Origin of the sequence: Capnocytophaga sp. FDAARGOS_737 (assembly GCF_009730375.1) — a bacterium.
Classification (GTDB): Bacteria; Bacteroidota; Bacteroidia; order Flavobacteriales; family Flavobacteriaceae; genus Capnocytophaga; species Capnocytophaga leadbetteri.
Window position 1 is genome coordinate 1,845,491 of sequence record NZ_CP046316.1, and the last position, 57,671, is coordinate 1,903,161.

Genomic DNA, 57,671 nt, shown 5'->3' on the forward strand with positions numbered 1-57,671 from the left:
GCAAAGCCATCGGCAGTTGGCGATACAAAGTTAATATTGCTCCCTCCTTTATCGGCATAAAGGTCGCCATAGCGCAAGGCAGCTCCTTCAGTTTTAACATCTACTTTATCTACATCGGCTACCCATTGCACGTGGTGGGGCGAACCGGTATCTAAAAACACATAATCAGGGTGTACATCTATGGTCTGTACATCTTTCATCTGCAAATGTACCTTATTTTGCGCATCAATAGTAGCGTGATGTTCTCCATCTATCGCTATAAAGCGAGTACTATTACCTGTCATCACTCCTATTTCGCGAGCAAAAGCTACTACACAGCGCCCCCCATTGCCGCACATCGTACTCTCGCGCCCATCAGCATTGTAGTACACCATACGGAAGTCGTAGGCAGGGTCGTTTTCTAATAAAATAAGTCCGTCAGCTCCTATGCCAAACCTGCGATGACACAAATGAGCTATCAGCTCTGTATCGCCTTTTGGGAAGGTACCTTCTCTATTATCTACCATTACAAAGTCATTCCCCGTACCCTGATATTTATAAAAGTTCATTGTTATTATTGTGTTTTAAAATAGCTTTTAAAAGCATTGCATTCTTGCGAACGCTTTCGCGTGTAATTCCTTTTTCAGAGAAGCTTTGTTTAAAGTTTTCCATCTTCTTCCAAAATGCTACCGCTTCTTCTCCTACCAAAGTAGGTGTTGGTTTTATTTCTCGTGCCATATCATTTTATTAATTAAAAAGTTCAAATATCACTAAAGTAAGATAGGCAAAGGGCGAGGCAAACAACAGACTATCGAGCCTATCTAACAAACCTCCGTGCCCTGGCAGGATAGTACCACTATCCTTCACTTTTGCTGCTCGCTTAAAACTTGACTCTACTAAATCGCCAATAGTACCTGTAACTACTAATACTACTGCCAATATAATCCATTGCCACATTGGGCGTACGCTGTAAATATCAATAAGTATTGAGATTATCACCGCCCCTACTAAGCCTCCTAAAAAACCCTCTATAGTCTTTTTGGGCGAGATACGCTCAAAGAGTTTGTGCTTACCAAAAGCTTTACCCGTCAAATAAGCAAAAGTATCGCTTGCCCAGATGATACACAGTAACCCTATCATCGTTATCTGCGATTCGTTATTAAAAAAGTTCTGAAAGAAATAGTTCGGATTAGGGTTGTCTTCGTGTCTGTAGATAAGAGGTACAAATATACAGCCACCGCCTATATATAGCAAGCTAATCAGTAGTTTGGTATTGTTATGTTGCTTCCTTAGTGGCGTTTTCTCATTAAAAAGTGAGAGTATAAGCGATATATTGGTGAGCAATGTAGCTAACAGCAACATATAGATAGAGAAATCAGAGAGTTTTAGATGTATAAAAAGCCACCAAGCAAACAAAAACAATAAAAATATATGCAATTCCTTTAGCCATATCAGTCTTTTGAACTCAAATAGACAGATAATTCCAAAAGATAAGAATAAAAAATCGAATGCATCGGCATTGAGCATTATGGCCGATAGCAATAAAAATATGTAAATAAAACCTGTAATGGTTCGTTTAAAAAGCTCATTCATAATCATCTAATTTGTCAAATCTTCAAGCAAAATAAGATAGGTTTTCTTATTACTTGTGCCGTAAGTAGCTATTGAACTCTTTTCGGGGTCTTCAAAAAAACTTTGGAGGGTAATCAAGCCTGTGGGCTTTTGGTTAGCAGGGTAGCGCTTGTTTAGCCCTCGCATTCCTTCAGTTATATCTTTCACCATCTGGCTGGTCTTAGCAAAAACGATGAACGTATCGGGCAGCTCGCTCATCTTTCGGTGTTTCATCTGTAATGAGGTGAACATAATACCGCCTAATGAGGTAATAAGATACTCACAATCCGTTAGATATACATTAGAGTCGGTGGTAGGAAAAGAGAAAAAAGAAGTATGCTCTTCAAACATTGCCTCAATAGTAGGCGAGGCATTAGAACTCATTTTCACATAGAGTCCTAATTCTTTTAGTATAGACCTAAAAGCCTCTTGCACCTCAATTTCTGAAGTACAATAAATAAATTTACCACCTTTTTCTGTAAATCTTTGTGCAAACAGCTCATCTGCAGGAAGCTGCTCTTCGCGCTTGCGTCTTAGTTTTTCAGCGTGAGTCTCTCTTTTAAATATTTTCCTAAATAAATTCATTCGTAATGATAGAGGTTAAAAGCTAAGCAAGTTGCGTCATTCATAATTGATTTGGCAAAATTACATAAAATAAATGAATAATACATCTATTTATAGAAAAACTTTTTGAAAACTCTTATATTTTGCTATCTTTGCCCCTGAAACTGTTAAATCACTATAAAATGGCTTTAACTATTAATATTATTGGCGCAGGCAATCTGGGTTACCACTTGACTAAAGCCCTCTATACCACCCCCAGCGTGCATCTGCAACAACTGTATAACCGAAGTGGTTTTACCGCTGAATTTGAGGTTTTTAAAACTGAAAAAACTACTAATCTTTCTTCTCTTCGCCCTGCCAACCTCACCATCTTAGCTGTTAAAGACGAAGCAATAGCCCCCCTTTCGGCTGCCCTACCCTATCAAGGACAATTAGTGGTGCATACTTCAGGTAATACTCCTATGGGGGTTATTGCTCCTACCCATAGAGCTGGCGTTTTCTATCCACTGCAGTCTTTTTCTAAAACTGCCAAAGTGCATTTCAGCAGTGTGCCTATCTGTATAGAAGCACAAGACCCTGCTGATATAGACAATCTATTGCTCCCCTTGGCCAAACGCCTCAGCACTAAAGTATATATACTCAATAGCGAGCAGCGCAGTTCGCTACACGTGGCTGCTGTGTTCCTCAATAATTTTACCAATCATCTCATCGGCATCAGTCAGCAGATTTGCGAACAACACCAAGTGCCTTTTGACATATTGCAACCGCTTCTCTCTGAAACTTTTGCTAAACTACAAAAGATGCCTGCCCTCGAGGCGCAAACAGGCCCTGCAAGGCGCAATGATACCCAAACTATTGAAAATCACCTTGCCATACTGCCTGAACACTACCAACATATTTACAAAGTAATCACAGAATCTATTATACATACTTATTATGGAAAATAAAAATTATAAAGAAAGATTAAAAGACATCACTACTTTTATCTTTGATGTTGATGGGGTTTTTACTAACACCCAAGTATTCGTAAACAACGATGGTGACCTACTGCGAAGTATGAATATGAAAGATGGTTATGCCGTAAAAACAGCTGTAGCCCAAGGTTATACTATCTGTATCCTGACAGGGGGAGGCAATGTAGGTGTACAAAAACGCTTTGAAAATCTGGGGGTTACCGATATTTTTATGCTTCGCCACCAAAAGCTCAGCACTTTTTTAGAGTACCAAAAAGCTAAGGGACTAAAAACAGAACAAATACTCTATATGGGTGATGACCTGCCAGATATTTCGCCTATGCGACACGCTGGTTTAGCTACCTGCCCTCAGGATGCCGTGCCTGAAGTGAAAGCTGTAGCCCACTATATCTCTCACCGCGAGGGAGGACAAGGGGCTGTACGCGATGTTATTGAGCAAGTACTAAAAGTGCGTGGAGACTGGGAGGTGCCTAATATGTAATTTTGAATTATAAATTATGAAATAAGGCTGCTCAAAATAATTGAGCAGCCTTATTTGTTTATTAATTTTAATGTAAGTTTAATATAAGCTATTATGATGAAACATCCCCCTCCCCCCTTCAAAGGGGGAATAGGTAGTTACAGTTTTTAATACTTAGTTATAAATTCTAAGGAATAACTAACATTACATCAAACTAGCATTAATTGTTAAAATGCTTTTATGCGGTACATCATACCTACACTTACGCGATTAGTATCTACTTTTACACTATTTGTATCTCTACTTCTACCGATATAGGCTAAGAAAAATCGCAAGTCTTGTCCTTTGAAGGGCAAGTATTCTACCCCTGCAAAATAGCCTATGCCTTTAAACTCGTTATTAGCTAAGCTACTATTAGCCGTTTCATAAAGACCTTGCGCAAAGATATTCCACTCTGGTGCGGGTTGGTACTCCGCTTTTAACACAAACGAGTTGTATTTAGCATCTTTTACTGGTGTAGCCGAACCATTATTACTTAATGGGGTATAGTTAAGCCTATCTAATTGGTCATTTGCCATCATATAGTCTAAAAATACCTGAAACTTAGGTAAGTTTAGTTTAGTACCAAGCATCACCAAGGTATTTGTATAGCCATCGGCTTCACTTTGCAATCCTACTCCCCAACGAGTCTGGATAACGCTATCAAAAAGATTACCATTCCAATTGAAGATATAAGCTAAAGGCGTATTGCTTGCCTTTATACCTATAGGACTACCATAGATACTTTTAAAATTATCATTGCGAACATCGGTAATTTGTAGGTTGAACTCGTGGTTAGGGTTAGGTGCATACGTAATCATTGCCCCGAGCATAAAGTTATCCATATTTTCGAGAAAATCTGAATATTCATAGATGTTCATCGGATTGAGGTCGAACTCATAACCACCCCACGCTTGGCACATCTTACCCACGGTAGCCGTCCATTTTTCATTAAGGCGAAAACCAGCGTACATCATATCAGTAGCGGTAGCTAGATTGTCTAATGAAACAGCTGCATTCGATTTGTTCAGACGGTGACGGAAGCGGTAAAATATACGTTCAGTAAGGTCGCCGCGCACTTCTAAACGCAACTGGCGCGCTTTAAACTTCGTAGTTAAATCAGCTTCTCCTATTCTTTCAGCATCTAAGCTAGTTTGAAAGTTGAAATACATATTAAATTTCTTACGCAAAGGATTTTCCATCTCTTCAGGAGGAACAGGCATATCTATAGAAGGTGGCGGTGGCGCCATACGCAGCTGGTCTATCTCCATACGCAGTTGGTTGATTTGTTCCTGCAAATCTTGTTGAGCAAAGGCAACACCTCCTACCAGAAGGCTCATTGCCAACAATATCTTTTTCATAATACAATTAGGGTTTAGTATTCATCAAAATATTTTTGTATCTGTTTCCAGTCTTTGGTTTTTGTAAGTGCTAACATCAGTAGCACACGAGCCTTTTGTGGATTTAGCGTTTGTGAAGCTACAAATTGATATTTAGCATCATCTACTTCAGCATCGAGAGTAGTAGCCCCTGTAGGCACACGAGAAGAACGCACAAACAAGATACCTTGCTCTCTGGCTTTTACTGCCAAATCAAAAATAGTGTGGTAAAGGTTACCATTACCTACGCCTGCGTGTACAATACCATCAAACTTAGCGTCCATAAAAGCCTTCATTGGCAATTCAGAAACGTTAGAATAGCTGTACACAATACCCACTTTTGGCAATTCTTTTAAGTTATCTACATTAAACACTGATTGGTAAGTGTGTTTGTTTTCAGGCATACGGTTGAAGAAAACTTTACCGTTATGGATATAAGCCAATTTGCCATAATTAGCTCCTTGGAAAGTTTCTACAGCGGTGGTATTAGTCTTGATCACATCTTTAGCATCGAGTACGATGTCGTTCATACACACCATTACCCCACGTGCCATAGCATTTTTGTCGGCAGCTACCGCTACAGCATTGTATAGGTTTAGCGGCCCATCGGCACTCATACCTGTAGCTGGACGCATAGCTCCTACCATTACCACAGGCTTTTTGCTGCGCACGGTTAGGTTTAAGAAGTAAGCGGTTTCTTCCATAGTATCGGTTCCGTGAGTAATCACTACTCCGTCGTAGCCTTCTTTGTTGAGCAACTGGTTGATGCGTTTGGCAAGCGTAAGCCATACCTCATCATTCATATCTTGCGAGCCTATCTTCACTATTTGCTCGCCACTTATATCTGCTAAGTTTTTCACTTCGGGTACGGCTTCTAATAGTTGATAAATACCGAGCTCTCCGGCCTTGTAGTTCGTCTCAGTATTTGATTTGCTCACACCAGCGATAGTACCACCAGTAGCTAAAATACGAATCTTTGGTTTTTGACCAAAGACTGCCACAGACATCATCACCAATAATGTAAGGGCAATTCTTTTCATTAATTTCATTTATAATCAGTTTTATGAGTTAAACTATATTTTTCTTAATTACATCAGCATAATTATCAGATAGCCTACCGCTATAGCCACTATAGTTGCTACAAAACCAGGCAACTGAAACGAGTGGTTCAGCACATACTTACCGATGCGAGTGGTACCGGTACGGTCGAAGTTGATAGCTGCTACCACTGTAGGATAATTAGGAATAAAGAAGTAACCATTCACCGCTGGGAACATTGCTACCATTGCCATTGGGTGAATACCTAAGGCAATACCTAAAGGGTAAAGGGTGCGCACGGTAGCCGCCTGACTAAACAAGAGTACAGACATTACAAAGAGAGCTACTGAGAAGAGGAATGGATACTGGGTGACGATTTGCTCGATATGTGTCTTAAAAAATTCGATATTACCAGCAAAGAAAGTATCGCCCATCCACGCAATACCAAAAATGGCTATTACAGCCTGCATACCAGCGATGAATACTGAACCTTTTACTGCCTTATTAATATCGGTCTTAGCAAAAATGAGCATCAAGCCTGCTGTAGACATCATCACTATTTCTATCACTTGCGTCATTCCGAGTTTTACCTGCTCGCCATTTATAGTAAAAGTAGGGCGCAAACTATCTATTGAACCAAACAACACTATTGACAGCACCCCTATAAGGAATATAATTACAGATGTTTTTGCACGTTTAGCTGCTTGAGGAGAAAGAGCCTCTTCTGACTTACCTTCCGCGTCTAACACCCCCTCGCGCAGACGGCGTAGGTACTCAGGGTCTTTCTCAAGAGGTACCCCCATAAAACTCACTGCTATAGCCCCTACAATCACTCCTACTAAAGTAGCAGGTATACACACCATTAGTATATTGCCTAAAGTTACGCCTTTATCGCCTAACAATTCAGCTGATAGGAGAGCGGCGGTAGCTGCCGAAATAGGACTGGCTGTGATTGCCTGTTGCGAGGCTATTACCGAGATAGAAAGCGGACGCTCAGGGCGTACTTTGCTATCAGTAGCTATTTCTGAAATAATAGGCAAAAGTGAATAGGCAATATGCCCTGTACCCGAAAACAAAGTGAAGAAGTAGCACACTACAGGCGCAAGAAAGGTAATCATAGCTGGGTTTTTGCGCAGTATTTTCTCTGCTACTTTCACCAGATAGTCTAACCCTCCGGCTGCCTGTAGGGTAGCTGCTGCTGTGATAACCGCTACTATGATAAGCATTACATCTATTGGCGGATTGCCTGGGGTAAGCCCAAAGCCAAACACCAAAACACCTAAGCCCATCATACCGAAGATACCAAGCCCGATACCTCCTACCCTCGCCCCTACAAATATAGCGAGGAGCACTATTAATAATTCAATATAAACCATACGTTTGTTGATTTGTCAATTTGTCGATTTGTCGATTTGCTAATTGGCACAAAGGTATAAATCTTTTTCGAAACAAAAAAGAAAAAAAGAATATTTTTTTAACAGATTTTGAGGTCTTTTTGACTTTTAGAACAAGCAATTGAGGTGTAAATTCGCTTTAGTTATCCTTCGCTTATTGTTCGCTCATCGTTCGTTTAAAAAAAAGTTTCGTTCGATGTTAGCTTTAGGATGCTCGTGTATGAACTCCCCCTTTGAAGAGGGCGGGAGAATGTTTATATATACATTTAACATCTTATGATAAAACATCCCCCCTGCCCCCCTTCAAAGGGGGAATGGGTAGTTATAACTTTTAATGCTTAGTTATAAATGCTAAGATATAACTATCAGAAAAACAAAAGCCAGCAGTTAACTGCTGGCTTTTGTCATTTGTTTAATTATATTACTATTATTATCAATTAATCAATTATTATCGATTATCGATACAAAGTGAAGTTGCCATAAAACTGGCGTTTGTCGTACAACTGATCATTGATTTCTATAATGTACCAATAATCTCCCGCTGGCATCGAACGTCCATCATACTCTCCGTTCCAGCCTTCTCCTGGTGCTAAGTTCGCTAAACGCCTACCATAGCGGTCAAATATGTAAATACGTGCATTCACATTATTGTCTAAGTACTTAGGCTTCCACACATCATTTTCACCATCGCCATTCGGAGTGAAGAAGTTCGGTACTTCTATATCGTGGTACGGTACCTCTAACGTAAGGGTTACCGTACAACCATTAGCGTCTTTTACCATTACCTCTACTATCTTAATACGTGTACCATCAGGTGCTATGCGTTCTGGATCGTTGTGGTTTATCTTATAAGTAGTGCTATCACCTCTATCTACACCATTGTAATAATAAGTATAGCCCTTCAGATTAGTAACCGTACCTCCTTTAGCCTCTACCTGTATCGTATTGATAGCTGTTGCTGAACTAGTGGTATCAGAAAGGGTGAGTGGCACATATAAATCAATGGTAAAGTTCTTACTTGCACTACAATGTCCACTAACAGGGCTCGTAGTATCGTAATGTACCTCAATAGTCTGACTCGCTATCGTTCTATCGAACTCATATATATAGCCCACATTACCCAATGTACGTACAAACGAGGTTCTTGTGGCTGTGCCGTTAAGACTATAGGTTATCTTGCTAAAATCAACCTCCGGACTGCGGAACTTAACCACCAAATAGTCTTTATAATCATTCGTATTAGCCTCGCAAGTGCCCTCTTTCTCTACGTAGTTCACATTGATATCTGGAAACTCTACCACTGTAAAGGTTAGCGTCTTAGTCATCACACAGCCGTTAGTATCTTTAACTACCAGTTGATAATAAGTATCCTTAGGACTTGGTGGCAAGTTATCAAAAATATCGGTAGTTCCCGTTACATCTCTATGTCCATTTATTTTCTGATTATTATCAGCTCTTACGATGTCGATAGTATAAGTACCTGTACCTCCTACAAGATTTTTAAGCTCTAACTTACCTCCATTCTGACCATTACAAGTGTAAAACTGTGAGTTGTCTTCGTCTATATCAACACTAACAGGTTGAGGATCTGTAAATGTAAAGGTACCTGGTAATGACACCATACAGTTCTTAGCATCATAGAAGTCTACTCTATAAGTACCTGGCTCAATACCCTCAAAAGTGTATTCTGAAGCATTCTTTTCAATGTTTTGTACTTCTACATTGGTAGCCACTGATATTAACTTATAGAAGTACGGACGAGTACCTCCTGCCAGATTGCTCATCTTCAGCTTACCATCTTTAGCTCCTACACAAGTGATAGGGGTCAGCTCAGTAGTTACACTTGCTATCTGTATGCTATCATAAGGATCAACAGTAACGGTACTTGAACCGGTAAACGAAGTACAACCTAATGCATCGGTTATTGTTATCTGATAAATACCTGGAACTCCTGGCCCTGCAGCATTAAGCCCCTCAAAATCTACTCCTGGTGTACCTGCTGGCACATCAGTTTTAGTAACTGCGGCTCCTGGTGTACCACTTATAGGGGTAAGCACTACCGTATAGGTTTGCTGTCCGCCACTAATAGCAAGTCGTACAATTGCATTTTCATTGCTACAGTCTACCGATACCATTTGTATCGCATGAATTACTTTTATCTCATCAGGATTTGATGGTATGATAAAGCGGTGTTTAGCTATCACACAACCTGTCGCATTCGAGGTAGCTTCTATATCATAAGTACCACCTTTTAGCAGACCGGTAACAGTCTTTGTATTGCCAGCCTCGCTACCTGAGATATTTGTAGGTGATGTTGAGCCCACTGAGGTTATCGTATAGGTAAAACCTGCCGATTGGTCGCCATCTGATAGGTCTCTATCGACTACCGATAGGGTTATTGCTCCATAGCCACTATGACAAATAGCCCTCACAGGATTGCTTGATACTATTGCAAAGGTATTAGGGTCTTTTACTGTATGTACCCCCATTATCTTACAGCCTGTTTGCTCGTTGAGTACCTCTATCGTATAGCCGCTGCCTCTTAGGTTCTTAGAGCCTGGCAAGGCTATGGTAAGACTCGGACTTGCCACTGTAGTAACCGTAGCAATACTATTGTCTGTACCTTGAATAGTGTAGCGCAACATTGTACCTGCTATATAGCCTGTAGTACCTACATCTATACGTATTTGTTCATCTACCGCACAAGTAGCCGTTACCGTAGTAGTAATACTTAGGGTAGTAAGCTCAAAGGCTGGGGCTACTGTTACACTTACCGTAACCGAACTACATCCAGCATTGTCTTTTACTAGTACATAGTAACTTCCTCCTGCTAAATCTGGCAAGCTATACTCTGTACCATTACCCAATAAAGTACTACTTGCCGTGCTATAGAACTCAGTAGTATACGGTGGTACGCCTCCTTTTATCTTCGTCACATCAAGTACTACCTTAGGAGTAGAAAGTCCTGTACCGTTTTCGCACTTATACTGTGTAGCGGTCAGTACTCCATCTTCAAAAGTGATAGGCTCTGGTGAGGTTACCACAGTATAAACCCCTGCTGTACAGCCATCTTGGTTTGTGATACGGATATCGTACTTCACACCTTGTGGAGTACCGTGCAAGCCTGTAAAGGTAGCCGAGTGTGTACCCGAGGTAGTAGGGGTTGTTGCCGTTACTGTTAGGGTATTACCCGTAGTAAGGTCGATAGCACTACTAATAGCAAAAGTATACGATTCAGTGGTTGAGCGTTTAGGCATGACTATATCTATACTACCTGTAGGAGTAGCTGTCAGTCCTAAATTACATTTTTCGTGATAAGGTTGTAATACTACGCCAGTCAAATCAATTGGGTCTGGGTCTTGTACTACAAACTCTTTCACTATAGGTCTACAATCTGCTGTCTCCGCATCGTAAATATACATACGGTAAGTAGCTGCTTGAGTAAAGGTTGCCGTACCAAGGGTTATCACCCCACCTGTTAATGCTGTATTTGTAGCAATAGTTGCCCCTGCTATAGCTCCGTTATCAAGACGCTCTAAGGTATAGCTGTACGTACCTGTACCCCCAGATACACTTACTGTTATCTGAGCGGTAGGTGTAGCACAACTCTTCAATTTAGTTACGGTAGCTGTAGCTGTAATAAGTGCCGTAGTACTAAAGGTAGTGCTGGTTGCACAACCATTTACATCAGTTACCGTAATTGTATGCGCTACTAACGGAGTTACTTCTACTTCAAATGATTGGTTAGCTACCGTCCAATTGATTGTTTCAGTCGCAGTTCCATCTAAGCGATAGAAATGAGCCCCTTGTCCTATCTGGCTTAAATCTACTCGTACAGGTATCTTTCCATTAGTATTATTATAAGCTTGACAAGCTAAGGTAGTAACAGTAGCTATACTTGGTATATCATAAGCAGTAACTGTAATGGTACTCATTTTCTGACAGTCAAAAGCATCTCGTACATACACATCCCACACGCCTGCTGGCATATCTACGTATTTAGATGCTATAGTAGTCTGAGTAAATACCGTAGGAACAGCACCACCTGCTGCTACATAATTATAAGTATAAGTAGCAGTACCTCCACTAATGCCTAACCATATCTGTCCGTCAGTTTTACAAGTAGCTTTCTTAGTAGCTACTGTAGTAATCTGCATCTCTATAGCCGAACGTTTGATTTCAAACTCAAATGAGTTTACACAACCACTTGGCGATTCTGTAAAGGTTATATAATACTTACCTGCTGGCAAGTGAGTGTTCACATTAGCTGGAGTGTTAAATGGTGATGTTACACTATTTGCTGCTACTGATTGATGGGTATCAGCTTTATAGATATTCCAACTCATAGCGGAGGTAGAACCATCGTATCCTCCCAACGTATAGGTTAATGTACCATCATTGCCTGCAGCACATTTAACATTCTGTACGGTTAAGGTAGCAGTTAAGCTTGATACACCTGGCACTGACGAAGCCGCTTGCTGTATAGTTCTACACTTAGTAGTCATATTATAAACTACAAAAGTATAGCGTACTCCTGGTGTTAGATTAGGAATAGTTACAGCTACTCCTGTACCCGATGCCGTAGCTAAGTACCAATTATCAGTATTTATACCATCAAGGTTATTAGTGGTTACCATATTAGCAGCCGAACTAGCTGGCGGATTTTGTATACCTGGGCGATATATCGCAAAGTACGCTTTAGTAGTCGAGCTAAAGGTACCCGAACTAGTAGCACTAATAATAGCATGGGTACGCGATACACAACCCGAAATAGTAGGGAAAGTGATGCTCATCACATTCGAGTTCGGATTTATCACTAAATTATGTACTTTGTTACAACCATTAGCATCAGTTATTGTTACCTGATAGTTACCATAGTCTAAACTACCAAAAGCTAATGATATATTATTCGAGGTCGCCGTTTGGGTAGCTTCTGCATTGGTACTCGTGTTAAGTACCTTCACTACATAAGGAGCCGTACCACCTGTAGTCAAACCAACGGTTATTTCTGCCAAATCAGCTGCCGTACAACCCATTTGTTTAGTAATAGTCGCTGTTGACACTAATGGGTCTATCTTATCGATAGTGAATGACTTAGTAGCCACACAACCACGAGCATCGGTTAGGTAAGCGGTATAATTACCCGCTGCCATAGCTGTTGTATTAGTTTGTACTACATTAGCCGCATTGCGTATTACTAGCGTATGCGAAGTAGTACCTACATAGTAATCGGCTGGGGTAATAAGTACCGAACCATTATCTTCACCACAAATAGCTTTTGTTGTGGTAAAGGTATCGCTCAAGAAACGTGGTGGGTCATAGCTAATACGCACCAAACGATCGCGTCTACACTCATTACCATCAGGACTGTAGGTTACCATAAACTGTATGGTGCTATCAGTAGCCACCGGTATAGGTATAGTAACTGAAGCATTAGTAGTATTAGTAGCGATATGAGTAAAAGTAACCCCACCATCTATACTATATTTAAAAGCTTTGTCCATAGTAGGTACACCACCTGTTACCGATAGGTCAAAGGTTTGGCTGCTACTATTACAGCTCGCATACAACTGAGTTGTAGGCGATACCTGCAAACTGAGTGGGGCATATATCTCTGCCGATACAGTAGTCTGACATCCATAACTATCTGTTATCGTAAAGGTATGGACACCTACTTCTAACGCATCAGGGTAAGTATATATCGTATTGTTAAATGTATAGGTATTACCACTACCCACACGCGTTACTTTATAGTTATTGCCATTACCATTAGTAACAGTTAGCACTACTTTCTTCTCAGCATTGCTACTATAACATAATGAGGTAGGAACTGCCGATACGGTAAGGGTGCGCAAACCATCTATTACAAAAGTAGTAGAGGTAGTACAGCCTTTGGCATCTTTTATCACTATAGTATAAGTGCCTGCTGGTATATCGCCTATCTCATAAGGGTTAGGGGTAGGTGTTGAAGGTACAAAAGTTCCATTTACTGTCAGCACTTGATACTGATAACCATCAGTATTACCACCTGTAGCCGATACTTTCACCTTAGCCTTTTCACCATTGAGGCAAGTTACTCGCTCCAATAATACTACTGAAGGCACTATAGGGGTAGGTTCTCCTATCTTGTATTCTACTGTACCGATACAGTTAGGCTGTAGAGCATCTTGTATCTGCACACTACCACTCTGGGTAGCTTCTAAGCCTGTGATAGTAAACACTCCTTGGGCATCAAGAGTAGTAGGTGTCCAAGTAACCATAGAGGTATTAAGAGCTGCTACCGCATATTTAATATTTACCGAAGGTGCATTAAGTACGCGTATACGCACCTGTCCATCAGCGGCTCCTATACAGCTAACATTCTTTTCTGCACCGTATTTCTCTACTCGCATCTGTTTGTTAGCCTCTATATTAATAAGTTTTGTAACTTTTAGTTCACAATAAGTAGTAGCTTGTGCTACTTTCAGATTATCAAGAGCAAAGTCACTACCTAAAGCACCATATGCGTGTGGTGCAGAACTAAGCACTCGTATTTGTATGTTGTTATTAGTAAATCCTGCTACTTCAGCTGCTGTAAAGGTAACACTTAAGTTCTTCCAGCTCGCTCCGTTAGTTACATCTCCTAATGGCTTAGTTCTAAGTGCTGTACCATCAGCTTTGCAAAGGGCAACTCTAAACTGAGCAGGTACTCCACCACTACTTAATAGGCTCACGGCATCTACACTCACCGTTAGAGGTATACCCAAGGCTACTCCCGTAAGAGTGCGCTTATACACTACCTCGTTATTACCATTACCTGCTACGGCTAAGTATCTACCACCTGTAGGGTCAGTAGGTACTGTCCAATTAGCTTTTGCTGGAGCTTGTTTAGTAATGAGTTGTTGTCCATCTTCTAGGGTTGTACTGCTTGTAGCACATACTAAATCAGTATTAGCACTTTCTACACAAGTATCTACATCGCCTGTTCCAAAATCCTCTGTAAAGAGTACATTAGGAGTAGTTGATGAATTCGCTGGGGTATAATACACCGTTAGTGAGTGTGCCCCTGGTGCTAAGGTACGGTGAATAGTATTCCCTACAAGCGTTTGTGTAGCACTACCATCTAATATATACTGGTAGGTTTGCGATACAGTAGACGATACCGTAATCGTTACCGCGCCATAACCATTATCACAACGATATGCTATAGGACTTAAGCTAATGGTCGGCATAGTTGTCAGCTCTACTGTTATCGGAATGCTCACTCGGCAATCTTTACTATCTTTTACATAAATAGTACTGCTACTGCCTATATAGCCTATATTATCAGGCACATAAGTAGCCTCTCCATCAAAACTATAGCGATATGGAGGGGTACCTCCTGATACATTATTTACTGCTACTTTGTATTGATTATTCGCCGTATCACAAGAGCGGTCAGCTACTACCCCCGCATAGGCTCTAAGCGGTGCTTGAGGTGCTTTTATCACTATCGGTTTCTTAGTATAGCGACAAGTAGAGCCTGCTACATTCGAAACCATTTCCACTTCATAAGTACCTGCTGGCAAACCTGTGAAAAGTCCACCGCCAGTAGTTTTAAACACTGGTAACACACGTGCCCCCGCGTTGTCTAACTTATATAAGTTGATAGTACGGTTTACATTCTGACTTCCTGGTGCGAAAATCATATTGATATACCCACTATTAGGGGTACTCTCACATTGTATCTCTTGTGTAGCCGATACAGTAAAGTTATGTGGTGATGGCGGACTTATCAGTACTTTGTTTGAGTATGCCTTCGCTCCATTGCGCTGGTCACCTACTATAAATTCGTATTCACCCACTTGGGTAATATTAGGCACTTCTATATCTACTCCTGTAGCCCCTTGACTGGCTAATTGTATACCAATAGGAGCAGAGCCCAAAGCTGCTGCCTCGTTAGCGTACTGTTTCTGACCGTCTATCTTCCATATATAGAAGCGGTAAGTTGGCTGTCCTGCTTCTGCTTTTAACTGCAACTTAGCCGTGTTGCAAGACCCTTCTTTAAAGCCTTTAAAGGTAGCCGTCATCTTCATATCGGTTTGCTTACCGATAGTCTCATTAGCCGTATACTCACAATTTGGTATCTGGGGTGAAGTAAACTTAAAGCGGTAAGTACCTTCTGTTAGATTTTCTATAATACCTATATTATCGGTCTTTATATCGGTACGCAAAAGAGTACCATTCCTATATATCTCTACCTTATATTGTACGCCACTGGCACTTAGTTGGTAGTCTACCGAACCTTGCTCAAATGGGGTTTCGTCTTTCTTATTAGACAGACTACCTAATAGCCCACTCGTAATCACCTGAAAATAGAACGCCTTATCACAACCTGAGTTTAAGAATTTCAAACGATATAAGCCTGCAGTTGTAAGCGTAAAGGTTTTACCTGAGCTTAATGTACTCCAGCAGTCGTCTGTCTCTATACGGCAGTTAGGTTGGGCTGCTGCCTGACTATTGCAGCTACCATTCCACGTTTGCCACTCATAAGGAGTATTGTTATAAGGTACCGATATAACTTTCGAGCCTCCTTGACAGAGGTAGAACTGACTCGTCCATCCACCAGTTCCTGCACAAGTAACCCCTATATTTTGGGCTTGCGCTTTAATAGGGTCTACCATATTTCCTATTGATTGATAATCAATAGTTTCAGTAACGGTAAGTAGTGTACCGTGACAAGAAATTGTTTTCTCTACCTTATATACTCCTGGGTTTATCGGGCTGTACGAAGGATTCGTCTCTCCTATAATAGGCCCATTGCTATCATACCACTGATAAGAGGTAAAACCTCCTATAGCATTAAAGGTCATCGCTCCTGTACCACACATTAGCTCTTGGCGGCCACAACCCGATACATTTACTGTCGTAGAGATAGCCCCTGTTTGGGTAAACTCAGCTGACTGACAGCCGTAAGGCCCTCCCTCATAGGTAATTGATAAGTTAGTAAGTACATAGCTTTCACAAGGTTTTAGCAGTACACTACAGTCATTGCTTACCTTCATCGGTATACGTATTACCCGTTCTGGGTCGCCCAATTTAAGAGTTGATTGGGTATAATTCTCCCCTATACCAAACTTATACGACTTATTAGAGGCAGTGTAAGCCGAAGTAGGCTGCGGGTTCTGCCAACTACCATCGCCTGCACCACTAAGGTCAGGTGCCCCATTAGGCTGTACTGAGGTATTGTCTGGCAACGTTACATTTATAGTGGCCTTATTAATATTTTCAGAACCTGTATTCTCATACCTTAGCTCGTAGTAAAACTGCTGGTTAGGCTGCAACTGGGTAAGGGTATTACCCCCAGCATCAGTATAACGTTGGGTAGTTTTAATCTGTAGCCCACGCGGCTTAACCGTTATAAGGAAAGAGCAAGAAGCCGTATTGCCTGAGCCGTCTGTAAAGGTATAAGTAACCGTATGTACACCTATATTGAAATAGCTATTAGGAGTGTGTGATTGCCAACGAGTAACTGCCCCTCTACACGTAGGGTAGGCTTCTGGCTCACGCCAACGTACCTGCTTACCGCATTGTCCTTGGTCTACTGTTACCTCTATATCATTAGGACAAGGCGTTCTAAAGTAAGGAGGCTCGTCTATAGGCGGTAGTACCACTGTAGCGGTTTTAGTGTAAACAGTGTTATTAGTACAACCTACATTTGGTTTTAGGGTGTATTCAGCCAAATAGGTAGTAGTGGTATAGATATTCTCCCAGAAGCTCGAACCTATTTTTATAGGGGCTGATGTAGTTTTATTGCCATCAGCATCAAGCTTAAACCACTTAATATCAAAAATATGCTCAGAAAGCCCTAACTTCACCCGCGCCTGATTGCCTGTACAGAAAGGTACAGGGCGGTCTATCACCAAGAACGGATTAAAGGCATTGCTTATATCTATATCTATATCCTTAGGCACTACTTGGCATCGGTGGTCTGTCTCTATACGATAGAAGCCCGTAGTAAGCCCTTCAAAAATATGGAAATACTTATTATCGCTTGCCTGATAGGTTTTAGAGTCTATCAGTGTAGAGGTAGTAGCTGTAGCTGTAGCCTTGCGGTACAAACGGTAAGTAATAGGGAAATACACCTCTTGCCCCGTTACGTCTACCGCTATCATACCCGTAGCGCTACCTTTATGACAAATAACAGGGTTAATTACCGGATTAAGCTTCACAAGCGGCGGAATAGTAATCTCTTTATAAAATTCATTGTTATACAAATACGGAGTAGTAGGGTCTGTAATACTATATCTATCGTATTTATTTGTACCCGTATTATGGAAAAGTCCGTGACTGAGATATACATTAGTAAAATACAACCTATACTTGCCCGGTAATAAGTTAGTAAAACTACCGGTTTGGGCATTGAAATAGTTGCCTCCTGTAGAAGCGTGATTATTCACATACGGCCAAGATTTATATCCCCATTGGTCTTCTATTTCCTGTTGCAAATATACTCTTTCATAATAATTATCATCTGCCACAGTGATATTTCTCCCTATGTTAAAATTTATCTTTCCTACCTCACAATCTTTTTCATAGTTCACTTTAGGGTTAAACGAAACGGCTCCTAACTGATACTCTCTAACGGTCGTAGCTCCACAAGCATCCGTTACAGTAAGGCGGTACCTACCGGCTGGCAAGTTTGTATAACCATAAGTACTCCAATATGTTCTTATTTCCAAGTTTAGTGGGAAAGAAATGGTACGAGTTTTAGTATCGCTAAAAGCAACAGAACCTTGATAGGTGACCGAAGCAACTCCATCAGCTCGCTCTACCTTTAGTTTAAGAGGATAAAAGAATTTATCAATATGATCAGGATATATCTTAAAAGCCCCCGTACCTGCATACATCCCTAAGCCGGTTTGTAGCTTATCCCATATTTTTATAACAGGACGTGCTTGAGGAGTAGGCATTGGCGGAATTGCCCCCATATTGTAATGAGGCACTACAAACTCATTCGAACAAGCTACAGGGCAGCCCCCCGGCTGATTCTTATATATATACCGATAAGTAGCCCCTGGTGTAGATGGATAAGAAGTATTACCTTCATCTACCCAATTCCCTCCTACTTTGCGTTGTAGATTAAAATTAGAATAACCGTTAAGCCAGCCGCCTACATAAGTAGGTCTTGCTTCTCCTGTATTTACATCAGGAAAAGAGGCATTCCTACCTGTATTGCTAGAGTAGCTAGAATGTACTGAGCCTTCATGTCTCGTTAGGGTATAAGTACCACAAGTTAACTCGGTCCAAGAAAAGGAACCATCATATTTATAGCCATAAGCATTATAGATAAGAGTGTTACACCCTCCTGTAGGCATATCTAACTGATGGTCAAACTTAAAGCGTTCTCTAATTGTATTTTTAGGACCCTTTATTACAATCTCTACATCATCACCTTTAGCAAAAGGATAGCCTGGTACTGTATAATAGGCATGATAATAATTAGGAGATCCTGCATAAAAAGAAGAAGAAAAATCAATAGCAGGTTTACTTGAGTTTTTAAAATATGCCACTGCAGTACCTGGTTTAGTAAACCAGTCTCTTAGCTCTGCATTATAATCAGTAAGATTACGCCATAGATAGTCGCCATCTTTCCTACTAATATAAATCTGCATATTGTAGTGGCTACAATTCTCACTACTCTTATACATATAACGGCTTTGGGTAGCTATTTCAATACAGTTTACCGTATATCTATGAACCACGGAAGGTATATAGAAAGACGGATAACGGCGGGTCTCCCCACATTGGTCGCTTACATTGGTCTTATCCTTTACCTGTACTATAATATAGGTATTAGGTTGCACCGCAGGGCTTTTTACCTCTATATAACCATTGTTAGCTGGACGCTGAAAGGTTTGAGTGGGCACTAATACCGTACCATCCATTTTCAGTAGTGTTACCTCAAATGGCCCTATCCCTCCATTGGGGATCTGAAACTTCACCCCTCCGTTTTGTACAGCTCCTCCGCAGTAGCTCACTGGTTGTATAGCGGTAAGGTTCTGTATATTCATAAGCTTATAGTTAGACTCAGCGTCTACCTCGCGCTCATCAAAAGCACCCGTATCCTCATCGCGTACAATCACTTTATACTTAATCTTCTCAACCTTAGTGCCGTTCCATTCTTCAGCCTTTAGGTTATAAAAAGTATATTCAAAAGGAGCTCCTGGCGAAGGCTGCGTCATTCTAAACATATCACCATCGTGCCCCCCCCCTTGTAGCTCTATAATAAACTTACCACTCGAGGGCAAACAAATAGAAGGAAACGGACTCATATCACGGGCTGTTACCTTTATTTGGTTATCAGTAAAACAGTTCCCTTTGATAAAAGTCACCTGTACGTTGATACACTGAGCATAGCCCACTGCACCCAACATCAAAAATAGAATTGCTGTAAGAAACTTTTTCATTGCGTATAAAATACTCATACAATTAATGCCACAAAAGTACTATTTTTTTTTATAACTACCAAGAAGCTCCCACTCACCTCTTAACACTTTTCCATAAAAAAAACCTATTTACTTTATTATCAACAAATTACATAATGTTAAACTATTGTTAATATTAATCACTAACATTTAGCCCTTAGCCTTATCACCTATTAAAACCAACACCTATACTAAAGATACACCTACACTATAGGAACACTATAGGAACACCGAAGGTTCCCCTTTGTCACGTCCCACCTGTCCCAACCCTCCCAATCCTCCCAGCCTTCTCAACCGAAATTAAAAAAAATTAACCATTAATAATTGATAATTAATAAATATTTTATATCTTTGCCACGACTTACACCAAACAACACATTTGCACCGTATTTTTTAACCTTATCATATTGAAAATTAACAGTATATGACAACATTAGTAATATTAGCGGCTGGTTTAGGCAGTCGCTTTGGCTCCGACAAACAGTTAGAAAACATCCATAATGGCAATGCTCTCTTCGATTATGCTATCTATGATGCCCTCGAAGCAGGTTTTGATAACATCGTGCTTATCATCCGTCGCGCAATAGACGACCTCGCACGCCAACACTTAGAAAACCGTTTTGCCGGAGTGCCTATTACTTACGTATATCAAGATGATTTCAACCCTAAAGGAATAGAGCGCAAAAAACCTTGGGGTACGGGGCACGCTATGCTATGTGTAAAAGACTTTGTAAAAGGGGCATTCCTTATCGTAAATGCTGATGACTACTACGGAAAAGAGGGGTACCGCCTAATGTATGAGGCTCTAAACTCAGAAAAAGAAAAGACTTTCTTCTCTGGTGGCTACCTGCTCAAAAATACGCTTAGCGAAAATGGTACCGTATCACGTGGTATCTGCCAAGTAGATGAAAACCACCACTTGCTGTCTATCAACGAGGCTACCAAGTTGCGCAAATTAGATGAGCACACCGCCATAGACGAGGAGACAAACACTCAATATCCGCTAAGCACTTACGTATCAATGAATTTCTGGGGCTTCACTCACGAGGTATTCGAGATAGCCGAACGCTATTTTGCTGATTTCGTAGAAAAGAATAAAGAAAACCCAAAAGCCGAGTTTTACATTCCAATGGTTGTACAACACGCTATCAAAGACTACGGTTACAAATTAGAGGTATTGCCTAACCACGACAGCTGGTTTGGTATGACGTACCACGAAGATTTAGCACTCGTACAAAACGAAATACAAAAGCTAGTAGATAAAGGCGCCTATCCAGACAGGTTTTAAATGCAACAACAGCAGAAAAACAAGAATTTAACAACTAATTATTTATAAGAATGAAAGAAATAGCCAATCAATTCATTTTAGAAGGAGACATCCTTTCTATTGAGCCTTATGGCAATGGGCATATCAATCGCACTTATTTGGTAAAAACTAGTGCTAACAACTATATCCTACAAGGCATTAACAGCAATGTATTCAAAACACCTCTTGCTATTATTGCCAATATCGAATTGCTGTGGGAAACACAGCCCAATAACCACATTATCCTGCCAATGATGCCTACCCAACAAGGGGGACACTCAGTAACTGCTGATGAGGTAGTATGGCGCATCTTCCCTTTTGCTGAAGGTTACACTTCATACGAATTCATAGAAGAACCTTGGCAAGCTGAAAAGGCTGCTAACGCCTATGCTACCTTTATGAAGACGTTTGCTAATATCGACACTTCGCGATTGCAAGCTACTATTCCTAATTTTCACAACGGGCATTTGCGTTTTCAACAGTTAGAAGACGCTCATAAGCAAGCCACTTCTGCTCGCAAAGAAAAAGCTAAACACCTCTACGAATTTGCCCAAGAACACAAAGTTATCTTCGATCTTATCCAAAAAGAAGTAGACGAAAAACGCATTCCGATACGCATCACTCACAACGATACTAAAATCAACAATGTACTTATCAATAAAGCGAATCCTGATGATTTCAGAGTTATCGACCTCGATACGGTAATGCAGGGTATCCTACTATACGATTTTGGCGATATGGTGCGTACCTCTGTCAGTCCAACTGAAGAAAACGAGGCTGATGACAGCAAAATAGTATTTAACACTGACTTCTTCGAGGCGCTCTGCAAAGGTTTTTCGGTAATGAACCCTGTTATGACAGAGGCTGAAAAAGCACATATAGTAGATGGTGCTAAGTATATGATTTTTATCATCGGTATCCGCTTCCTCGCTGATTATTTTAACAACGACATCTATTTCAAAACATCTTATCCTGAAGAAAACTACATCAGAGCACGCAATCAGTTTGTGTTGCTACAACGTTTAGAGGATAAAGAAGCTGAATTAAAAGCTATTGCAAGAAAATATTTTAAATAAACTTTTAGTTATTAGTCGCTTTCTAAGGACTAACGACTAATAACTAACGACTAAAAAAGAATAATATGAAACCACTAGAACAAAAGTTTAAAGAAGTATTCGGCAAAGATGCTGAACAACAATTTTTCGCCCCAGGACGGGTAAATCTTATCGGTGAACATACCGATTACAATGGCGGTAACGTGTTCCCTTGTGCTATCGACAGAGGTACTTACGGATTGGTAAGCAAACGCGCTGACCGTACTTTCCGTATGTATTCTGAAAACTTTGCCGACCTTGGTGTAATGGAATTTACCCTTGATGAATTGGTAAACGACAAAAAACACGATTGGGCTAACTATCCTAAAGGCGTGATTAAAATGTTTGTAGAAGAAGGCTTCAAAATAGACAGCGGCTTCGACTTCCTCGTATCAGGTAACATTCCTAACGGAGCGGGTCTCTCTTCTTCAGCTTCTATCGAGATGCTTACCGGCATTGTGCTTAAAGATTTATTCCACCTCTCTATCGACCCTATAGCTATGGCGCTTTTGGGCAAGAAGGTGGAAAACTTGTTTATTGGGGTAAACTCTGGTATTATGGACCAGTTTGCTATAGCTATGGGCAAAAAAGACCACGCTATACTACTCGATTGCAACACCCTAAAATACGACTACGTGCCTGTAGTGCTTAAAGATGAAGTAATCGTAATTGCTAATACCAACAAACGCCGTGGTTTAGCTGACTCTAAGTACAACGAACGTCGTGCCGAATGCGATGAAGCGTTAGCTGAACTACAAACTAAACTGCCTATCAAAGCATTGGGCGAACTTTCTATTGAAGAATTTGAAGCTAACAAAGACCTTATTAAGAGTCCTATCCGTCAGAAAAGAGCTAAACACGCCGTATACGAAAACCAACGCACGCTAAAAGCACAAAAAGAGCTTTCAGCAGGCAACTTGGCTGAGTTTGGTAAACTGATGAACCAATCGCATATTTCTTTGCGCGATGATTACGAAGTAACCGGTGTAGAACTCGACACTTTGGCGGCTCTTGCTTGGGAACAACCAGGAGTAGTAGGTTCGCGTATGACAGGTGCTGGCTTTGGCGGCTGTACCGTGAGCATCGTGAAGAAAGACAAAGTAGATGACTTTATCAAAAATGTAGGCGAGGCTTACAAAAACAAAATAGGATATGCTGCCGACTTCTACATCGCTGCTGTAAGTGAAGGCGCACGAAAACTTTAATACAAGACAAGAATGATAACCATCAACAAAAGCCTGTTCGGAACTCATAACGGACAGGCTGTCTATCAATATAGTTTACAGAACGCGAACGGTTTTCGCGTGTCTGTACTTAGCTTAGGCGGTACTATTACCGAAATTTGCGTAAAAGACAAACACGGCGTACTTAAAAACGTAGTGTTAGGCTATGCGCATTTAGAAGATTATATAGGCAATGGGGCTTACAATGGGGCTACCATAGGGCGCACTTCAGGCAGAATACACAAAGCTGCTTTCTCTATAGACGGCAAAACCTATCACCTCTACAAAAACAATGGCGAAAACTCATTGCACGGAGGTAAAGAAGGCTTCAGCAGTAAGATTTTCGAGGTAAAAGAGCTCGCTAACGGAATAGAAATGCACTATCTAAGTCCTGATGGCGAGGAGGGTTACCCTGCTACTGTAGATTTCAAAGTGCGCTATACCCTTACTGAAGACGATAGTCTGCACATCGCTTATGAGGCGGTAGCCGATGCTAAAACTTACTTAAACATCACCAACCATAGTTATTTCAACTTGGCAGGCGACTTAGAAGTAAACGGCGATGCTCAAAAGCTACAAATTGCGGCTGATAACATCTGCGAGCTGGCAGAAGGATTAATACCTACTGGCAAATACCTAGCTGTTGAAGGCACAACTTTCGACCTTCGCAAAGGGAAAGTCATCAAGGAAGGTATAGCCGAAGGACACCCTCAGTTCAATATCACTCGTGCGTACGACCACCCTTTTGTGCTCAACCACAGCGGACTGAATGCTGCCCCTCAGTTGGTATTGCATTCTCCTGAAAGTGGCATCACTATGGAAGCCTATACCACCCAACGGGTCGCAGTGATTTATACTGGCAACTTTTTAGACGAGGTACCCGTATTTGATAAGGTATGTACCCCTCAGGAAAAACCTGTTAAGAACCCTCGCTTTGCAGGAGTAGCTATCGAAATGCAGGATTTCCCCGATGGTATCAACCAACCTAATTTCGGAGTAAAACCCCTCGAAAAAGGAGAAGTTTATAAGCACGAAACTATTTATAGGTTTAGACGTTAATAAAAAATGGATATTTACATTGAAATAGAAACCCTTATTACCTATGCAGTGCTGCATAACTTGGTAAAAAAAGAGGATCGCATACTCGTTACCAATGCGGTATTAGAGAGCATTGGTTGTGATAGTTATCGCGAGTTTACCGCTGAAGAGCAGGCTCAAATAACAGCTGCCGCTCAAGCGATTACCTATCCTACAGAAGTACTCGACCGCATTGTAGAATGGGCAGCTACGCAAGGCAAACTTACTGCTGATACTATCACCTACCGCGACCTTCTAAACGCCAAGATTATGGGGCAAGTACTGCCGCGTACTTCGGTGATAGCTGCTTCTTTTTGGGAAACTTACCAAAAAGACAAAGTACAAGCTACAAATGACTTCTATGAGCTAAACAAACAGAGCAATTACATTCGTACCGATAGGATTGCTAAGAATATACTATGGGAACACCCCAGCAAATATGGTAATTTAGAGATTACTATCAACCTATCTAAACCTGAGAAAGACCCTCGCGATATTGCCGCTCAAAAAGATGTAGTAGCCACTAACTATCCCAAATGCTTGCTCTGCAAAGAGAATGAAGGCTATATGGGGCGGGTAAACCACGCTGGCAGACAAAACCTGCGTGCTATCCCTCTCAACTTGGCAGGCGAGGATTGGTATTTTCAGTATTCACCCTACATTTATTACAATGAGCACTGTATCGTCTTTTCGAGTGAGCACCGCCCTATGAAGATAGACCGCGCTTGCTTTGAGCACGTGTTGAGCTTCGTCGCACAATTTCCTCATTATTTCCTCAGTTCTAATGCCGATCTGCCTATAGTAGGAGGTTCGATACTCTCACACGACCACTTTCAAGGAGGTAAGCACGAGTTCCCGATGGAAAAAGCTACTGTAAAGGAAAAAGTGCAGTTTAAAGGGTTTGAAGATATAGAAGCAGGTGTCGTAAACTGGCCTATGAGCGTATTGCGATTGCGCGGCGACAAAGACCGCCTTATCGACTTAGCTGACCATATCTTGCAATCGTGGATAGGCTACAGCGATGAAAGCCTTGGTATTTACGCCTATACACAAGGAGTGCGCCATAATACCGTAAACCCTGTAGCTCGCTTCAAAAATGGTCAATACGAACTCGACCTTGCTTTGCGCAACAACCGCACTGATAGTGCTCACCCAATGGGGATATTCCACCCTTACGAACACCTACACAATATCAAAAAAGAGAATATTGGTATTATTGAGGTGATGGGGTTAGCTATCCTGCCAGGTAGACTCAAAACTGAAATGGCAAGTATTAAAAAGCTCCTTGCTGAAGCTATAGCTGCAGGCAAGCCGTTTGAGAACGTATATGCACAGATGAGCAACGACGAAGCCCTTCAAAAACACGCTAAGTGGATAGAGCAACACATAAGCAACTACCCTACTCCACTCACTTCTAATAGTTTAGACAGTTTTATTGATAAGGCTATCGGAGATACTTTCTGCGAAGTATTAGAAAACTGCGGTGTTTTCAAACACACTCCAGAAGGTGAAGAAGGATTTAGGAAGTTTATAAAAGCAGTAAACAATCTTTAAGAAGATAGGGAATTAGTAAATTTGCTAATTCCCTATCTTTTTACTACTTTTGCACTTTAATTTTTTCTTTATGATAAAAAAAATACCTTTTTTACTCCTTTTATTACTGCCCATAGTAGCAGTTTTTGGGCAGACACACGTGTCAGGAAAAGTTATTGACGAAAACGGTTTACCTATACCCTATGCCAATGTACTATTCCCAAAAACAACTATCGGCGGTTATACTGATGAGGAGGGGCGTTTCTCGCTATATTCAGAAAAAAAACAACGCGAATTAGAGGTTTCGCTCATAGGATATACTACTAAAAAAGTACATTTAGATAAAGATAATACCAAAGGACTAGTAATTGTATTACCCGAAGGGGTGCAGCTAAACGAAGTAACTATTATAGCAAAGCCTAAAAAAGCCCTACCCAAAAAAGAAAACCCTGCATACGCAGTGTTACAAGGCATCTGGAAAAACAAGAAAAAACGCGGACTGCAAAATGCTACGGCTTATCAGTACCGCAAACACAGCACTACCGAGTTGGGTGTGAACAACCTCGATACTATCTTCCTCCAAAAAGCCTTAGGCAAAGAATACGACACTATTAGACGTATACTTTCTGAGAAAAAATATAAAGAAACTTTCTCGCTGCCGATGTACCTCACCGAGAAAATAGAAAATGTATACGGCAATAATCAGCTGAACAAAAAACGGATAGATATAGAAGCAGAACGCTCGCAAGGTATTGTACAACAAGGATTTGGCTTAGAGCGTGTAAGCCAATCATTTGACGATTTCGACATTTACGACAATACTTATATGATACTCAACAAGCCTTTTGTTAGCCCATTGGCAGAGTTTGGTTATGGGGTGTATCTATACGTGCTAAGCGACACCATACAAGACGGCAACCGCTCGTTCTACCGCATCAACTTCTTCCCCCGAGATGACCAAGATTTAGCACTCGAAGGGAAGTTTGAAGTAGATACTAAAACCTATATAGTAAAATCAATACAAATGCGTACCACCCCTAAAACAAACATCAATTTGGTACGCGGTCTCTCTTTTGAGAAGTATTTTAGCATACAAAATGACAGTATCTACCTACCTGAACGCGAAATTCAGGAGGGCGATTTTACTCTTTTGACTAAAAAAGACGAAGAAAAAGGATTATATGTAAAAAACAACATATCTTTCTCGCATATTATCCTCAACCAGCCCAAACCTGCTACCTTTTACGACCAACAAGTAGTAAAAATATCAAAAAACCAGTTCAGAAAGGAAGATAGTTATTGGGACACCCATACTATCGGTGGAACTGACTTAACAAAAACGAAGCGACTTATAGCTGAAGTAGGCGATAATAAGCGCATCAAAATGATAGGTGACCTGACCGACATCGTAACCTCTGGCTACATCCCCATAGGTAAGTATATGCAGTTTGGGCGTTTCTGGCAAGCCTTCTCAAGCAACAACGTTGACGGACTGCGCTTGCGGGCTGGCTTCCGCTCGTTTATTTCTACTGACGACCGTTTTCGCACCTACGTATACGGAGCATACGGACTAAAAGATAAACTTTTTAAATACGGAGTTAGTGGCAAATACCTTATTTCTTACCGTCCGCGTATCGGCATCGGGGCTGCTTACCAAGATGATAACCTACAGTTAGGTAGCTTTGTGATGCACGATGACACCAATTTAGATTTCGAAAAGACCACTAATTTCATTATTGCAAGGGGTGAAAACTATTATCTGACACGCAATAAGAAGATACAAGGGGTTATCAACTACGATATAGCAGCTAATATACGGCTTTCGGTGTTTGGCACCTACCAAAGTTTATCTTCCGCTAGCGAAGAGAACTTTTTGATAGCTTATCGCAACCCCAAAACAGGCGATATACTGCGCGATTATGACAATTTTTACACCGGCACCGAACTGACTTTTACCCCTGGCAGAAAGGTATTCGGCTATGGAGTAGAACAACGCTACGGCAAAAAGTTGTTTTCTACCTATACTCTCAAATATACTAAAGGGGTAAGTGGTATAAGCCATAGTCAGTTTGACTACGACAAGGTACAAATATTAGCAAGTAAGCCTATACCTATGTTTGGCTACGGCATACTGCACGCTAACCTCGAAGCAGGAAAAGTATTGGGTACCGCCCCTCTTATTGCCCTTGCTCCTACCCCAGCTAACCAGTCGTATTCTACGGCTAAAAACACTTTTGCACTGCTTGACTACTACGATTTTATCACCGACACTTATATTAATGGATATTTCGAGCATCATTTTGATGGATTTTTGTTCAATAGGGTACCATTCCTACAGAAAACACGCTTTAAGAGTCTCCTTTTCGGTAGATTTGCTTACGGAACACTCTCAGAAAAGAATAAGACAGCTAATATGAGTAATATAGTGTTCAACTCTCCTGAAAAATTGTATTGGGAATACGGTTTTGGTATTGAAAATATCGGTTTAGGCAACTTCCGTTTTATACGTTTAGACTTTGTATGGCGCAGTGATTTCAACGATGTCAATGGGGTACGTAACCCTAAATTCGGCATACGCTTAGGTATAGAACCATCTTTTTAATGATTAATGATAAATGACAAATAGCGAATTAACAAAAAAACTGATATTATTAGGAGAGTTATTCAATGATGCCGAGCGATTCTCAGCTATATTCGCACAGGCTGAGCAGCAAAACAGTTGGTTTACACAACATAACTTAACTTTTGCTCGCAACACTTGGGCTACAACCCTATCAGAAGCTAATATAAAACGATGGTTATCGGCTTATAAGCTATCTGAACCACAAAATATAAAGAAAATATTGCTGATAATGGCAGGCAATATCCCCTTAGTAGGTTTTCACGACCTACTATGCGTATGGGTGTCAGGCCATAAAGCGGTAGTAAAACTTTCGTCAGAAGACAAACTACTACTCCCCTTTATAGTAGAACAACTAAGAGACCTCATACCTGAATGGGCAGAAGCCGTAACCTTTTCAGATGGGAAAGTAACTGACTTTGATGCAGTAATTGCTACCGGAAGCAATAATACAGCGCGCTATTTTGAATACTATTTTGGTAAAAAGCCTCATATCATCAGAAAAAATAGAAACTCTGTAGCTGTACTTACTGGCAAAGAAACCCAAGAAGAGCTCACTGCCTTAGGAAAGGATATCTTTCAGTACTACGGACTTGGCTGTAGAAGTGTTTCTAAACTATTCATACCCCAAAACTACTCTTTTGATGCTTTTTTTCAAGCTATTTACGCCTATCGGGATATTATCAACGAACAAAAATACGCCAATAACTATGATTATAACAAGGCTGTATACCTAATGAGTTTATATAAGCTACTCGAAAATGGTTTTCTAATATTAAAAGAAGACAAAAGTTATGCTTCACCCATAGCTACCTTGTTTTACGAGTATTATACCGATACAGAAGCTCTGAAAAAACAACTCATTACCGATACCGAGCAAATACAATGTATAGTAGCAAAAGGATTACTACCTGATGAAATAGCTTTCGGAAATACGCAAATCCCCCAGTTATGGGAGTATGCTGATAATGTAGATACACTAAAGTTTCTCTCAAATTTGGGATAAAAGAGCAAAATAACAGAAAAGAATCTTTAAGCAAAGAATATCACAAAACACTGAAAATCAGATTTATATAAAAAATAAGAAAAAAAATATTTAATTTTTTCACTAAAAATGTTGCAGGAATAAAAAAAAGTCGTACCTTTGCAACCGCATTGAGAGAAAATGCATTGCTAATAATAAGCAGATTGAAAAAATAAGGTCCGTTCGTCTAGGGGTTAGGACGCAAGGTTTTCATCCTTGTAACAGGGGTTCGATTCCCCTACGGACTACAAATAAAAAACATCTTTTATACAACTTTATTATTAGTTGAATAATTAAGGTTAAGGTCCGTTCGTCTAGGGGTTAGGACGCAAGGTTTTCATCCTTGTAACAGGGGTTCGATTCCCCTACGGACTACAAAATACAATATTTCGAAAAGTATCTGTAAAAAGATACAATGATAAAAATAAAATAGTAAGGAAAAATGGCAAACCATAAATCAGCGTTAAAAAGAATTAGAAGAAACGAAGCAGCTCGTTTACGCAATCGCTATCAACACAAAACAGCACGTAATGCTGTTAGAAAGCTACGCACTTTAGAAAACCAAGAAGAAGCTAAGGTTCTTTTCCCTAAAGTAGTTTCTATGATTGATAAACTTGCTAAGAGAAATATTATTCACGCTAATAAAGCAGCGAATTTAAAAAGCAGTTTAGCTAAGCACTTAAACAAATTAGCTAAGTAGTCATTTAGGTTTTAGATTTATCACTGATGCCAGATTTATGTAAGTAAGTCTGGCTTTAGTGTTTTAATAAAAATAGTAGAATATGAAAAACAAAGCTTTCAAAGTAGGTCTTCTACTTTTAGTAGCAGGCTTAATATCATGTGATGGAAGCCAGCAGACCTCTGACAACACTCCTACAGAACATAAAGTAAAATCAGTTGATTTTAAGGAGCTAAAACTAACAGAGCTTACACCAAAAGCTCAGGAAGATTTAAGGCAGTGGAAGAGCTTTCAGTCATTAATGCAGATCATCATATCGATGGCGCCTAACAAGATAAAAAACACTGATGCTTTAGTGCTTTCAAACCCCGATAGCCTACTCATTTACAGCCGTCTACACCCTATTAGTTCTAAAACAGAAAGTGTAAATACCTTGGTAGAACGCGACTGGCGTACTCCACCCAATAGTATAAAAGATACTGTTTTTAGAGTAGAAAAAATAAAAGAAGAAGGAAAGGCTTTTCTACAATGGAGGCGTTTTTTAGTAGCTAATATACCTTATACGTTTTCAGTAAGTTCTAAGAAAATAAACTACCCTCACCTCAATTTAGTATTTTCCGAAGAAGGAAAAGAAGAATTGAGTACCCAGTTAGCACTTGACACACTCTCTCCCCTACCTGCTAATGTAAAAAGAAGATCTTTAGTAGACGATTGGAAAGAATTTGAAGTAGCATTTTCCCCTAAGAAAAGTGGATATTACAATATTCAGCTATCATTAGATGAAGAAGCAAAAGCGAATGACAATGTGATTTTATATCGTCCAGTACTCGAATTAGCAGCTAAAAACTTCCAGAAAGTAAGTCAATATTCTGACAAAATAATAGGAGAAAACTCAAGGGTAGAAAGTTCTTATTACTCAGTATATTTTTGGCTTACACAGATGCAAGATACTTTACAAGAATTGCTGAGTGACACTTTCCCTGAAAAAATCGATATTCCTAGTATAAAAGCTCGTTTTAGGCTCTTTCAGACACAAATCAAATCATTAGCAGACAACGTTAAAAACAACCCTGATTTCAAAGAAGAGGCCATTAAAAACAACATTAATCTTTTAGAAGAGACTTTTAATAGTATCATCTCTCATATTAATAAGATTTACAACAATGATTTGGATGAACGTATGCGCTATATAGATACCAATAACGAATAATTGTCAGCATACTTTATAAAAAAGCAAGCACTATTTTCATAGTGCTTGCTTTTATTGTTATCTGTATAGGGTAAAGTGTCCCATATACTCTTGTTGGTCTTCATCTTCGTGTGTGCGCAGTATATACCAATAGTCTCCTGATGGCATCTCTTTGCCTTCATAACGACCATCCCATACCTGACCCGAACGAAGCGTCTTTATATAACGTCCATAACGATCGTAAATATCTACCGTTAAGTTAGGATAACTGCGGTATATATCAGGATCCCAACCGTCATTCTGTCCGTCACCATTAGGCGTAAAGAAATCAGGTGGTACTGACTTCATATACTCTTTCTCTATCGTAAGTGTAGAACTACAATTATTAGCATCTATAGCCTCCACTACTACTAACTTAAAGATACGTCCATTCACCACTCGACTCGTTGGGTCTGTTGGCTTAAGCATATATTCACTCTCTCCATTCTCATAACTGCCATTGAATGTTATAGAATAAGGTGTATCTCCCTCTCGTGGATTACCTCCTACTACTTTCACTCTAACCTTGTTGATTTCGCGTGGATCAGTCTTATCTAATATCTCCAAGCCTGGATAACGCGTTACACTTACCGTTCCTGCCAAGGTACTTGAACATAGAGAGGTCATTCCTAATGGTCGATAGTATAACGTTACCGTATATACCCCATCATTCTCTATCTTTTGGGTTCTCAACACTTGCATATTTCCATTTACATAGCCTACAAATGGTTTTTTCGTTACACCTCCATCTATTGAGTATGACAAGGTATTCGTAGCTAATAAACCATCGCTGTTATCTCTAGCAAGTGTTATCTGTATATATGGATTTGTACTTGTTGTAGATACTGTCGAACATTCAAAACCTACAGTAGCTGTTGCTTGCAGACTAGGTGCTGCTGCTATCGTTATCTCGTGGGTTTGCGAACAGTTGCCATCTCTAAATTCTAAGCTATAAGTTCCTGGTGCCATATTAGTACGCGATACCGTTGTGCCTGTAGCTATACCCGTTCTGGTGTCTATCACATTACCTTGTGAGTCTTTTAGCTCATAGCTATAAGGGGCGCGTCCTCCTTGTATCATAAACTCAAGTTGTCCATCTGATTGCTGATAGCAAGTTTCTGTCACTGTCTTCACTACACCTAATTTCAATACATCTGGCTCTTCTATAGTGATACGCTCACTAACTTCACAACCTATTACAGCATCTTTCACTTGGATAGTATACTGTCCTTTAGGCAAGTTTACAAACATATTAGTACCACTAAATGTACCTGCCTGTGGTGTAATACTATAAGTATAGCTACCCGTTCCTGCTATCACGTTTATCTGTATCTCACCATTAGTTAGTCCATAACAAGTAATATGGGTCACACTTACCGTCTTACTAAGTGGGGCATAGTTCTCTACATTTACAGTCAGTGTTTGTACACAGCCTCCTTGGTGTCTTACCGTAATAGTATGTACTCCCGCTGTTACTGAAGTAAAGTAATTGCTTGCTTGCGCTACCCCGTCTAAAGCAAAGGTAGTTTGCGCTGCTACATCTGTATTTACTCTCACTCTAATAGCATTATTCACACTATTCGATGGACAACTGTATTCTACTGTAGCTGTTGCTTGTAGGTCTACTCCACCTTTTATTGTTATCGGATCACTTTCAGTAGTACAACTCATAGCATCTTTTACTTTTATCGTATAAGTACCCGATGCTAAACCTGTATACAAGGTCTTACCTTGATACCAATTAGCTCCACCATCTATTGAAGTACTGTAGGATTGGGTACCACCAGTAATAGTTACTGATATAGTTCCGTCATTAGCACCATAGCAAACCTCATCAGTATGCTTATCTATTCGTACTCTGATCAAATCTGGCTCTGTAATTTTGAATATCTCATCTCTATGGCAGCCATTAGCATCTTGTATCCTCACTACATATTCTCCTGGTGCTAATTTCTCAAACACACCGCTCTCTACTACCCTATCAAAACGTGGGCTAATAGCATATACTATCGTACCGGTACCACCCTCAGCCGTTACAGTTATCTTACCGTCATTCTTGCCTTTGCAAGTAACGTTGCTCACCGTGCTGGTTACTGATATAGCGTCTGCTTCTCTTATATCTATCTGAGAGCTATTATCCTCGCAGTCTAAACCACTCTTCACTTTCACAAAGTAAGTACCTGTAGCCAAGCCGCTAAACGCCCAGTCAGTCGCATTGATTTGCGTAGCCGAGATAGTCATTGCTGTAGCTGTTAGACTGCCTTGGTGTAAGCTATATTGATAACCTCCTACACCGCCTGTAGCCGAGAAGGTTATACGTGCTGTAGCTTCTCCATTACATTTCACAAACGCATCAGCTGTATTTACCGTTAAGCTTACAGTTTGTACTGCTACTACCTCTACCTTATTAGATGCTGCTGATTTGCAATAATTAACATCTTGTACGTAGAACTCATAAGTACCTGGTGGCAATGTAAAGAGATTGCTAGTGGTATAGGTTGTTGTACCTCCTAATTGGTACTGATAACCTCCTGAACCACCCGTAGCCGTTACTTGTATAGTTGCCTGTGTTTGTAAGCAGGTAGTTGGACTTACTATCGAAGCCGTTACTTTTATTTCCTGTGGCTCGTCTATAGTTACCGGTATGGTCAAGTCGCAGTTCCAACCGTCCACTATCTTCACATTATACTCTCGTGCATCAAGCCCTGTAAAGGTCGTACTAGTTTGCGCTCCGTAAATTTGCGCTCCTCCTACTTCCCACAGTTCGTACGTGTAGTTACCACTACCGCCTGTAGTACCACTTACCGTAATGCTACCACCTCTTTCACTGAAGCACTTTACATCAGTCTTAGTTACCGTTGCTGCTATAGGAGCTGGCGGACTCATAACTTGAGTTACACTCATCTCACAGCCGTTTTGGTCTTTCACCCATACAGTATAGGTTTCTGATATCAAGCCTTCAAACACTGAAGTACTGCTATAATTACCATATACACTATGTGCTGCTGGCGTTGGCGTACCTACTGTTAAGCGATACTCATAATTGCCCCAGCCACCGGCGGCTGTTACCATAAAGCTACCTGTTTGTCCGCTACCACATTTTATCTGGTTCGTTATCGTTGTACTTGCCGTTAATGCTGATGATGGACCTGATAAAGTAGCTAAGGTAGCGGTTTTTGTACAATATGGGTACTGTGTTTCTGTTACCTCTACATAGTACTTACCTGCACTTAAACCTCCTATAGGTTGGGTTCTCGGGTCACTTGTATCATTTCTACCTGCTGTAGAACTTACTACCTCTACTCCGTATTCATTTACTACTCTAAAGGTGTAGTTGCCTGCATAGCCTCTCATCGATAATGTCAACTCTCCATCATTGCCCGCTGCACAAGTTACCGGTTTGGTTTGTGCCGCACTTATCGATATATTATCGTAATTAGCTATTCCGTAGTTTACACTACGATAACAACCCGTAGCACTGTCAGTTACGGTTACTTCATAATAACCTGGTACAGTAAAGGTTACTGATACAACACTTACCCCTGAGGTTACCGTATAGATACTTGGCGTAGTTGTACCTCCTGTCACTCTCACTATATAGCCCTGATTAGAACCTCCTTCTATAGTAAAGTCTACTGCTTCTGCCCCTTGACAGTCTATCGGACGGGTCTGCTGTGCTTTAATAGATGTTATACGTTTCAGCGGTGGTATTACCGTTGGACTGTTTACATTATTAGCGGTACAGCCATTGGCATCTGTTACATATACTACTACCGTTTGGGTATACGTACCATTACTAGTCACACTCACTACATTACTATTACCATTATTTATAGTAGTGGTGCTTTGTCCATCAAATATCGCAAACTTATATGTATAAGTACCTGTAACCCCACCATCTGCTATCGCTTGTACGATTGCCTGACGCGCCTGATTATTCGCATCACAGCTAAAGTGGGTCGTTACCGTTGTACTGCTCACTACCAACTGTGCAGGCTCTGTAATAGTTATCGTTTCTGACGATTGACAAGCTCTTGATGAATATACAGTTACTGTATATACCCCTGCTTTAAGCATTGGGAATCGTATCGTCTTTGGTGTTGTATTCACCGTTTCAGTTCTTGTTGCAAAGCCTCCTGCTCCCTCTATCTGTATCACATAGTCAGTTTGAGATTGCGTACCTGGTATGGTTACATCTATCCTACCATCATCATCTCCGTGACAGCTTACATTAGTTTGTGTATGAGTAAAGGCCACCGGTAGCGCTGGTGTTACTTCTATTGTAGTGGTTTTTGTAGCACAAGCTGTCTTGTTGTCTTTCACTCCTACTATATAGTTACCTGCTGGCACTCCTGTAAATACCGGTATACTGCTTGGCGTAGTAACACCTCCTCCCAATCGAGTAAGGGTATATGTTAGGCTATTAGTTCCTCCTTGGTGGGTAATACTCAAAGTCGCTCCCGTAGGAGTCGCACAAGTTACCTCTTTTAGTATCGCTACTTGTATCCCGCTAATAGGCTCATATAATGTTACTGCTGTAAGCGTTGCTGAGCAACCCCAGCTGTCGCTTACTACTACCTCGTAGCTTCCTGCTCCCAAACCAGTAAAGGTTCGCGTGCCTTGGGCTATACCTTCCTTCACTCCGTCTTTTATCAGTTGGTAAGTGTAATTCACGCCATCTCCTCCAGTTACTGACTGTACACTTATCTCTCCTGTACCCGCTACACAATTCTCTTGGGTAACTGTTAGTGTACCACTCATTGTCTCTGGTCCCGTTAGGGTTATCGTACCTACTGTTACCTGACAGCCCTTGCCGTGGTTATCTCTTACTGCTATATGATAAGTAGCCGATACTAAACCACTTCTTACGCTCGTACTTGTCCAAGCGCCACTGGTAGGTGTTGGTGCTACCGTATCTATATAGTACTGATAAGCTCCCCAGCCTCCGCTAACATTCTCTATGCGTATCTCTCCATCGTTGTTGGCACAAGTAATTGAACGTACACTCGTTGTAGCGGTAAGTGATACCGTAGGTTCTGCTATCGTAAATACCTGTGTTTGCTCGCATAAGGTATTCTGATTGGTTATCGTTACCGTATAAGTATTCTTAGCTAAGCCTGAGAAATTCACTACATTAGCCCCTCCTGTTAAGCTAGTAGGACTTATCGTTACTCCTGCCGATGGACTTATAGCTACATTATAGGTATGGGTACTTACCATTCCTGCTAAGGTAAGGGTTACCGTACCATCGCTATCGCCCTTACAACTTACATTCTTTATCGCTACTTTGGCTATACTAAAGGTATTCGGATTAGGCGAAGTATAATCGTAATCTATCATACAGCCCGTATCTTTATGCCCTATCCAGAATTTATGCGTTGCATTAGGGGTTACTGCAAAAGTACCTGTCGATTGCCAAGGAGCAGTACCTATCGCTGCCGTAGGAGCTGTAGCTCCCTGTGCGTAGTAAATAGTACCTGCTGTAAAGGCCGCTCCTCCTGTTTGGGTGATACTAAGGGTTACTGTATCTGTACCACAAGTAATCGTACTGCTTACCGTTATATTGGCAGCATCTAAGCCTTCGTAAGCGGTTATTGTTCTTACTGTGCTGGTAGCACAACCTGATGCATCAGTTATTGTAATAGTTACCACTCCTCCTGCTGGGTCTCCATAATTAAATACATTACCCGTACCGGTACTACCATTAGGTGCTACATAGGTAATAGTTACAGAACCTGTGCCACCACTAATCGCAGCCGATGGTACTCGTATCTCTGCCTGACGTGGCGTATTACCACTCGAACAAGTAAAGCCTTTCGTAGTGATTAACGTATGGCTAAAGGTCAAGCCCGTTGGCGAGTAGACCGTAGCCGTATACGTCTTATCGCAATGTGTAAGCGTATTGGTAACTGTAATAGTGTAGATACCCGCTACTAAATTATTTGCTGAACGACTTGCCATATCAAAGGTTACTGCCCCTCCTGGCCCTGTTACCGCATAACTGAAAGCTCCTCCATTAGGCGCGTTCTTCTCTACTACAAATAGCTGTCCATCAGCACTGCCCGCACAAGTTACCGAACGTGTACTCACCTCTATCTCTGGATAAGTAGCCGATGCCACTGTTAATACTACTATCGTAGGAGAACAACTTAACTGATTCGTATCTGTTACCGTTACCGTATAAATACCTGGCATATAGCCCAAAGGTATCTGGTGGGTTACCTTAGAGGCTGTACTACCTACTACCGCAGTGAATGGATTACCACTAAGGAGCGCTCCACTAGGTGGTGTTATATCATAAATATAGCTACCTGATCCTTTATCTACTGTAATAGTAATCTCTGCCTCTTGTCCTGCTCCACAACCCAGAGGCTTGCTCACCTGTGCACTCGCCTCTAATGGATTGTGTATCGTTACCGTATAAACGCCCTCACAGCCTGTCGCTCTCTCTTTCAGTACTATAGAATATACCCCTGCTGATAAACCTGTAAATACATTATTACGTTCTTGCCAATGTAAACCACCATCTATTGAGTAGTCATAGTCTGCTATATCTGTCGCTGGTGCCCATACAGTTCGCGCCGTTGGCGTTACCGTAATAGCAAAAGTACCATTGCTACAGCCTGTATATTTTGCTTCATATACTTTAGGCTTAGGGTGTACCCCTATATCATAATTGCCTAAAATCTTAGGAGGACAATATTGGTCTGATATATCTACTCTTACAGTTATTGTCTGTACTCCTGATGGATATTCTAAATTATTAGAGTTCAATACATTATCGCGCAATATCTCTATACGATTATTTGCCGTTGCTATCGGTGTTATAAAACTACCGCCCGATACCACTGAAAGCGTATAAGTATACTGACCGCCTCCACCTTGGGTGTTGAGCACTTCTATTACCCCTGCTGTATCGCACGTTACCTTTGAGTTTACAGTTACCGTAGCTGTAATAGGGGCTAATTGTTTTACCTCGGCATCTCTACTGCCCCACTTACAACTGCCTTCGGTTACCTCTACATAATAGGTCTTACCTGCTGGTACTGTAAAGGCTGATACCGTTTGCTCATAAACCCCTATTGCCATATTTACACTTCCCGTATAAACCGTTGGTGTTCCTGCCCTATTAGCTCCCGGAGGATTAGGTAATTCATACAATCGCCAAGTGCCTGTTAGTATATTACCTAAGTGATAGTTATTCTTACGCTTAATAGTAAATGATACTTCTCCGTTAGATATGCCAGCACAAGAAGGTCTTGCCGTTAACCCTACCTGCATCGCAGGCTCAGTAGTACCACTGTAAATATCTCCCTCTGCCTCAGCTATACAGCCTTGTGCATCGCGTACATAGAACTTATAGGTTCTTCCTGGGGTTAGGTTCTTCCACACATACGTTCTTGCTGTGGCTGGCGTTGGGGCCACCCAATGGTTATTATCTATTGAAAACTCTAAATTACCCGTACCTCCTGCTGATGCTGTTACCGTTGCCACCATTCCTTGTGTTAAACCTGTACAACCACTAGCAAAGGCATTCATATTTGTCTGTACCGTTATTACAACGTCTTTTAAACTATTTGGTACTATCTTATCTAATACTTCTGTAGTACAAATAGTTGTTGTACCTCCCTTAGTGGTAGTCTTATACGTAATACTAACAGTCTTACCTGGTAAGAAACTTGGGTGCGCACCCATATTGGTGGTACTTGAGGTTACTTTTGTCCATACTCCTGATCCTATTCTATACCATACATCTGAGTCCGTATTATAAGCGTTAAAGGTCGCCTGATCAAACTTCAATTTTAAAGTCGTAGGATTACCTACTCCTGGACAAGCTACACTCGTATCTACCTCTAAGGTTGCACTCGCTAAACTTGGTTTATCTACTATCGTAAGCGTACGAACACTACTACAGCCGTATACGTCTTTCACTGTTATCGTATATACACCTGCTATCGCATTAGTTACTGTATAAGTACCCGATACTCCTGTTTGGGTAACGGTACTACCGCCCGGACGCGTAACCCCTACACTAAAAGGTGTACCGCCTACAAAATCCTTAAGCACTATCTCGCCCGTACCTGTTCCTACACAGGTAGGTGTCTTCACCGATGCCGTGAAGTCTGCTGCCGCTACCCGTGCAAGGGTTACCGTCTGTGTCTTCACGCATCTACCTGCCCTCACATATACCTCCCATGTCTCGGTAGTAATACCTACCGATGGGGTTACATTATTCGTACCACTATACGAAAGCGGTGTTAGGGTACCTGCTTTCCTAAACGCGTATTCTATACCACTTCCGCTCGCTATCACTTCTATCTTAGCATTGCTACCACAAGCCGATTGCTGCGTAGTCTTTACTCTGAAGTTTAACGATGGGTATATAATGATATTTGATACCGCACTACAACCGTATTGGTCGGTTACCGTTACACTATAGCTACCCTGTGTCAAGCCTCTAAAACTATGTGTTACCGTTGTTGTACTAGGCGATACCGTAGCACCATTGTTTAGCCTTACACTATAACCTCCATTACCATCTGTTATCGTTACAGTTACTACCCCTTGACTATCGCCCGCATAGCAGTCCGTAGCCTGCAAGGTAAGGCTTACCGTACGCGGGGTAGCAATCACTGTGGTAATTGTCTCTACACAACCCTTGCTGTCTTTTACCTCGAAAGTCGCTGTGCCTGTAGCTACCGCTGCAAAAATATTGCTGCTTTGTGGACCTGCTTTTACCACTCCTCCTACTAAGTAGGTATAATTATAACCTCCATTACCTCCACCCGCAGTTAGTTTTACTCGCGCTTTAAAATTGTTTGAACACATCGCTACCTGCTCTACCGTAGAGGTAAGAGTTAATGCTGCTGGCTCCGTAATCGTTACAGGTACTTGTATCGCACAAGTCTTACCTCCTGAGCCCGATGGTCTATAGTTGAACGTAATGGTATGAGTCCCTGCCCTGAGATTATCTACCTCAAAGGTAGGCGATTGTACATAAGTAGTATAACCCGTACCTGTACGCGTTGTACTCTCTACAGATACCTGATAACTACCACCTCGTAAATTCTCCAGCTTAAAGGTAGCCTTGCCTCTTAATCCATTACAAGAAGCCTGTGTCTGACTCGCTACACTCGACTTAAACTCTTGTCCACTAGGTATCACTACCGTCTTAACTATTTCTTGTGGACATGATGCTGCTCCTTGTGTATACTTAATCGTCATTGTATAACTACCTGGGGCTAAACCTGTAATAGTAGCCGTTGTACCTGTAGCTGTCTTACCATCTATAATATAAGTATAATTATACGTATTAGGCAAACCACTAATGCGTATCGTTCCCTTGCCTTCACAATCATAAGTGGTAATCGTATAGCTTGTGCCTGTTGGTGGCGTTATACGTTCTGGCACTTCTACCGGTATATCTAACTGGCAGCCTCCTTTATCTTTTACTGTAACAGTATGCGTGCCTGCTGGCAACCAACCTTCTGAATTGGTAGTAAAATTGCCATCATATCTATAACTATAGTCTCCATAGCCCCCAGTTACATTCGTAAAACGTATTTGCGCTTTATTCTTAGTAGCTACATTACCATCTCCACAACCTATTAGTTGCGATACTACCGCAAATCCTTTTAGCGGTGCCGCAGGCGATGTTATGTTTATCGTTACTTGTGCTTTACACTCGCGCGCATCAGTCACATATACTACACGGCTACCTGAGGTTACTCCTACAAAACGATGTTGGTTGCCTGTTACATTTTGTACTGCTCCATTATCTAATTTCACTTTATAAGGTGCCGTACCTCCACTGATAGTTAATGAAATAGTACCATCATTAGCCCCATAGCACACTACTGCTGTAGCTGTATATGTAATCGTAGGGTTAGTTGCTGCTGTTAACGTAGCTGTACCACTTACTGTACAGCCTTTGCTATCTGTTACCTCTATCCTATATGCTCCTGCTATCTCAGTCTTGTAAGTCGCTATCCTATTGGTAGGTACGTTTTGCTGTGTTTGTACAGTTGCATTCGTTCCCGCATTCTTCACTATGTAAGTGTAAGGTGCATAACCATCTTTTATCTTCAAGGTTATCTCTCCTTTTGCCGCATTACCACTATGGCAAGTAATGTCCTTAGCCACTACCGCTCCGGCAGCTCCGGCTACCGTTATCATTCTCTTTATTTCGGTAGTATAGCTTGCCGTACAGCCGTATTTATCTACTACTGTAAAGGTGTGAACCCCTACTTGTAAGTTGGTATACGTATAAACAGCTGCCGTCTGACTCGCTACTCTCGTGCCGTTATGAAAGAATGTATAAGGCGAGGTACCTATATTTTGTGCGTCTGTTACTTTCACCTGTACTTTGCCTGCCGTAGCACTACTCATACAGTAATTGTTATTAGTTATATCAGTAGTGCCTGTAAGAGTAAGGACTGGAGCATTAATAATAGTGAAATTATTATTTTGCTGACAACCGTTAGCGTCTGTTACTATAACCCTATAAGTACCTGTTTGAGTAAGAGTAAACTGAGGACTGGTTTGCGCTGCTGTAATAGTAACTGTACCCTTATAAAGTGCATAACTATAAGGTAGTGTACCCCCTGTAGCAGTCATCGTTACACGTGCCGTAGCTGGATTACAAGCCAAATATGTATCTGACTTACTCGCATCTAAACTAAGCGTAAGAGCTGCAGGCTGAGTAATCGTAAAGGTTCGCGTAAACTCACAGTTAGGATTGTTCAGATCTCCTCGGAATTTTACGGTATAATTACCCACATAACCATTCCATACAAAGGTATCATTGTTAGGAGTAGAAGCGTTGAAATTGAAATTATTATAACCACTTACTGCATAATAGTACTGCCCATTAGGCATATTTTTTAGTTTTACTTTATATTGTCCTAATTCTCCATTACACTTAGCAGAAGTAATCTGTTCAGTAGAGGTATCTACTGCAAAACCTTTACCATCTTCTATTTTTACAGTATGAGTAGCTGTAAAACCACAAGACTCTGGTACCTGATAGACTGTTACATCATCAAAAGCAAAGTCATTGCAAGCCTTGGTATTCCATTTAGTACGTATTCTTATCTTTAAATGCTTGTAAGTACCAGGATTTATTTTGGCTACAGGGCTTACCCCTGTATTAACCCCCGTACCATCAGAAGCAAAACGGAACCAAGCGTTCATATTATTGCCATTCTGAGGTATTTCTTGCGATTCTATACGTCCTAATATTTTGTCAGTACCTCCCTCTTGTACTATATTGCCTGCATCATCAAGGGCTACAATCTCCATTATCATCACAGGATTTACACATTCTGTTCCGCTATAAGAACTCACCAAGTTGAATCCAAACATTTCGAATTCTATAGGTTGATTGGGTAATACATCTGTCACATCTTTTTCATAGAAAATGGCTCCTTGTTCTATAAGAGGACCAAAGTCTACTGCTAAATAGCGCGAACTATTGTCAGATGGATTGGTATGGTCGTTAGGAAAGTGAGCAGAGCCGTTCCACCAACTTTTAGTAGTACCTCCAAGATCTTTCTTACCTGCCACAAAATACATATTCCAAGCTAAGTATTGAGTTCTCGGGTCTATCAATGTATAAGCAGGGGTCATACCTGGTGGTGGGGTTGTATAAGGGTTCCCTTTACCAAAGTCTTCTTTTAATAGTATTCCCCGCTGCGTAGCCAATGGGTCATCATACTTAATAGTAATAGTATGAATACCCGGTGGTAAGTTAGAGAATTGTGCTGTAGTAGTTTCAGCCCCACCGTCTAACTGATATTTATAAGTATAACTTAGTTTATCATTCTTAATAGTTACAGTTCCTTTACCATCGCAAGTATAGGTTACGGACGTATTACTAAATACAGGTGCTTTAGGTTTGTCTTTTACCTCTACTTTCAGATTCGTACGCGCACAACCTATACCATCTTTTACTGATAGATTATAAGTACCTGGCGCTAACCACTTAGAAGAAGTAGTTGTCCAAACCCCATCACCAAAGTTATAGGTAATAGTACCTACCCCTCCTTGTACATTGGTAAAATGTACTAAAGCCTTTCCTGCGTTTACACCTGTACCACACCCTACTAATTGAGCCACCCCTGCTGAAGCGATAAGGTTACCATTAGCAGCATTAGGAAGTTGAACTGTAAGTAAATCTATTTGACAGGTTTTGCCTCCATAAGTGTAATAAAGACGAGGGGTAACTGATTGACCTGGTGTAAGATTTAAAAACTCGCGAGATGTCTGTTTAGCACTTATAAGGCTATACTCATAAGTATAACTAACCGTACTTTTCGGTTCAGGGAACACTATTTTCACTTTAGCTCCACAATCGTATAGCTGAGGCGTAATAGCTCCTATAGTAGGTGCTGGAAGTTCTTGTATAGTTATTGTTTTAGTAGTCTCGCAGTTATTAGCATCTATCACTTTCACAGTATAAGCTCCTTTATCAGTTATTGTAAAAGTATGCGAAGCTTGTGAAGATGCTCGTGCTATGAAAGTAGTTGCTTTGTAAAGTTCGAAAGTATAACCATTACTATCTTTTGTACCGCCTTGTGCTGATACATTTATAGTACCTTCATTACACATAATATCATGAGGAGCTACATCTAATTTCAATAAGGTAGGCTCTATTATCTTATCTGTAGCACGTATAGTACAACCATCATTATTTTCTACTACTACTACATAAATACCTGCAGGTAATGCTTTTGTAAAACCAGCTGCTGCGGCATCAGTAGCCGAGGTAATCACTTTTTGTTCTACTAAAGCTCCTGAGATATTATCTTTATATATCTTATAAGTATAAGGATAATAAGGCGCATCAGAAAGCTGCACTTGCAAGCTACCATTACCTCCTTTACAAAGCGGATTAGTAACTGTCAGCTTTAACTTAGGAGTTTTCTGTAGTACTGTCTTTTCTATTTCGTATATACAAGTTACTACACTTGTAGTATTAGCACTTGGATTGGTAGCTAATACTTTATAAATACCTGCACTCAGACCACTAAACACTGGACTAGTTTGCCAAGATTTAACAATGATGTTGTTCTGCTTTAGCGTATATTTGAAACCTGCTCCCAAAGCATCTATAGTGATACTTCCTTTAGTATTGCATATTTCGTTTTTAACGTTAGCTTTTAGCTCTGTATCATCTTTAGTAACTCTAAAATAATAGGTAACAACACAGCCTCCAGCATAAGTAATTGTTAGTCTGTAATCACCTGCTGCTGTTATCTGTTTTTCAGCCCCTGTACCAAATGCTGACCAACAACTAGCTTGAGAAGGGCGACTTGCAGGACAGTCAAGTGATTTTCCTGCACAAGTAGCAGTCATCTTTTCCCACACATAACTTTCAGCATTAGCTACTGCTAATTTTATATTAAGGGAAGCATCTTTACCACAAAGATATACCTGTGGGTACTTCTTACCATCAGAAGAACATACATATATCTCTCCTGAAATTTCTTTGTCTATTATTTTCTTTTCTATAGGGTGTGCCGCTTCTTTATCATTAGGGTTTACCTCAAACTCTTCATACATAGTTGCACAGCCTGTTTTTGATTTAGCAACCTTATAAGTACCTGCTTCTGTAACAGTTATAGCAGCCCCCGTACGGTTAAAAGAGGCATCGCCTACTTTTGACCACGTATAAGAGGTAAAACCTGCTGTTGCTGTAAGCACCAATGAGGGTTGACATAGTACAACAGGATCATTCTTAAAGGTACAGTTACTAAAATTGGCATTTACGATAAAATTAGAAGGCCCTTCTACTCCTGAGCCACAAGCTGTAAAGAGAGTACTCGAACTTTTTGGAGTAAAAGTAGTAGTATTATTTAACTCACCTTTATAAGTGGCATAGGCTATATTTTTTATCTCATTAGCACACGGATTTTTCCATTGGTTACATTTATTGGTTACTTTTACATTAAAAGAAATTGTATATTCCTTACCATTTTTCTTCACTAACTCATCAGGTACACTTATTATCAGTTTACGATTAGTAGGATTGTAATTAGTAGTAATCTTATTGTCAGAAGGAGTTATATTAGTAATTGAGGACTCTAAGTTATCGGTAATTATATCAGTAATCTCTAAGTCTTTAGCATTATCATTTCCTTGGTTTTGAAATTTTATTTCATAACGTAAAGTCTCACCCAAAGCAATAGTATTTTTACCTGTAACATCTTGGTTAGCTGAATTAAACACCCGTTTACTCATCAGTACTATAGGCTCAATAACCTCTACATTAAAAGCAAACATAAAGGGCACATAGTAATCACCTGCACTTGTAAGGTGTAAACTTGCTTCAGTAGTATCATTACCTAAAATACGTTTATTAGCATTCTCTAATTTAAACACTCCTATATCGAAACCAAGCATATTATTAGATTTTGGTTTACGATTGTAGTTTATACCATTTTCATCAGTAATGGTACTATTAAAGAAATTATTATAAGGACGATCTGGTGCATAAAGAACTTCATTTGATATTTTATTAGTAGTTATCTTTAATTGGTCACCCGTTCCCGTAGCATCACCTTCTACTGCTGCAAAAGCAATTTTAGCATTTACAGGTAGTGGAGCTGGCACTGTTTTAAACCCTGATACTTTTACTGTACGAGGATGTCCTGCGTCTACCTCTGTATAGCCATCAAATAAGGTAATATTGCGTGCTGGTTTAGAGGTATCTTCGTAAACAATAAAAAGAGTCCAACCTGCTGTTAGCCCCCAACCACGTCCTTGTCCTGCTTGTAGGTCGGCTACAGTATAGGTACCTGCGACCTTATTGAGTTTGTCAGTAATATCAGCTCTATATATAAAAATAGTTGATTTGTTATTGTAAACTTCATCTCCTATAATTTCTTGATAGGCTCCATTATCAATCTTAAACTTTACTTTTTTGACCTTTGACTTATCTACTTTGGTAGTGAGCCAATCATTTCTTTCAGAAAGAGGAAAAGAAGCCCAATAAAGATAAGCTTTTTTCACTTTACGAGGACAAGCACTAGTAGGATTAGGATCTTTTACCTCTGCTGAACTTGAATTGAAAGTATTAGAATCATTATCTATATCTATATAAACTTGTTTTACATCATTATTATTGAGATTTCGATTATTATTATCACCTGTTTTGGTAGTACCAATTACAGTATTTCCTACCACTATCATATCTCCTTTGACAGTAGCTTTATAACGCTCGTTAAAAGTAGTTTGTGTTTGTGCTGTAGCAACCCATATAGCTGCTAAAAAGAAACATTGTAATAGTATTATTCGTTTCATACTATAAGATACTATAAATTAGATAAATATTTAAACAATAGATGAGCGGTTGGCTAATAGTTATACTTCCCGTTTCAACTGCAAAGGTACATTTTTTATTCTTAAGCTCCTTATTTTTTATTGCAATTAACATCTTTTTAACACTTTATACTATTATACATAAAAAAGCGATGTTTTTCACAAACACCGCTTTTTCTATAATTCAAAATTCAATCTATAATTCTAAAGCTGCTTTTACATCACCGTTCATCAATAATTCTACCGGATTTTCAAGAGCTTCTTTTACCGCTACTAAAAATCCTACTGACTCACGCCCATCTATAATACGGTGGTCGTATGAAAGTGCTACATACATCACCGGTGCTATCACTATTTGTCCGTTTCTTACAATAGGACGATCTACTATGTTATGCATTCCTAATATCCCTGATTGAGGAGGATTGATTATAGGGGTTGAAAGCATCGAACCAAACACACCTCCATTAGTAATGGTAAAGGTACCTCCTGTCATCTCGTCTACAGTTATCTGTCCGTCACGAGCACGAGTGGCTAAGCGTTTCACTTCAGCCTCTACCCCTCTAAACGAAAGGTTTTCAGCATTTCTTATTACAGGTACCATCAACCCTTTAGGCCCTGATACAGCAATAGATATATCGTAATACTGATAAGTCACTTTGTCTTGTCCGTCTATCATCGAATTTACATCAGGGAAGAGCTTAAGAGCACGCACCACTGCCAATGTAAAGAAAGACATAAAACCAAGCCCTACATTATGACGCTCTTTAAAAGCATCTTTATATTGTGCTCTGAGGTCGTAAATAGCTGTCATATCCACTTCGTTAAAAGTAGTAAGCATAGCAGTTTCATTCTTAGCACTTACAAGGCGTTCAGCTACTTTACGGCGTAGCATACTCATCTTAGCACGCATCTCGGTACGAACACCGCCTGTAGGTGTTCCCATTGAAGGTTTTGAAGCCTTTAGAGCATCATCTTTAGTAATGCGCCCTCCTTTACCTGTACCACTTACAGCGGCGGCTGGTATCTCACGCTCTGCTAATATCTTGCGTGCAGCAGGACTCGGAGCCTGTGCAGCATATGAAGGAACTGCTGGAGTGGAAGCTGTTGGCGCTGGTGCTGGAGCTGGTTTTGAAACTTCTTGTTTAGGTATCTCTACTTTAACTTCTGATGTCTGACCTCCTGCTGGTTTAGGAGCTGCAGTATCTATCAAACAAACCACTTGTCCTACTTTCACAGCTTCACCCTCTTCAGCTTGTAGGGTGATAACGCCCGCTGCCTCTGCTGGAAGTTCAAGAGTAGCCTTATCTGAATCTACTTCAGCTATAGCTTGATCTTTTTCTACATAATCTCCCGTCTTTACCAACCAACGGGCTATTTCTACTTCAGTTATTGACTCACCTGGTGAGGGAACTTTCATTTCTAACATAGTATTTTAGTTTTAGTTTTAAAAAACAGTAATTAGTCATTATTTCTTTAATGTAACAATAAGTACCCCGTTCTTACCTTTATCACCATATTTAGTAAGAGCTATAGGGTCTTTCAGCACCATAATGCTATCAATCTTTTCAGGGGATATATTACTCATAAAATTTGTTGCTTCAGTAGCATACATTTCTTTGCCATCTACTATCACCAAAAGGTCAGTATTAGAAGGCACTCCCGTTACTGATAATGATCCTACAGTTTTATCGTTGCTACTAGTATCATTACTTTTTTTTAGAGTGACGACAATAGCACCTCTCTGAGCTTTATTACCATATATAGCCACAGCACTTGCGCCTTTTAGTACATTTATACTCTCAATATCATCTGACTTAAGAGATTTTTGCACTATACTACTCACTTTTTCATCAGTAAGCACTACATCATTTACTACCCACAAAGGTTGTTGGGCATTTCGGGCAGAAGCACACTTAATATTTGGCATTTGCTGTGCCGAAACTATATAAGTAGCCACTAGCAGTACTAATGTAATAATCTTTTTCATATTATTAAAATTTTAAACTATTCAAACACTTTGGCTATTACTTCATTATGGCGTTTGCGATCGCGAGTATGGCTACCAGAAGCAGGAGCTGCATAGGCTGGCGTACCAACATAACGCCATTTTACCAAGTCAAAATTCATTAATATATAGCCATAAGCCCCCATATTCTTAGGTTCTTCTTGCGCCCACACAAAATCAGTAGCATTAATATATTTAGCTACTACTTCTTTGAGTTGCTCTACTGGTAAAGGGAACAATTGCTCTATACGCACCAAAGCTATATCATCACGCCCTAACTTTTCGCGTTCTGCATAAAGATCGTAGTAAAAACGTCCTGAACAGAATACTACTCGTTTCACCTTATTAGCATCAGCTATAGGGTCAGTAATTACTTCTCTGAATTGTCCTTCTGCCAACTCTTCCAAAGAAGAAATCACCTGAGGGTGACGTAGCAAACTCTTAGGAGTAAATACCACTAACGGCTTGCGGAAAGTAGTCTTCATCTGACGACGCAATAAGTGGAAAAAGTTAGCTGGGGTTGTACAGTTAGCTACATACATATTGTTTTCCGCACACAACTGTAGGTAGCGCTCTACCCGTGCTGAAGAGTGTTCTGCTCCTTGTCCTTCATATCCGTGAGGAAGTAGCATCACTAAGCCATCTTGCACTTTCCATTTGTCTTCTCCACAAGAAATGTATTGGTCAAGCATAATCTGTGCTCCGTTTGAGAAGTCACCAAACTGTGCTTCCCAAATAGTGAGTGTATATGGTGATGCCAAAGCGTATCCGTATTCATAACCCAGCACCCCATATTCTGAAAGAAGCGAGTTATAGATATGAAAATCACCCTTAGCCATTGATTTCTTATATTTTAAATCTTGCAAGAAGCAAACTTCTTCTTCAGTATCTTCGGTCTTTAGTACCGCATGACGATGTGAGAAGGTACCTCGTTGTACATCTTCACCCGTAAGTCTCACCTCATAACCTTCTGTCAATAACGAACCATAAGCTAACAACTCTGCCATTCCCCAATCGATATGATTATTTTGGAAGAATGCCTCTTTTCTATCTGCTACAACTTTCTTCACCTTGCTAATAAAGTTCTTATCAGCAGGCATTTCGGTTAATACTTCAGCTATTTTAGTAAGCGTCTCTTTGTTGATAGTAGTATCTACCGATTGAAGCATTTCAGCTGGAGAAGCTATTTTAAATCCTTGCCATTCTGTTTGCATAAACGGTTTAATCACCGTTAAAGGTTCTTTTCTTGAAGTCTCTAAATGGGCATCGAGTAGTGCTTTGTACTCGTTTTCCATTTCAGTAACCAATGATTGTTGTATAAGCCCTTCTGTTATCAATTTTTGAGCATAGATATTGCGAGGATTATCGTGTTTACCAATAAGTTTATACATTTTAGGTTGAGAGAAACGAGGTTCATCTCCTTCATTATGTCCGTATTTGCGATAACCTATCAAATCTATAAAAACATCTTTACCAAAAGCTTGTCTAAAGTCTAAAGCAAATAAGAATGTGTGAACTACTGCTTCGGCGTCATCTGCATTCACGTGTAACACAGGGCTATCATTTACTTTTGCTATATCAGTAGCATAGATAGACGAACGCGAATCGGTATAATTAGTAGTAAACCCTACTTGATTATTCACAACTATATGTATAGTACCGCCTGTCTTGAAGCCTCTTAAGCCACACATCTGCACTGTTTCATACACAATACCTTGTCCACACACTGCCGCATCGCCGTGAATAACTATAGGCAGTGCTTTTAACGGATTATCTTTACAATATCTATCTTGTTTTGCTCGTGTAATCCCTTCTACTACAGCAGCTACAGTCTCTAAGTGCGAAGGGTTAGGCACGAGGTTCATATCTATTTTTTTACCTGATCGCGAAGTACGTTCAGCTGTGATGCCTAAGTGATATTTCACATCACCATCAAACCAATCGTCCATTTCATAGTCTTTACCATCAAATTCTGAAAAAATATCCTGAGGATTTTTGCCAAAAACATTAGCAAGAACGTTCAAACGCCCTCTGTGTGCCATACCGAGTACTAAATGTGTTACTCCTTTCTCGGCAGCTGCTTCTACCATAAAATCTAAGCCTGCTACCAAAGCATCATTCCCCTCTAACGAAAAACGTTTTTGTCCTACATACTTAGTATGCAAGAAATTTTCAAAAGAAGTAGCTTCATTCAGTTTGCGCAAAAGCCGTATTTTATCTTCTTTTGAAAAAGGAGTTATGTTGTTATTTTTCTGAAGATGTTGGTCTATCCATTGACGTACACTTGACTCTCGAATATACTGATATTCTACCCCTACAGAACGACAGAACAACTGTTGCAAAGTACTAACTATTTGACGCAAAGACGTAGGAGAAAGCCCTATTTCCTTAGCACTGTCAAACACTATATCTAAATCTGCAGTACTAAGCCCATAACGCTCAATAGATAAGTCTATCAACTGTGGTTCACGCGCTGCCAAAGGGTTTATTTGCGTAAGTAAATGTCCATAAGTGCGATAAGCATTGATAAGGTTCAGCACTTTAAACTCTTTTTCAATTTTTTCTGACGGTTTATTAGCCTCATTGCTTACTACTTGCTGCACCATTACTGGCACCGCTTCTTGAAGGGGAGCACCATATTGTTCTTGAGCAAAGTCAAAACCCTGAAAAAAAGCACGCCAACTGGGTTCTATAGCATCAGGATTCTCAAGATACTTGTCATATAAATCACCAAAATACGCCGTACTTGCGGCATTCAAGAAAGAATACTTATCCATAAATAGTTATTTTTTCGTTTATATTTCGTTAAAGGTATGCAAAGATAGTATTTAGTTTTGAATTAAGCAACAAATCGTGTTAAAAAAACCTAAGTAATTTACTAACTACTTAATATACAACAAAATAAAAAGCAAGCACTATTTTCATAGTGCTTGCTTTTATTGTTATCTGTATAGGGTAAAGTGTCCCATATACTCTTGTTGGTCTTCATCTTCGTGTGTGCGCAGTATATACCAATAGTCTCCTGATGGCATCTCTTTGCCTTCATAACGACCATCCCATACCTGACCCGAACGAAGCGTCTTTATATAACGTCCATAACGATCGTAAATATCTACCGTTAAGTTAGGATAACTGCGGTATATATCAGGATCCCAACCGTCATTCTGTCCGTCACCATTAGGCGTAAAGAAATCAGGTGGTACTGACTTCATATACTCTTTCTCTATCGTAAGTGTAGAACTACAATTATTAGCATCTATAGCCTCCACTACTACTAACTTAAAGATACGTCCATTCACCACTCGACTCGTTGGGTCTGTTGGCTTAAGCATATATTCACTCTCTCCATTCTCATAACTGCCATTGAATGTTATAGAATAAGGTGTATCTCCCTCTCGTGGATTACCTCCTACTACTTTCACTCTAACCTTGTTGATTTCGCGTGGATCAGTCTTATCTAATATCTCCAAGCCTGGATAACGCGTTACACTTACCGTTCCTGCCAAGGTACTTGAACATAGAGAGGTCATTCCTAATGGTCGATAGTATAACGTTACCGTATATACCCCATCATTCTCTATCTTTTGGGTTCTCAACACTTGCATATTTCCATTTACATAGCCTACAAATGGTTTTTTCGTTACACCTCCATCTATTGAGTATGACAAGGTATTCGTAGCTAATAAACCATCGCTGTTATCTCTAGCAAGTGTTATCTGTATATATGGATTTGTACTTGTTGTAGATACTGTCGAACATTCAAAACCTACAGTAGCTGTTGCTTGCAGACTAGGTGCTGCTGCTATCGTTATCTCGTGGGTTTGCGAACAGTTGCCATCTCTAAATTCTAAGCTATAAGTTCCTGGTGCCATATTAGTACGCGATACCGTTGTGCCTGTAGCTATACCCGTTCTGGTGTCTATCACATTACCTTGTGAGTCTTTTAGCTCATAGCTATAAGGGGCGCGTCCTCCTTGTATCATAAACTCAAGTTGTCCATCTGATTGCTGATAGCAAGTTTCTGTCACTGTCTTCACTACACCTAATTTCAATACATCTGGCTCTTCTATAGTGATACGCTCACTAACTTCACAACCTATTACAGCATCTTTCACTTGGATAGTATACTGTCCTTTAGGCAAGTTTACAAACATATTAGTACCACTAAATGTACCTGCCTGTGGTGTAATACTATAAGTATAGCTACCCGTTCCTGCTATCACGTTTATCTGTATCTCACCATTAGTTAGTCCATAACAAGTAATATGGGTCACACTTACCGTCTTACTAAGTGGGGCATAGTTCTCTACATTTACAGTCAGTGTTTGTACACAGCCTCCTTGGTGTCTTACCGTAATAGTATGTACTCCCGCTGTTACTGAAGTAAAGTAATTGCTTGCTTGCGCTACCCCGTCTAAAGCAAAGGTAGTTTGCGCTGCTACATCTGTATTTACTCTCACTCTAATAGCATTATTCACACTATTCGATGGACAACTGTATTCTACTGTAGCTGTTGCTTGTAGGTCTACTCCACCTTTTATTGTTATCGGATCACTTTCAGTAGTACAACTCATAGCATCTTTTACTTTTATCGTATAAGTACCCGATGCTAAACCTGTATACAAGGTCTTACCTTGATACCAATTAGCTCCACCATCTATTGAAGTACTGTAGGATTGGGTACCACCAGTAATAGTTACTGATATAGTTCCGTCATTAGCACCATAGCAAACCTCATCAGTATGCTTATCTATTCGTACTCTGATCAAATCTGGCTCTGTAATTTTGAATATCTCATCTCTATGGCAGCCATTAGCATCTTGTATCCTCACTACATATTCTCCTGGTGCTAATTTCTCAAACACACCGCTCTCTACTACCCTATCAAAACGTGGGCTAATAGCATATACTATCGTACCGGTACCACCCTCAGCCGTTACAGTTATCTTACCGTCATTCTTGCCTTTGCAAGTAACGTTGCTCACCGTGCTGGTTACTGATATAGCGTCTGCTTCTCTTATATCTATCTGAGAGCTATTATCCTCGCAGTCTAAACCACTCTTCACTTTCACAAAGTAAGTACCTGTAGCCAAGCCGCTAAACGCCCAGTCAGTCGCATTGATTTGCGTAGCCGAGATAGTCATTGCTGTAGCTGTTAGACTGCCTTGGTGTAAGCTATATTGATAACCTCCTACACCGCCTGTAGCCGAGAAGGTTATACGTGCTGTAGCTTCTCCATTACATTTCACAAACGCATCAGCTGTATTTACCGTTAAGCTTACAGTTTGTACTGCTACTACCTCTACCTTATTAGATGCTGCTGATTTGCAATAATTAACATCTTGTACGTAGAACTCATAAGTACCTGGTGGCAATGTAAAGAGATTGCTAGTGGTATAGGTTGTTGTACCTCCTAATTGGTACTGATAACCTCCTGAACCACCCGTAGCCGTTACTTGTATAGTTGCCTGTGTTTGTAAGCAGGTAGTTGGACTTACTATCGAAGCCGTTACTTTTATTTCCTGTGGCTCGTCTATAGTTACCGGTATGGTCAAGTCGCAGTTCCAACCGTCCACTATCTTCACATTATACTCTCGTGCATCAAGCCCTGTAAAGGTCGTACTAGTTTGCGCTCCGTAAATTTGCGCTCCTCCTACTTCCCACAGTTCGTACGTGTAGTTACCACTACCGCCTGTAGTACCACTTACCGTAATGCTACCACCTCTTTCACTGAAGCACTTTACATCAGTCTTAGTTACCGTTGCTGCTATAGGAGCTGGCGGACTCATAACTTGAGTTACACTCATCTCACAGCCGTTTTGGTCTTTCACCCATACAGTATAGGTTTCTGATATCAAGCCTTCAAACACTGAAGTACTGCTATAATTACCATATACACTATGTGCTGCTGGCGTTGGCGTACCTACTGTTAAGCGATACTCATAATTGCCCCAGCCACCGGCGGCTGTTACCATAAAGCTACCTGTTTGTCCGCTACCACATTTTATCTGGTTCGTTATCGTTGTACTTGCCGTTAATGCTGATGATGGACCTGATAAAGTAGCTAAGGTAGCGGTTTTTGTACAATATGGGTACTGTGTTTCTGTTACCTCTACATAGTACTTACCTGCACTTAAACCTCCTATAGGTTGGGTTCTCGGGTCACTTGTATCATTTCTACCTGCTGTAGAACTTACTACCTCTACTCCGTATTCATTTACTACTCTAAAGGTGTAGTTGCCTGCATAGCCTCTCATCGATAATGTCAACTCTCCATCATTGCCCGCTGCACAAGTTACCGGTTTGGTTTGTGCCGCACTTATCGATATATTATCGTAATTAGCTATTCCGTAGTTTACACTACGATAACAACCCGTAGCACTGTCAGTTACGGTTACTTCATAATAACCTGGTACAGTAAAGGTTACTGATACAACACTTACCCCTGAGGTTACCGTATAGATACTTGGCGTAGTTGTACCTCCTGTCACTCTCACTATATAGCCCTGATTAGAACCTCCTTCTATAGTAAAGTCTACTGCTTCTGCCCCTTGACAGTCTATCGGACGGGTCTGCTGTGCTTTAATAGATGTTATACGTTTCAGCGGTGGTATTACCGTTGGACTGTTTACATTATTAGCGGTACAGCCATTGGCATCTGTTACATATACTACTACCGTTTGGGTATACGTACCATTACTAGTCACACTCACTACATTACTATTACCATTATTTATAGTAGTGGTGCTTTGTCCATCAAATATCGCAAACTTATATGTATAAGTACCTGTAACCCCACCATCTGCTATCGCTTGTACGATTGCCTGACGCGCCTGATTATTCGCATCACAGCTAAAGTGGGTCGTTACCGTTGTACTGCTCACTACCAACTGTGCAGGCTCTGTAATAGTTATCGTTTCTGACGATTGACAAGCTCTTGATGAATATACAGTTACTGTATATACCCCTGCTTTAAGCATTGGGAATCGTATCGTCTTTGGTGTTGTATTCACCGTTTCAGTTCTTGTTGCAAAGCCTCCTGCTCCCTCTATCTGTATCACATAGTCAGTTTGAGATTGCGTACCTGGTATGGTTACATCTATCCTACCATCATCATCTCCGTGACAGCTTACATTAGTTTGTGTATGAGTAAAGGCCACCGGTAGCGCTGGTGTTACTTCTATTGTAGTGGTTTTTGTAGCACAAGCTGTCTTGTTGTCTTTCACTCCTACTATATAGTTACCTGCTGGCACTCCTGTAAATACCGGTATACTGCTTGGCGTAGTAACACCTCCTCCCAATCGAGTAAGGGTATATGTTAGGCTATTAGTTCCTCCTTGGTGGGTAATACTCAAAGTCGCTCCCGTAGGAGTCGCACAAGTTACCTCTTTTAGTATCGCTACTTGTATCCCGCTAATAGGCTCATATAATGTTACTGCTGTAAGCGTTGCTGAGCAACCCCAGCTGTCGCTTACTACTACCTCGTAGCTTCCTGCTCCCAAACCAGTAAAGGTTCGCGTGCCTTGGGCTATACCTTCCTTCACTCCGTCTTTTATCAGTTGGTAAGTGTAATTCACGCCATCTCCTCCAGTTACTGACTGTACACTTATCTCTCCTGTACCCGCTACACAATTCTCTTGGGTAACTGTTAGTGTACCACTCATTGTCTCTGGTCCCGTTAGGGTTATCGTACCTACTGTTACCTGACAGCCCTTGCCGTGGTTATCTCTTACTGCTATATGATAAGTAGCCGATACTAAACCACTTCTTACGCTCGTACTTGTCCAAGCGCCACTGGTAGGTGTTGGTGCTACCGTATCTATATAGTACTGATAAGCTCCCCAGCCTCCGCTAACATTCTCTATGCGTATCTCTCCATCGTTGTTGGCACAAGTAATTGAACGTACACTCGTTGTAGCGGTAAGTGATACCGTAGGTTCTGCTATCGTAAATACCTGTGTTTGCTCGCATAAGGTATTCTGATTGGTTATCGTTACCGTATAAGTATTCTTAGCTAAGCCTGAGAAATTCACTACATTAGCCCCTCCTGTTAAGCTAGTAGGACTTATCGTTACTCCTGCCGATGGACTTATAGCTACATTATAGGTATGGGTACTTACCATTCCTGCTAAGGTAAGGGTTACCGTACCATCGCTATCGCCCTTACAACTTACATTCTTTATCGCTACTTTGGCTATACTAAAGGTATTCGGATTAGGCGAAGTATAATCGTAATCTATCATACAGCCCGTATCTTTATGCCCTATCCAGAATTTATGCGTTGCATTAGGGGTTACTGCAAAAGTACCTGTCGATTGCCAAGGAGCAGTACCTATCGCTGCCGTAGGAGCTGTAGCTCCCTGTGCGTAGTAAATAGTACCTGCTGTAAAGGCCGCTCCTCCTGTTTGGGTGATACTAAGGGTTACTGTATCTGTACCACAAGTAATCGTACTGCTTACCGTTATATTGGCAGCATCTAAGCCTTCGTAAGCGGTTATTGTTCTTACTGTGCTGGTAGCACAACCTGATGCATCAGTTATTGTAATAGTTACCACTCCTCCTGCTGGGTCTCCATAATTAAATACATTACCCGTACCGGTACTACCATTAGGTGCTACATAGGTAATAGTTACAGAACCTGTGCCACCACTAATCGCAGCCGATGGTACTCGTATCT

Annotated in this window: 24 protein-coding genes and 2 tRNA genes (2 of these 26 running past the window's edge); 13 read left to right on the plus strand and 13 right to left on the minus strand. The window is 40.6% G+C overall.

The window, feature by feature from the left end:
- The 4 genes in view from dapF to FOC45_RS08320 are tightly spaced (at most 9 nt apart) and all read right to left on the minus strand, a layout consistent with a single transcriptional unit that may run on beyond the window.
- Nucleotides 1-548 carry the 5' portion of a diaminopimelate epimerase gene (dapF, locus tag FOC45_RS08305; RefSeq protein WP_009388617.1) on the minus strand. Its footprint begins 244 nt before the window's first position, so the window shows 548 of its 792 coding nt (coding positions 1-548); the start codon lies at nucleotides 546-548; its stop codon lies off the left edge, out of view.
- Nucleotides 535-717, minus strand: a complete 183-nt coding sequence (locus FOC45_RS08310; protein ID WP_009388618.1) for a hypothetical protein — start codon at nucleotides 715-717, stop codon at nucleotides 535-537. The genes dapF and FOC45_RS08310 overlap by 14 nt, the downstream gene beginning before the upstream one ends.
- Before the next feature lie 9 nt (nucleotides 718-726).
- The gene (locus tag FOC45_RS08315; RefSeq protein WP_034540541.1) at nucleotides 727-1,572 is read right to left on the minus strand and encodes a CDP-archaeol synthase; all 846 of its coding nucleotides are present in this window, start codon (nucleotides 1,570-1,572) and stop codon (nucleotides 727-729) included.
- Between the two features lie 6 nt (nucleotides 1,573-1,578).
- Nucleotides 1,579-2,175 carry an LUD domain-containing protein gene (locus FOC45_RS08320; protein ID WP_009388620.1) on the minus strand — a complete coding sequence of 199 codons (597 nt, stop codon included), beginning with the start codon at nucleotides 2,173-2,175 and terminating at the stop codon, nucleotides 1,579-1,581.
- A 161-nt stretch (nucleotides 2,176-2,336) separates the two neighbouring features.
- Here FOC45_RS08320 and FOC45_RS08325 point away from each other — a divergent pair, with 161 nt between their 5' ends.
- Both FOC45_RS08325 and FOC45_RS08330 read left to right on the plus strand, forming a co-directional pair.
- Nucleotides 2,337-3,101, plus strand: coding sequence for a Rossmann-like and DUF2520 domain-containing protein (locus tag FOC45_RS08325; RefSeq protein ID WP_009388621.1), 765 nt, complete (start codon nucleotides 2,337-2,339; stop codon nucleotides 3,099-3,101).
- Complete coding sequence (locus tag FOC45_RS08330) at nucleotides 3,091-3,609, plus strand: HAD family hydrolase (RefSeq protein WP_009388622.1); 519 nt, start codon at nucleotides 3,091-3,093, stop codon at nucleotides 3,607-3,609. The genes FOC45_RS08325 and FOC45_RS08330 overlap by 11 nt, the downstream gene beginning before the upstream one ends.
- 206 nt (nucleotides 3,610-3,815) lie before the next feature.
- Here FOC45_RS08330 and FOC45_RS08335 read toward each other — a convergent pair whose 3' ends face one another.
- From FOC45_RS08335 to FOC45_RS08350, 4 genes are all read right to left on the minus strand, one after another.
- Nucleotides 3,816-4,988, minus strand: coding sequence for a porin (locus tag FOC45_RS08335; protein ID WP_009388624.1), 1,173 nt, complete (start codon nucleotides 4,986-4,988; stop codon nucleotides 3,816-3,818).
- A 14-nt stretch (nucleotides 4,989-5,002) separates the two neighbouring features.
- Nucleotides 5,003-6,055: an L-asparaginase 2 gene (gene ansB / locus FOC45_RS08340; protein WP_009388626.1), complete on the minus strand. Its 1,053-nt coding sequence runs from the start codon at nucleotides 6,053-6,055 to the stop codon at nucleotides 5,003-5,005.
- A 39-nt stretch (nucleotides 6,056-6,094) separates the two neighbouring features.
- Nucleotides 6,095-7,420, minus strand: coding sequence for an anaerobic C4-dicarboxylate transporter family protein (locus tag FOC45_RS08345; protein ID WP_009388628.1), 1,326 nt, complete (start codon nucleotides 7,418-7,420; stop codon nucleotides 6,095-6,097).
- Between the two features lie 473 nt (nucleotides 7,421-7,893).
- Complete coding sequence (locus tag FOC45_RS08350) at nucleotides 7,894-19,866, minus strand: T9SS type B sorting domain-containing protein (protein ID WP_155846653.1); 11,973 nt, start codon at nucleotides 19,864-19,866, stop codon at nucleotides 7,894-7,896.
- Between the two features lie 442 nt (nucleotides 19,867-20,308).
- Here FOC45_RS08350 and FOC45_RS08355 point away from each other — a divergent pair, with 442 nt between their 5' ends.
- From FOC45_RS08355 to FOC45_RS08405, 11 genes are all read left to right on the plus strand, one after another.
- Complete coding sequence (locus FOC45_RS08355; protein ID WP_009388634.1) at nucleotides 20,309-21,172, plus strand: sugar phosphate nucleotidyltransferase; 864 nt, start codon at nucleotides 20,309-20,311, stop codon at nucleotides 21,170-21,172.
- 50 nt (nucleotides 21,173-21,222) lie between these two features.
- On the plus strand, nucleotides 21,223-22,266 hold the full coding sequence (locus tag FOC45_RS08360) for a phosphotransferase enzyme family protein (RefSeq protein WP_009388636.1): 1,044 nt from the start codon (nucleotides 21,223-21,225) through the stop codon (nucleotides 22,264-22,266).
- A 65-nt stretch (nucleotides 22,267-22,331) separates the two neighbouring features.
- Nucleotides 22,332-23,489 carry a galactokinase gene (locus FOC45_RS08365; protein WP_009388638.1) on the plus strand — a complete coding sequence of 386 codons (1,158 nt, stop codon included), beginning with the start codon at nucleotides 22,332-22,334 and terminating at the stop codon, nucleotides 23,487-23,489.
- A gap of 12 nt (nucleotides 23,490-23,501) precedes the next feature.
- Complete coding sequence (locus FOC45_RS08370) at nucleotides 23,502-24,566, plus strand: aldose epimerase family protein (protein WP_009388640.1); 1,065 nt, start codon at nucleotides 23,502-23,504, stop codon at nucleotides 24,564-24,566.
- A gap of 6 nt (nucleotides 24,567-24,572) precedes the next feature.
- Nucleotides 24,573-26,138: a UDP-glucose--hexose-1-phosphate uridylyltransferase gene (locus FOC45_RS08375; RefSeq protein WP_009388641.1), complete on the plus strand. Its 1,566-nt coding sequence runs from the start codon at nucleotides 24,573-24,575 to the stop codon at nucleotides 26,136-26,138.
- Between the two features lie 70 nt (nucleotides 26,139-26,208).
- Nucleotides 26,209-28,719, plus strand: a complete 2,511-nt coding sequence (locus FOC45_RS08380; protein WP_009388642.1) for a DUF5686 and carboxypeptidase-like regulatory domain-containing protein — start codon at nucleotides 26,209-26,211, stop codon at nucleotides 28,717-28,719.
- Nucleotides 28,720-28,732: 13 nt separating this feature from the next.
- A complete protein-coding gene (locus FOC45_RS08385; RefSeq protein WP_009388643.1) occupies nucleotides 28,733-29,743 on the plus strand; it encodes an acyl-CoA reductase in 1,011 nt (336 codons plus the stop codon).
- A gap of 194 nt (nucleotides 29,744-29,937) precedes the next feature.
- Nucleotides 29,938-30,009, plus strand: a tRNA-Glu gene (locus tag FOC45_RS08390).
- Nucleotides 30,010-30,064: 55 nt separating this feature from the next.
- Nucleotides 30,065-30,136, plus strand: a tRNA-Glu gene (locus tag FOC45_RS08395).
- A gap of 67 nt (nucleotides 30,137-30,203) precedes the next feature.
- Nucleotides 30,204-30,461 carry a 30S ribosomal protein S20 gene (rpsT, locus tag FOC45_RS08400; RefSeq protein WP_009388644.1) on the plus strand — a complete coding sequence of 86 codons (258 nt, stop codon included), beginning with the start codon at nucleotides 30,204-30,206 and terminating at the stop codon, nucleotides 30,459-30,461.
- Between the two features lie 82 nt (nucleotides 30,462-30,543).
- A complete protein-coding gene (locus tag FOC45_RS08405; protein WP_009388645.1) occupies nucleotides 30,544-31,650 on the plus strand; it encodes a hypothetical protein in 1,107 nt (368 codons plus the stop codon).
- Between the two features lie 57 nt (nucleotides 31,651-31,707).
- On the opposite strand, the gene FOC45_RS08410 is transcribed toward FOC45_RS08405, so the two are convergent.
- From FOC45_RS08410 to FOC45_RS08430, 5 genes are all read right to left on the minus strand, one after another.
- Nucleotides 31,708-46,971 carry a T9SS type B sorting domain-containing protein gene (locus tag FOC45_RS08410; RefSeq protein ID WP_155846654.1) on the minus strand — a complete coding sequence of 5,088 codons (15,264 nt, stop codon included), beginning with the start codon at nucleotides 46,969-46,971 and terminating at the stop codon, nucleotides 31,708-31,710.
- Nucleotides 46,972-47,185: 214 nt separating this feature from the next.
- Complete coding sequence (gene odhB / locus FOC45_RS08415; protein WP_009390393.1) at nucleotides 47,186-48,415, minus strand: 2-oxoglutarate dehydrogenase complex dihydrolipoyllysine-residue succinyltransferase; 1,230 nt, start codon at nucleotides 48,413-48,415, stop codon at nucleotides 47,186-47,188.
- 39 nt (nucleotides 48,416-48,454) lie between these two features.
- Nucleotides 48,455-48,976 carry a TonB-dependent receptor plug domain-containing protein gene (locus tag FOC45_RS08420; protein WP_009390394.1) on the minus strand — a complete coding sequence of 174 codons (522 nt, stop codon included), beginning with the start codon at nucleotides 48,974-48,976 and terminating at the stop codon, nucleotides 48,455-48,457.
- Between the two features lie 17 nt (nucleotides 48,977-48,993).
- On the minus strand, nucleotides 48,994-51,771 hold the full coding sequence (locus tag FOC45_RS08425) for a 2-oxoglutarate dehydrogenase E1 component (protein WP_009390395.1): 2,778 nt from the start codon (nucleotides 51,769-51,771) through the stop codon (nucleotides 48,994-48,996).
- A gap of 165 nt (nucleotides 51,772-51,936) precedes the next feature.
- A protein-coding gene (locus FOC45_RS08430) for a T9SS type B sorting domain-containing protein (RefSeq protein WP_155846655.1) crosses the window boundary here: on the minus strand, nucleotides 51,937-57,671 show its 3' portion. 9,622 nt of this gene lie beyond the right edge of the window; the window shows 5,735 of its 15,357 coding nt (coding positions 9,623-15,357); its start codon lies off the right edge, out of view; its stop codon occupies nucleotides 51,937-51,939.

Excerpts from the sequence above, each read along its gene's own strand:
- FOC45_RS08310 (WP_009388618.1), bottom strand. The coding sequence starts at position 717 with ATGGCACGAGAAATAAAACCAACACCTACTTTGGTAGGAGAAGAAGCG.
- FOC45_RS08315 (WP_034540541.1), bottom strand. The coding sequence starts at position 1,572 with ATGAATGAGCTTTTTAAACGAACCATTACAGGTTTTATTTACATATTT.
- FOC45_RS08320 (WP_009388620.1), bottom strand. The coding sequence starts at position 2,175 with ATGAATTTATTTAGGAAAATATTTAAAAGAGAGACTCACGCTGAAAAA.
- FOC45_RS08325 (WP_009388621.1), top strand. The coding sequence starts at position 2,337 with ATGGCTTTAACTATTAATATTATTGGCGCAGGCAATCTGGGTTACCAC.
- FOC45_RS08330 (WP_009388622.1), top strand. The coding sequence starts at position 3,091 with ATGGAAAATAAAAATTATAAAGAAAGATTAAAAGACATCACTACTTTT.
- FOC45_RS08335 (WP_009388624.1), bottom strand. The coding sequence starts at position 4,988 with ATGAAAAAGATATTGTTGGCAATGAGCCTTCTGGTAGGAGGTGTTGCC.
- ansB (WP_009388626.1), bottom strand. The coding sequence starts at position 6,055 with ATGAAATTAATGAAAAGAATTGCCCTTACATTATTGGTGATGATGTCT.
- FOC45_RS08345 (WP_009388628.1), bottom strand. The coding sequence starts at position 7,420 with ATGGTTTATATTGAATTATTAATAGTGCTCCTCGCTATATTTGTAGGG.
- FOC45_RS08350 (WP_155846653.1), bottom strand. The coding sequence starts at position 19,866 with ATGAAAAAGTTTCTTACAGCAATTCTATTTTTGATGTTGGGTGCAGTG.
- FOC45_RS08355 (WP_009388634.1), top strand. The coding sequence starts at position 20,309 with ATGACAACATTAGTAATATTAGCGGCTGGTTTAGGCAGTCGCTTTGGC.
- FOC45_RS08360 (WP_009388636.1), top strand. The coding sequence starts at position 21,223 with ATGAAAGAAATAGCCAATCAATTCATTTTAGAAGGAGACATCCTTTCT.
- FOC45_RS08365 (WP_009388638.1), top strand. The coding sequence starts at position 22,332 with ATGAAACCACTAGAACAAAAGTTTAAAGAAGTATTCGGCAAAGATGCT.
- FOC45_RS08370 (WP_009388640.1), top strand. The coding sequence starts at position 23,502 with ATGATAACCATCAACAAAAGCCTGTTCGGAACTCATAACGGACAGGCT.
- FOC45_RS08375 (WP_009388641.1), top strand. The coding sequence starts at position 24,573 with ATGGATATTTACATTGAAATAGAAACCCTTATTACCTATGCAGTGCTG.
- FOC45_RS08380 (WP_009388642.1), top strand. The coding sequence starts at position 26,209 with ATGATAAAAAAAATACCTTTTTTACTCCTTTTATTACTGCCCATAGTA.
- FOC45_RS08385 (WP_009388643.1), top strand. The coding sequence starts at position 28,733 with ATGACAAATAGCGAATTAACAAAAAAACTGATATTATTAGGAGAGTTA.
- rpsT (WP_009388644.1), top strand. The coding sequence starts at position 30,204 with ATGGCAAACCATAAATCAGCGTTAAAAAGAATTAGAAGAAACGAAGCA.
- FOC45_RS08405 (WP_009388645.1), top strand. The coding sequence starts at position 30,544 with ATGAAAAACAAAGCTTTCAAAGTAGGTCTTCTACTTTTAGTAGCAGGC.
- FOC45_RS08410 (WP_155846654.1), bottom strand. The coding sequence starts at position 46,971 with ATGAAACGAATAATACTATTACAATGTTTCTTTTTAGCAGCTATATGG.
- odhB (WP_009390393.1), bottom strand. The coding sequence starts at position 48,415 with ATGTTAGAAATGAAAGTTCCCTCACCAGGTGAGTCAATAACTGAAGTA.
- FOC45_RS08420 (WP_009390394.1), bottom strand. The coding sequence starts at position 48,976 with ATGAAAAAGATTATTACATTAGTACTGCTAGTGGCTACTTATATAGTT.
- FOC45_RS08425 (WP_009390395.1), bottom strand. The coding sequence starts at position 51,771 with ATGGATAAGTATTCTTTCTTGAATGCCGCAAGTACGGCGTATTTTGGT.